The sequence below is a fragment of the Flavobacterium sp. ZT3R18 genome (assembly GCF_007097385.1).
Taxonomy (GTDB): Bacteria; Bacteroidota; Bacteroidia; order Flavobacteriales; family Flavobacteriaceae; genus Flavobacterium.
Genome location: NZ_VJZS01000004.1, coordinates 230,687 through 288,357, shown reverse-complemented (window position 1 = coordinate 288,357; position 57,671 = coordinate 230,687). Strand labels below are relative to the sequence as shown.

The window sequence follows — 57,671 nt, the reverse complement described above, 5'->3', positions numbered from 1 at the left end:
TAAAAAATCGGTTCCCTTTATGTCATAGGCGGCTTGCGTACTGGTACGACGGTTGGTTTTTGTATCTACAACGACACTTCCGGCATCCCACAAATAATGATTGCTCAATGCAAAACAAACATCGGTAATGTTACTGGCTTGAAATTTCCAGCTATTCCATTCTTTTTGTTGCGTCACACGCCCCTCTTTCAATTCTTGTTCATTGGCAATGCGTATTACCTCATCTGTGGTATATGATTTTTTTAAACGAGCGGCAAATTCAGGCTGTAAAACCTCATCGGGATTTAATAAATCCCCAGTTCCATAAACCACATAATTCTTGGGAGCTTTGACCGTATAAGTATAGTCATTAAAATCATTATAAAATTCTTGACGATCGGTATGAGGTAACCTGTCCCATTTATTGTAATCATCAAAAACGGATACTCTAGGATAGCTATAGGCAATATAAAAAGTAGTTTCGTCTATTTGCCCTTCTCTTCCACTTTCTTTAGACAATGGGTAATTCCATTCAATTTCGAGGGTTGCTTTGGTTTTTGGAAGCATGGGAGTTTTCATTTTTACATTACCAACAGTCTCCCATTTTCTGGCATCTTCTTTGTAAACTTCTCCATTTATTTTTAAAGATGTAATGGTCAATCCATTTGATAAAAAGTCCTCACTTACACCACCTCCTCTTGGCGAAGAGGGCTTATGCAAATTATTCACAAAACGGATCACCATATTTCTCAAAGTGTCATTGCTATTATTTTTATACACAATGGTTTCTGTTCCACTCACTATTTTTGTAGTTGCGTTTACAGTAATATCCATAGTGTAGGTACCGTGATTTTGCCAATACTTTTTACCGGGTTTACCATCCATAGAACGGGTTTCTCTTGCGTAAGCTTCCTTGATGTTTCTTGGCATGTAGAGCTCTTGGGCAAAAGTACTTTGTGTACATAAAACAAGTACTAAAACGAACAGTTTCAATGGAATTTGTTTTTTCATTTTTGATTCTTAAGATTGTGATTCCTTTCATAAGTCTCAAAAACTTCTCTTTTGTAACAAAAAAACCGCTCTTTTTTATAAAAAAACAAAAAGACAAATGCAAATTATAAATGATAAAACGCCTTTAAGAGAAACCGAATCAATAGATACAAAATAGCTGCAATTAAAGCAAAAGCAATACTAAAGCTAATGAGATTAACTACTATATTGGGAATAAATTTTAGTTTGGGATGCACATAATAAGGTTCACGATGTAAATGTTCGTGCATCTTTTTGGCAGCTATTTTTATTTTCTTTTTGATATTATTATTTTTGGAAAGTTAATACCTAACCCTACAAATGTAAACAATTCATAATCAACTAACAACAATACCACACCCAAAAATAACTAATCATAGTCAACAACAAGACTCTCTTTTCCTGTATAAAAATGAGAAACACCTTCGTCCTTCCAGATGTATTCGTATAAGCTTGAAAATCCTTGATTAGATATAGTAACATCATCAGGATTGCCTTTGCTGAATTTCACCATATCAATATGCATTCCTTTCCATATAAAGTTATTAGCCAGTTTTACACAATCTTCTTTGCTCCATTCAGGATGTAATTTCTTAATACTTCCTGCTTTGCTTTTCATAAACTGAATATTTTTCTTTTCAAAAGCAAGTGCTTTTTTATGGTTTTCGGAAGCCTGGTATTTTTTGTTTAATGCGTTAGTATACTTTTCTAGTTTATCCAGAAAAGCGGATGCTTCTTCTTTATTGTCTATTGCTTTATAAATATACAATATACTATCCAGATTTACATAATACTTGGTTTTAACAATTGATGTAGTGGCAGTATTAAACCTTAAATTATTGATAGATTCTGCATTCTCTTTAGAAGAAAAGTATACAGAAACAATTAATCCAACTACAATTAATAGGATTGGTACATTATTTTTCATCTGTAATGTTATTTATTTTTAAAGAATTCTATCTTTTTATTAATTTCATTATTGTCCTGTTGACCTATAATAAAAATAAGTATTAATAGTATTTTGCAGCCCTTATTAAACACTACTGATCACTTACTTCAAATACACAAAAAACACTCTTTAACTAACTGAAATTAAAACAAATAGACTATCTACTCAATTATTAAATTAAGATATAATACATTCTAATTTAACATCTTAAAAGTACAACATAAATTCAATAAAACAGACAAAATGCATTTTTTATCGACAAAATACATTTTAAAGATAATAAAAACAAGTTTTAGACTACAATTAAACATAAAACAAAAATAACCGTCTCATTCCTAGAAATAAGACGGTTATAAAATCGCATAAAACGATATTACAATATATAATCGGTATTGATAAAATTTGATGCTGCGCTATTCAACAATTCCTGCAAAATTTCATTGTTATAGGCATTGTCTTTGGAAGCTACAAAAGTTCGTATCGAAAAAGAACGCAGGGCATCATGAATACTCAAAGTACCAAAAGCAGAATCTTTTCTTCCTGTAAATGGAAAAACATCCGGTCCTCTTTGGCAAGAACTATTCAGGTTTACTCTACAAACCAAATTCACCAAAGTATCAATAAGCGGCGCAATGGTTTTGATGTTTTTGCCAAACAAACTCACTTGTTGTCCGTAATTCGATTCGGCCATATCGTTTAACGGTTCTTGAATGTCTTTGAAAGTCAAAATGGGCACCACTGGTCCAAATTGCTCTTCATGATACACTCGCATTTCTTTATTTATAGGAAACAAAACTGCAGGGAATATAAAATTATCCGAGTGCTCGCCTCCCTTTGCATTGATTACTCTGGCTCCTTTGCTGGTTGCATCATCGATTAATTCCTGAATATAAGCTGGTTTTTCGGTTTCGGGCAATGGCGTTAAAGAAACCTCTTTATCCCAAGGGTTTCCAAATGCCAACGAATCAACTTTGGTAGCAAAACGTTTATTGAATTCTTCAGCAATAGATTCGTGTACGTATAAAATTTTCAGAGCGGTACAACGTTGTCCATTAAAAGATAAAGTTCCTGCAATACATTCTTGAATAGCCAAATCCAAATCGGCATCTGGTAATATTATCGCTGGGTTTTTGGCTTCTAGCCCTAACACCAAACGCAATCTATTTTTGTTTGGATGCTGGTCCTGCAAAGCAATAGCCGATTTACTGTTTCCTATCAAAGCCAGAATATCTACTTTTCCAGAACGCATTATTGGCGAAGCGATTTCACGTCCTCTTCCATAAACAATGCTGATTACTCCTTTTGGAAAACTACTTCTAAAAGCTTCCAACAAAGGAGAAATCAATAAAACACCGTGTTTAGCCGGTTTAAAGATTACTGGATTTCCCATGATTAATGCAGGAATAAGCAACGTAAACGTTTCGTTTAGTGGATAATTGTAGGGGCCAAGACACAATACAACCCCAAGAGGTCCTCTACGCACCATGGCATTTATCCCTTGTACTTTAGAAAAATGAGCACTTTGGCTGTTTAATTCTTTATAGCTTTCTATAGTATCATTAATATACTCTACAGTTCTATCAAATTCTTTTTCGGAGTCGCCCAGGGTTTTTCCTATTTCCCACATCAAAAGTTTAACTACTTCGGTACGGGTCGTTTTCATTTGAGCAACAAAATTTTCCATACATTTAATACGATCGACCACTTTCATGGTTGGCCATAAACCTTGTCCGTTATTAAATGCATTTTGTGCTGATTCTGCCACTTCTAAGGCTTCTGCTTCTCCCATAAACGGAATAGACCCCAATAATGTTGGTTTATATTCCACGGTTGAAGAAATTGTAGAATAAACTTCTGTCGTTTTTCCTGTCCATTTTTTTAATTCGCCATTTACTAAATACGTATCTTGTACAAGTGGCGTTGTGATTTGGAATTCTTGTGGTATTGCATTCATTCTTTTGGTTATTTTTGGTTATTATATTTAAATTAAAAAAAGAGGCTTATGCCTCTTTTTTAGTTATACAGCTAGACTATATCGCCATTCCATTCTATGATTCCACCCAGTAAATTATAAGCGTGTGCTATACCTAACTCGTTCATGATTTCGCAGGCTTTTGCGCTTCTCACTCCAGAACGGCAATAGACATAATAATTTTTACTTTTATCTAATGCTTCAATAGCATCAATAAACTCCTGACCCTTATGAATATCAATGTTAATAGAACCTTCTATTATGCCTTGATCGCATTCGTCTTCGGTTCTTACATCTAGTATTACTGCATTTTCATCGGCTTCAAATTGAGAAACCCATTCGTCTTGTGATAAATTCATAATAAATATTTTTTTGTAAAAATACGAGGTTTTCCTCAAACAATCGACCTCTTTACTGTGAATTACCCAATAAATCGTAGAAAACGATTTCGTAAAGTACTAATATGCAGCATATAGCATTTTTATCTAATTAAACCATAAAATAGTGCTGTTTTTTACTTCGCAAATTCGATTTTTAATAATTTGAGTTTTAAGCAATTCAGGAATGGCACAAAACTTTGAATTACCTCTAGCTTTAGATCAGCAATGGGCTGAATAGTTACCTCCTTTTTAGTACTTTTACAGTACGGATACTTCAACCCATTTCAAAATAAATTCAAAATGCCAGAGCAGTTAAAAAAAATATTCCCTTCCTTTTCGAACGAATTGATTCAAGACATAAAAACAAACGAAGTCATCAAAAACTTTAGTTCAGGCGAAGTTATCATGCGCACCGGGCAGTACATCAAAAATACAGTTCTGATTACCAAGGGAACCATCAAAGTCTATCGGGAAGATATTGATGGTGGCGAATTTTTCATGTACTACTTACAACCCGGACAAGCATGTGCATTATCTATGGTATGTGCGACCAAGAACGAAAAAAGCCAAATTATGGCAAAAGTCATTGAGGACGCCGAAGTGGTTATGATTCCTTTATCCTTAATGGACAAATGGATGATGCAACATAGAAGTTGGTATGAATTTGTAATTGGCACTTACCGAAACCGCTTTGAAGAAGTTCTAGAAGTTATTGACAGCATTGCTTTTAGAGCTATGGATGAACGCTTGGAATTTTATCTAAAACGGCAAGTTGAAGCTTGTGGCTGCAAGGAACTCAAACTTTCCCATCAAGAAATTGGATCGGATTTAAACACCTCCCGAGAAGTCATCTCTAGACTACTCAAAAAAATGGAACAAAGAGGTTTGGTCGTTTTACACCGCAACCAGATTGAAATTTTGATGTAGATTATTAGTAGTTTTCAGTCGCAGTTTTCAGTTTTCAGTTTTCAGTCGCAGTGAAAAGTACAAAATCGTTAAAATTCTATTTTCTTTTTCTTTACTCTATTTTCTATTTTCTAAATCTAAACTCTAAACTGAACACAGTGTGACAAAAGTTACTGTAAACAAAAAACAGTCTTCTCATCTTTGCAGTAAATAAAAAAACATATGGAATACTTCGGTTATTTGGCTTCTGTCATAATAGGACTTTCTTTAGGATTAATAGGTGGTGGTGGATCTATTTTAACCATTCCCATTTTGGTTTATTTATTCAAAATAGACCCAAAACTAGCCACTAGTTATTCTTTATTCATCGTTGGAATTACCGCTTTATCGGGATGTTTCAGTCATTATAAAATGGGAAATCTCAAAATTAAATCAGCATTGTATTTTGCCGTTCCTTCCGTATTTTCGATATTAATTATCCGAGAAGTGATTTTTCTAAAGATTCCCAATGTGATTTTTACCGTAAACGATTTTCAAGTGACCAAAAATTTTCTGATCATGATTATTTTTGCAGTCTTGATGATGGCTGCTTCTTTTTCTATGATTCGAAAAACCAATTCTCATATACACTCAACCGGTGTCAATTATTTGCAATTAGCATTTATAGGCGCTGTCGTTGGGATTGTAACCGGTTTTCTGGGTGCTGGCGGTGGATTTTTAATTATTCCAGCCTTGTTGTTTTTTGCCAATCTACCCATGAAACAAGCTGTAGGGACTTCATTATTGATTATTTTTATTAATTCCTCCATTGGTTTTATGGGCGATTTATATATTGGAACTCCTATAGATTATCCTTTTTTATTAGGCATTTCGAGTATCGCTTTTATAGGAATGCTAATTGGCACACAACTCTCGAAAAGAATGGACGGAAACAAAATCAAGCCCATTTTTGGATGGTTTGTTTTGGTCATGGGAATCTATATCATTATTAAGGAATTTTGCGCTATTTAGTGATTAGTGAATAGCCGTTAGTGATTAGCTAAGAATCTTAAATCATAAGATGAATGTTATTGAAATTTGTACAACCAAAGGCCAATCACTATTAACTAATTACTAATTGTCAGAATTATCACAGTAAAAAACTAACTAAACTTTCGTTAAAGTAACAATTATCACTTTTAATCTCAAAAAACGGAATTAACTTTGTACCACATTAAAATTAAAACACCATGCAAATAGAACAAATATATACGGGATGTCTGGCACAGGGTGCTTATTATATCACTTCCAATGGAGAAGCGGCTATAATAGATCCGCTTAGAGAAACACAACCCTATCTGGACAGAATCGAGCGCGATGGAGTCCAACTGAAATATATTTTTGAAACCCATTTTCATGCCGATTTTGTTTCCGGACATCTCGATTTAAGTAGAGAAACTGGCGCAACGATCGTTTATGGTCCAACAGCAAAACCCGAATTTGAAGCGACCATTGCTCTAGACAACCAAATCTTTGAAATAGGAAATATCAAAATAAAAGTACTGCACACTCCTGGTCATACCATGGAAAGTTCTACGTATTTGCTAATAGACGAAAACGGAAAAGACCATGCTATTTTCTCTGGAGACACCTTGTTTATAGGCGATGTGGGAAGACCTGATCTCGCTCAAAAAGCAGCATCGATGACCCAAGATCAATTAGCAGGATTGTTGTTTCATTCGTTAAGAGACAAAGTAATGCCTCTGGCAGATGACGTAATTGTATATCCCGCCCACGGTGCCGGTAGTGCCTGCGGAAAGAACATGAGCAAAGAAACCGTGTCGACCATTGGGAATCAAAAAGCGACCAATTATGCTTTGAGAGCCAATATGACCGAAGCCGAATTCATTACCGAAGTGACCGATGGACTACTCCCTCCCCCAGCCTATTTTGGAATGAATGTAGCCATGAATAAAAAAGGGTACGACAGTTTTCAACACGTATTGCAGCATGGCCTGCACTCTTTATCTGTGGCTGAATTTGAAACTTTGGCTGAAGAAACGGGTGCCTTGATTTTAGATACCCGAAATAATGGCGATTTCAGCAAAGGCTACATTCCACAATCTATAAACATTGGTATTAATGGCGATTTTGCCCCTTGGGTTGGCGCTTTAATTGCCAATGTAAAACAACCCATTGTCTTAATTACCGAACTTGGAAAAGAAGAAGAAACTGTGACTCGTTTGAGTCGTGTGGGTTTTGATAATTTAGTGGGACATTTAGAAGGTGGTTTTGAGGCTTGGCAAAAAGCCGGCAAAGAAATCGACACCGTAAACCGAATCAACGCAGACCAATTCAAAACAGAAGTGAAAATTGGCGAAAGCAAAATCATCGACATTCGCAAAGAGAGTGAATACAGTGCCGAACATATCGAAGACGCTTTCAGCAAACCACTCGCCAACATCAACGAATGGATAAAAGACATCGACCCAAATAAACATTTCTTTATGCATTGTGCCGGCGGGTATCGCAGTATGATTGCGGCATCGATTTTGCAAGCCCGTGGTTTTAGAAATTTTACCGAAATTGAAGGTGGGTTTAACGCCATTGCCAAAACCGATATTCCTAGAACCGATTTTGTGTGTCAAAGCAAGATGCAATAGAAAGATGCAATTTCAATGACAATGGCAATTTCAATGGCAATGGCAATTTCAAAAAAAACAAAGTATCAACAATTCATTATATGTTTTTGAAATAGTATTAAAATCAACACCTTTTTTGGACTGAAAACTGAAAAACTGAAAACTGAAACTGAAAACTGAAAACTGCGACTGAAAACTAAAAACTAGCAAATTCATCAACCAATAAATACTTTTTATCATGAAAAAAAACATGGGTGCTACAGACAAATTGATTCGTTCCGTAATTGGAATTATCATTGCTATTTTATATTATTCGGATATAATAACCGGTACGCTAGCCATTGTTTTATTGGCTTTTGCCATTATATTTTTACTGACCAGTTTTATTAGTTTTTGTCCATTGTATAAACTTTTAGGCATAAGCACCAATAAAAAAGAATAAGTATGGACGAATTACAATGCTGCGTGATATCCTGCGAGAAACCTTTGGATCAAACCTATTGGGACAACCAGTATCAAGCCAATACAACGGGTTGGGATCTAGGCGAAGTATCTCCACCTCTAAAAAGTTATATCGATACTTTAGAAAATAAAAACACTCGGATTTTAATTCCTGGGTGCGGGAATACGTATGAAGCGGAGTATCTTTTGGAACAAGGTTTTACCAATGTTACCGTCATTGATATTGCACCAACATTGGTAGAAAATCTAAAAACCAAATTCAAAGACAATCTCAACATCAACATTGTATTGGGAGACTTTTTTGAACATCAAGGCGAGTACGATGTAATAATCGAACAGACTTTATTTTGTGCCTTGCCGCCCACAATGCGTCAAAAATACGTTTGGAAAATGCATCAGCTTTTGGTTAAAGAAGGAAAAATTGCTGGCTTATTATTCAATCGAACTTTCGAAAGTGGCCCACCTTTTGGCGGAAGCCAAGAAGAATACAATTTGCTTTTTCAACAAGCTTTCGATTTTCTAAAACTGGAGATTTGTCAAAATTCCGCAACGCCAAGAGCCGGTTCCGAATTGTTTATAGAATTCCAAAAAAACAGCGAGGTACTAGTTAATCTATATCCATTTGAAGGTATCACCTGCAGCGGCTGCAAAAACAGCGTTTCCGAAAAATTTACCGCCATTGAAGGCGTTTTAAACGTGAGTATGAGTAGTGATTTTGCCGAAGTATTAATGGTAAGCAAAACCGAAATTGCATTAGAAACGCTGCAAAAAGAAATCGCTTACGATGCAAAATATAAATTGAACAAAAGCTATAAGGACTAAAAAAATCCTCCAGCTAAAGCACAATGTCATTAAGTTAAGCCGTTTTAACCGTCACTTCGAGTGATTTTGAATATTAATGCGATAGCTTTAATGTTCAAAATTGTATCGAGAAGCCTTAACGTAAGGGTTCTCGATACTTCGTAAAAATTTTCTATCGCAAATTATTACTCAACTCGAACTGACGAATCCTTAACTTAATGACATTGAGCTAAAGCACGAGACAATTCAGATTGCAATTTCGCTTGCAAGCATTCTAACATATCTAACAAAAAGAAAAAAATGGATAAATTTCAGGAAATTAAAAACAATCATTTGGCTCTAACACAATACTATCGCTGGTACCAAGTGTATGAATTGCCATTTAACACAGCACGAATAAATAATCAATTAGACATTTTAAGTGAAGATGTTGAAATTTCCTCACAAGCAGGAACCACAAAAGGTAAAGACGGTTTAGCAGACCGACTCAAAATATTTGAAGGTTGGCAAAATGCGCATCACGTAAAAAACACTCAGGTGCAACTTGAAGACGAAAACACTTTGAGATTAGAAGCCGATATTCTTTATCAAAACATACGCCCTGACGACAGTAGATATAGTTATACCATTCATTACTCTACCTTGCTAAACCTTAGAGAAAGTGATTTACCAGTATTTAAAACCGTAACGATACAGCCAACCGGAGTCATTGAAAACCCAGAATTCACAGCTGCCTATGCTGATAATCGAGCGAAATCATTCATGCACTATTGGTTGTATTTGATGGAAACTATAGAAAGTAATGCTCCTAAATTTGAAGAACTATTAGCTGAAAAATTTGAACTCAATATGAGTACAAATCCAAAAATAGAAACATTAGAAAAATTCCAAGAATGGGCTAGTTCTATTCCGACAAGAATAAAATCGAGTGGTCATTTTCCAAAAAACCTTATAGTAAAAGAAAATCAAGATCAAACGATTGAAGTATCTGTTGATTTTGAATGGCAAGGTGTTTCAATAGATGACAAACCAATGATTGCAGAAACTCATCACGATTGGACACTTGAAAACAATTTAGATGAACGATTTGCCCGCATGAAAACTATGACAGTTACTCAGACCAAACCATTTCAAATAGTGGAAACAAAATAGACATTTATCTATTTGTTACTATTCAGCCTAACAAAAATTTCACACGAATTTCACGAATTAACACGAATACAGGATCAAAATTGAATCTAATTTTACAAAAAAAACAATTTCACAATGCAATTTGTGCAAATTTGTGTAATTCGTGTCTGTTTTTTTTTTAAATCCTACGTTAATTTGGTGTAGGCTGAATAGTAACATCTATTTTAAACTTTTTAAACCCTCAAAAAAAAATGAAAAACCTACTATTCAACAACTGGCACATCATGCGTATTTTTCGTTTTGCTTTTGCAGTATTTTTATTCGCGCAGGCCTATTATACACAGGAATGGTTCTTCATCGCCTTTGGACTATTTTTCTTTATTCAAGCCATTTTTAATACGGGTTGCGGGCCAAATGGTTGCGCCGTTCCCAGAAATAAATACACCAAAAAATGAGTACATTCAACACTATTATTCAATCCGAGAAACCTGTATTGGTTGATTTTTTTGCTACTTGGTGTGGGCCTTGCCAAACATTGGCTCCTATTTTGAAACAAGTAAAAGACAATTTGGGAGAACGTATTTCCATCATCAAAATTGATGTGGACAAGAACCAACAAATCGCTTCGCAATACCAAGTTCGCGGTGTTCCCACTATGATACTTTTCCAAAACGGAAAGCAATTATGGAGACAATCGGGCGTTTTAAGCACCTCCGATTTAATTAAAATAATCGTAGAAAAGAGTAACTCATGACAAGAAAAGCTATTATTATCACTAGCATCGGAATTGTCATTGGTGCCATTTCTGGCTATTTATATTATCACTTTGTGGGCTGTGCTACGGGAAGCTGTGCCATAACTTCAAAACCGGTAAACTCCACACTTTATGGCAGTTTACTTGGCGGATTATTGTTTAATATGTTTGTAAAAGAAGAAAAAAACAGAAATTAAGTTATACTGCATTTGAATTTCTTTTAAAAGATAAACGAATAGCACGCTTGATTTTTAAAATTTCTCGCAAAGACGCAAAGACGCAAAAAAAAAAACGCTAGACTTTGCGTCTTTGCGACTTAGCGAGAAAATAACACAAAATAAAATTTGTCTTTAAATTTAATCTGGCAACAATAAATATAATTTTTCAAAGTATTTCACCCCGAAATACTTTTTTTAATTATCTTTGCTAACCAAATGGTTAAACTGTACAATTAAACAATATGGATAAGATAAAAACTGAAAATACTGAAACCGAAATATTAAATGCGGCAAAGGAGATTTTTCAACAAAAAGGAATGGCTGGAGCCAGAATGCAGGAAATTGCAGATAAAGCCAAAATAAACAAAGCATTGTTGCATTATTATTATAGAAGCAAACAACTTTTATTTGAGGCAGTTTTTAAAAGTGCTTTTACACTATTAGCACCTCAATTAAATAAGATATTAAATGATGACAGCGATTTATTTGAAAAAATAAGAAGATTTACTGAAAATTACATCTCATTTGTAATTAAGCATCCCTATTTACCAAATTTTGTCATTCAGGAATTAAATAAAAATCCAGAGTTTGTACAAACGCTTCGTTCAGAAAAAAATTTTCCTTCTATTGACAAATTCAAACTACAAGTTAGCAAGGCTATCAAACAAGGCGTTATTAAACCAATCGAAGCAGAACAATTATTTATCAATATAATGTCATTAAATATCTTTCCATTTATTGGCGAACCTCTTTTAATGGCTCTTGTTAATGTGGACAAAGAGGGCTACAATAAAATATTGGAAAATCGCAAAACAGATGTGGCAGAATTTATTATTAACTCCATAAAAATTTAAAATATGAAATCGCCATGATTCCAAAACACAAACTGGAATAAAGAATGGCGATACCATATTCCTTTAAAAAACAAATATCAACTACATATGAAAAATAAGTTAGTCATATTATTACTTTTCCTTATATCAATAAGCTCAAATGCACAACAAAATTTGACCTTGGAGGATTGTTATACATTGGTCAAAAAAAACTATCCAACCGCTAAACAGATTGAATTATTACAACAAAAGTCTAATTTTGAAATAAATGCATTAAACAAAAGTAAACTTCCTAAAATAGATTTAAATGCACAAGGAACCTATCAAAATCAAGTAACCGAAATTCCAAATCCATTTGTAACTCCGCTTAATAAAGACCAATACAAAGCTACACTGGATGTTAATCAATTGCTTTATAATGGCGGTTTGATAGATGCCAATACCAAACTCAAAGAAGCGCAAACCAAAACCCAACAACAACAAGTCGAGGTTAATCTATACCAACTCAAATCCAAAATCAATCAGTTGTTTTTTTCTATTTTACTTTTGCAGGAGCGAAAAGACCTTTTGATGACCAAACAAAAACAATTAGACTCTAAAATAAAAGAAGTCAAATCGGGTATTGAATTTGGTGCCATTCTACCCGCCTCCGAAAAAGTATTGGAAGCCGAAAATCTTAAAATCAAGCAACAGCTTTCGGAGATTCAATACGACAAGAAAAAACTATTCGAGAATCTTTCTTCCATAACCTACACCACTATTCCGGAAACAACTGTATTAGACAAACCTATTATTACAACGCCAACAAATACGGCTACAAACCGTCCTGAAATACATTATTTTGAATTACAGGAACAGCAAATCGAAGCCTCAAAAGACATACTTACTAAAACCAATTTACCCAAAATAAACGCCTTTGGAATTGCAGGTTATGGAAATCCGGGATTGAATATGGTTGAAAATTCGTTTGAACCTATTTTTATGGTTGGATTGAAAGCCAATTGGAATGTCTTTGATTGGAACAAATCAAAATCCGAGAAGGAAGCGCTTTCGGTTTCTGCCGATATCGTCGCTACCGAAAAAGAAACTTTCTTACTCAACAACAACATTCAACTGCAAGAAATCAATGCTGAAATACAAAAATCGGAAGCCAACATCGCCACCGATATGGATATAATCACACTAAGAGAATATGTAGAAAAATCAGCCAACTCACAATTAAAAAATGGCGTGATTACCACCTCCGAATATTTGACTGAATTCACCAATTTGTACGAAGCCAAAAACAGCCAAAAAATTCACGAAATACAATTGGAACTGGCCAAAGCAAACTATCAAGTTGTAAAAGGAGCCCCCTAACCCCCGAAGGGGGAACACGATTAAACTTTTAAACGATTAAACTTTTAAACAAAATGAAAAAAATATTTATCCTAGCACTCCTATTAAGCTTGTCTTCGTGCAACACAAACGACAACAAAGCAGATGGTTACGGCAATTTTGAGGCTACGGAAGTCACTATTTCGGCTGAAGCCAATGGGAAAATTGAGTTTTTGAGACTCGAAGAAGGCGATGTTTTGGCCCCAAAAACGCAAGTGGGTTTGATTGATACCACTCAATTGTATTTCAATAAACAACAGTTGGTGGCTTCAAAAGGGACTGTTTTTTCGAAATCAAAGAATGTTTTATCGCAAATCAATGTGTTGCAGGAACAGCTGAAAACCACTTTGATAGAGCAAAAAAGAATTCAGAATATGTTTGCGGAAAATGCAGCCACCAAACGCCAAGTTGACGAAATTGAAGGCAAAGTAAATGTGTTGCAAGAGCAAATAAAAAGCGTGAAAACCCAAAATGCGCCGATTGTAAACGAAGTAAAACCGATTGAAGTTCAGATAGAAAAGATGGACGACCAAATCCAAAAAAGTAAAATCATCAACCCAATAAAAGGAACGGTTCTAGCCAAATACTCCGAAGCAAACGAGATTACCGCTTTTGGAAAACCGCTCTATAAAATTGCCGATATTTCCGAAATGACCTTAAGGGTTTATGTGAGCGAAACACAGCTTTCCAAAATAAAAACGGGGCAAAAGGTTTCCGTGAAAATTGATGCGGAAAAAGATATGAAATACTATGAAGGAACGGTTTCTTGGATTTCATCTTCGGCTGAGTTTACGCCAAAAATCATTCAAACCAAGGAAGAACGGGTGAATCTTGTTTATGCCGTGAAAGTGAAAGTGAAAAATGATGGCAGTTTGAAAATAGGAATGCCGGCTGAAATGTGGATAGCCCCCTAACCCCCAAAGGGGGAATAATGAATTGAAATTGAATTTTGCCATTGAAATTACCATTGAATATGAGTATAATTGTCCAAAATATTTCCAAATCTTTCCAAAAGCTACAAGCCGTAGATACTGTTTCCTTTGAGGTCAATGAAGGCGAGTTATTCGGGCTGATCGGTCCGGACGGAGCGGGAAAAACAACCCTTTTCAGAATACTGGCCACGCTTTTGATTGCCAATGAGGGTAAGGCGAGCGTGGCGGGTTTTGATGTAGTCAAAGATTACAAATCCATTCGGAATTCAGTGGGTTATATGCCCGGAAAGTTTTCGTTGTACCAAGATTTAACGGTGGAGGAAAACCTGATTTTTTTCGCCACCATTTTCGGGACGACGATTGAGGAGAATTATGATTTAATCAAAGATATATACATTCAAATTGAACCTTTCAAAGAAAGAAGAGCTGGGGCACTTTCGGGCGGAATGAAGCAAAAATTGGCCCTGTGCTGTGCCTTAATCCACAAACCAAAAGTCTTGTTTCTTGACGAACCCACTACGGGGGTTGATCCGGTTTCCAGAAAAGAATTTTGGGAAATGCTCAAGCGATTGCAGCAAAAAGGGATCACTATCTTGGTTTCTACCCCTTACATGGACGAAGCGGCTTTGTGCGATCGAATTGCTTTAATTCAAAAAGGGAAGATCCTAAAGATTGACACACCCGAAAACATCATCAAAAAATACGATAAAACCATATACGATGTCCAAGCAAAAAACACTTTTCAATTGCTACAGGATTTAAAAAGTTACCCGAGTCAATACAGTGTTTTTGCCTTTGGGGAATACATCCATTATATTGATACCAATCCCGATTTTGACGCAAACGATTTGCAAAACTATCTTCAAGGGAAAAATCACGCTGAAATAGAGATTCATCTTTCGAATGTAACAATCGAAGATGTTTTCATGGATTTAACAACACTAAATAATTAAACCTTGAACACGGAAAAAATCATAGAGGTAAAAAATCTCAACAAACAGTTTGGTAGTTTCACCGCGGTCAACAGCATTTCTTTTGAGGTATACAAAGGGGAGATTTTCGGGTTTCTTGGAGCCAATGGCGCCGGAAAAACAACGGCCATGAAAATGCTTATCGGAATTTCGAAACCTACATCGGGAGAAGCTCTGGTGGCTGGTTTTGATGTAATAAGCAATGCCGAAATGGTAAAGAAGAGCATTGGATATATGAGCCAAAAGTTCTCGATGTATGACGATTTAACCATCAAAGAAAACATCACTTTTTTTGGCGGGATTTATGGCTTATCCAAAATCCAGATTAAACAAAAAACAGCGGAATTAATAAATGAATTGGGGCTTCAGGAAGTGGCGGATAAATTGGTGGGGGCATTGCCTTTGGGCTGGAAACAAAAACTGTCGTTTTCGGTGGCTTTATTGCACAATCCGAAAATTGTGTTTCTGGACGAACCAACCGGTGGCGTTGACCCCATCACAAGGAGACAATTCTGGGAAATGATTTATGCCGAGGCCCACAAGGGAACCACCATTTTTGTGACCACGCATTATATGGACGAAGCCGAATATTGCGACCGGGTTTCTATTATGGTCGAAGGCAATATTGAGGCCCTGGATACCCCAAAAAACTTAAAGCAACAGTATAAGGTGGCCTCCATGAACGACGTGTTTTTAAAATTGGCGCGAAATGTCGAGACACCATAAAAACCCAAGTTACCTCATATTCGCAGGTTTAAAACAGAACACAGATGACACAGATTGAACAAATTTACACAGATTTAAAGTTTATTTGTCAAATTTAAACAATGTCAACGCACAACGAATTCGTGAAATTTAAAAATGAACCATCCCGAATTCGTGTAAATTCGTGAAATTCGTGTTAACTTTTTTTAATTTGATATTTGCGGTAACACTATAGATTGCACGAATGGGAACTAATAATAACAACCACCAAAATGAAAAGATTTATCGGATTTGTAAAAAAAGAATTTTATCACATTTTTCGTGACAAACGCTCCATGTTTATCCTTTTCGGAATGCCTATTGCACAAATTTTATTGTTTGGTTTTGCCATCACCAACGAAATTAACAATGTAAACATTGCCATTTTAGACCAATCAAAAGACAGCGAGACGCATAAAATAATCAACAAAATTAGCGCTTCGGCTTATTTTCACATCGAACAGGAAATCACCAATGAGGCCCAAATTGAAAGTGTTTTCAAAAAAGGAAAAGTAAAAGCGGTTTTGGTTTTTGAAAAGGGATTCATCAAAAATCTGCAAACCCAAAAACAAGCAAAAGTCCAAGTAATTACAGATGCAACCGACCCGAATATAGCCAACACGATTACCAATTATGTGAATGCAATTTTGCAAAATCACACTCAGGAAATCAATAAGGCGAACAAGGCGACGTATCAAATACAAACCCAAACACAACTCTATTACAATCCCGAATTGAAAAGTGTCTTTACCTTCGTTCCTGGGGTAATGACCATTATCCTGATGCTCGTTTCGGCCATGATGACCTCCATTTCCATCACCCGGGAAAAAGAACTCGGAACCATGGAAATCCTTTTGGTTTCACCCATAAAACCCTTTCAAGTCATTCTGGGAAAAGTATTTCCCTATATATTTCTGTCGGTTATTAATGCTACTGTAATCCTTGTTTTAGGTTTTTTTGTGTTCAAAATGCCTATTGAAGGAAGTTTGATTTTACTGGCCTTGGAAAGCATTTTGTTCATCATTTCAGCGCTGTCATTAGGCATCTTAATTTCGACCATTACGGACTCGCAACAAACAGCAATGATGATTTCCTTAATGGGACTGATGCTACCGGTAATCCTTCTTTCGGGATTCATTTTTCCTATTTCCAGCATGCCGTACCCGTTGCAAGTCATCAGTAACATCATACCAGCCAAATGGTTTATCATCATCATCAAAGCCATATTGCTAAAAGGGGCATCAATCGATATAATTTGGAAAGAAACCTTGATTTTGATCGGAATGACGGTGTTTTTTATAGCATTGAGCATTAAAAAGTATAAGATCAGGCTGGAATAATCAATTTCAATAGCAATATTAATGGCAATATCAATTTCAATGGCAATAAAAAATAGCAATAAGTAAAAATGAGAACAATACTATTCATCATACAAAAAGAGTTCAAGCAAATCTTTAGGAATAAGGCCATGCTTCCGATTATATTTGTTTTACCGCTCGTTCAACTATTGATACTATCAAATGCCGCCAGTTTTGAGGTTAAAAACATCAAATTCTCTTATGTAGACAACGACCATTCCGCTGCTTCAAGGGAACTGATTCATAAATTTCAGGCATCCAATTACTTCAATGTTATTGAAAGTTTTCCTTCAAAAAAAGAAGCGGACCTACAAATGCAAAAAGGAAAAGTGGATGTAATTCTCGAAATTCCCAATCATTTTGAAAGGGATCTCATGAAAGAAAAAAAAGCAACGCTTTCGATAAGCATCAACGCAATCGATGGTGCCGCCGCAGGAATTGAAAACGTTTATATTTTGCAAATTATAGCCAACTTTAATCAAAATATTAAATCCAAATTGTTACAGTACAACGATGGTACATTTATACAACCACAAAGCATAAGTATTATCCCGTCCTTTTGGTACAACAATACGCTGAACTATAAAACGCTTATGGTTCCGGGGATTTTGGTGCTGCTGGTTACGATGCTTACGCTTTTTTTGTCTTCCATGAATATTGTTCGCGAAAAAGAAATAGGAACGTTGGAACAAATAAATGTGACACCTATTAGAAAACATCAATTTATTATTGGGAAATTATTTCCGTTTTGGGTGTTAGGATTGGTCATATTAACTGTCGGGTTGATCATTGCCAAACTGGTTTTCAATGTCCCCATGTTAGGTAATATTGGTTTGATTTATTTGTTTACTTCGGTTTACTTGTTGGTAATCCTCGGAATGGGGTTGTTAATTTCCAATTACACCGATACCCAACAACAAGCCATGTTTATCGCCTGGTTTTTTGTGGTGATTTTCATTTTGATGAGCGGTCTGTTTACCCCCATCGAAAGTATGCCTCAATGGGCACAAAATGTTTCCCTATTAAACCCTATCCGTTATTTTGTGGAAATCATAAGGATGGTCATGCTTAAAGGGGCTTCATTTTCGGACATAACAACGCCATTTATCATTATCTGCTTTTATGCTTTTGTACTGAATGCTCTGGCAGTTTGGAGTTATAAAAAGGTTAATTAGCAAACTCAAATTTTAAAAGTCAACAAATAAAAGCACTCTTTACTTTGGTAGTGCTATAGCAAAAATCAGTGTATAGCCATTGAGAAAACGAACATCACACCAATTACTTAAAAAAAACATGAAATTTAACACCAAATTAAAATCCTTTGTACTCTCCACGATGTTACTTGTTTTTTCAGCTGCACAAGCTCAAAAAGCGAATGATTTAATTGGCAAATGGGGATTCAGCGACTCTCCCCGTGAAATTGAGATTTATTTTGAAAACAGCAAATACTATGGTAAAATCACCAAAATATCTGGTGAAGACAGTAAAGAAAAAGCAGGGCATATTATGTTCAAAGACTTGATATATGACCCATCCGAAAATAAATATACAGGCAAAATGAATGCTCCCAGTGGTATGACTGCATCCGGCGAATTAGTCTTAGCCGATAGAAACAAACTTAAAATTAGCGTAAAAAAACTATTTTTCAGTAAATCATTAACATTAAAAAGGATAAAATGAAACAACCTTTAGTGCTGCGTGTTTTTTTTTGATTCATTGATTTTCGGATGCAAAAAAAACACCTTGTTAAATCCAATCCGTATTTTGTTGAAATCATAAGGATGGTCATGCTCAAAGGCGCCAGCTTCTCGGATATCACAATGCAGTTTTCCGTTATAACTGCCTATGCTATCGCTTTAAACGCTTTGGCGGTATTGAGTTATAAAAAAGTTAATTAATTACAGCCTTTCAAAAAAAACAATAAATTTGAATCATCATTAAAATCAAAAACCTTAAAATATGAAAAATTTAATTGCAGTTTTAGTTGTAGCCCTATTTTCAGCAGGCATGAATGTGAATGCTCAAGAGACAAAACCAAAAGAAACTCCGAAAAAAGAATGCAGCGCAAAAGATAAAAAAGCTTGCGCAAAAGATCACAAAACCTGTTCTGCGGAAGAGAAAAAAGCTTGTGATAAAACAAAAAAAGCTTGTTGTGCTGCTAAAACTGAAAAGAAAGCGTAATTTAATTTATAATGACCCTAAAAGAGTGTTTGAACCTTCAAACACTCTTTTTTTTTGCAAAAAACTCATTTACAGACAATTTATTACTAAAAACACCTTTGCTGCTATTTTATAATTCTATATTTTTGAGAAAACTTATTTTTCATGATCAAAAAATCATCGATTACTGTTGCAATACTTATACTGTTTTTTGTTGTTTTCAGAGTTTTTATTGTAGACCGCTGCAGTTCAAAAGATGCCGAATATACCGAGGTTCTCTCTTCCAACAACGCTTACGTAGGCGATCAATCCTGCAAAAATTGCCATACTGCCGAGCATCACCAATGGAAACAATCCGATCATTATATGTCTATGCTTCCTGCGAATGATTCGACAGTAAAAGGAGATTTTAACAATGTGACTTTCACTGCCGATGGCATTACCAGTAAATTCTATAAAAAAGGCTCTAAATTTTTCATTAATACCGAAGGAGACGATGGAAAAAACCACGATTTTGAGGTAAAATATATCTTTGGATACCAACCCTTACAACAATATTTAGTTCATTTTCCGGGAGGTCGCATGCAAGTACCTCGCTTAAGTTGGGATGTCAATCAAAAAAAATGGTTCAATCAATATGCAGGTCAAAAAATACCTTCTCACGATTGGTTTCATTGGACCGGTAATTCCCAAAATTGGAATACCATGTGCGCCTCCTGCCATTCGACCAACTTGCATAAAAATTACGACACCAAAACTGATTCTTATAAAACCAGTTATAGTATCATCAACGTAAGTTGTGAGAGTTGCCATGGCGCAGGCCAAAAACACCTTGGGTATGTAAACAGTGCCGATTATAAATCAGGGGATAAAGTGATGGGCAGTTTTATGAAATTAGGCAAAAAATCCGGTCAATTGGAACAAATCAATACCTGTGCGCCTTGTCATGCCCGTGTCTCCGAAATTAGTGCTAAACACATTGAGAGTGGGGAAATCATGGACAATTACATTCCGCAAATTCCAGATACCGAGAATTTCCATCCCGACGGGCAAGTAGATGACGAAGATTATATTTATACTTCTTTTTTACAAAGTAAAATGTTTAGCAAAGGAGTAAAATGCAGCAATTGCCATAATCCGCATAGCACCAAATTGAAACACACAGGCAATCAAACGTGTGTGCAATGCCATGTAGCGAACAAATATGATACCCCAAAGCATACTTTTCACCCATTGGGATCCAAGGGAGCATCTTGCATAAACTGTCACATGCCCGGAAAATTGTATATGGGAAATGATTTGCGTCACGATCATAGTTTTCGAGTTCCCCGTCCTGATCTTTCTGTAAAATACGGCACACCAAATGCTTGTAGCAACTGCCATAAAGACCAATCCGAAAAAGCCTTGGCCGATGCAGTAATCAAATGGTATGGTCCTAATAGAAAACACCATTTTGCCGATGATTTGATTCCGGGAAGCCAATTGGATGCCAAAAGTGAAGCCCATTTAGCCCGATTAATCAATACTAAAACCACTCCAGAGATTATAAAAGCTACTGCTGCTTTTTACTTGGGTAGCATTACAACCTCAACGAGTCTAGCTACTTTATTATCTTGCTTAAATGATAAAGATGCACAAGTGAGATATAGGGCATTACGCAGTTTGTCGAATTTCCCTCCAAATGGTTGGATAGACAATGTAGCTCCATTAGTATCAGACAAAGTAAGAGCCGTTCGTATCGCTGCCGCCGATTTATTTATAACCCTGCCCAAAGATCAAATACCAAGTCAATACGCAAGTGCTTTTGATGCTGCACATATAGAATTACAAAAATACCTTCGCTATCAAACTGATTTTTCGACAGGGAATATAATGCTTGCCGATTATTATCTTAAAATGCAGGATTACACAAATGCCGAACTTTTTTACCTAAAAGGACTTAGAAAAGACAGTCAGATGAACTATGCCCTGCTCAATTTATCCACACTGTATAATACCGTTGGAAAGAATGATGCTGCTTTAAAAATACTGCAACGTGCGTTAAAAAACGATGTAGCCAATGAACGCATTTATTACAATATGGCTTTGCTTTATAATGAAATGAATGACAAACCTGCGGCCGAAAAATCATTTGCCAAAGCAGTTTTCTTAAAATCTCAAAATCCAAGAGTGTATTATAATTATGGTTTGATGTTGAATGCCAATAAAAAATTCAAAGAGGCTGAAGCTATTTTGCAAAAAGGAATCGCCATAAACCCTACTGCTCCCGATCTTTATTATGCCCTTACTTTTGTTTATATTCAGACTGAGAACAAGATAAAAGCACAACAAACTGCTTTTCAATTGAAACAATTGGATCCAAACAACCCTAATTATCAGGAGTTATTTAAAAATTTGGGTGTGTAGCAGTAAGTTATTGTGGCAACCATTTATGTAATATCGCTTCTAAATCAGATTCAATAATGGGTTTTGATACATAATCATTCATCCCGTATTCTAAACATTTATCTTTTTCTCCAACCATAATTCCAGCAGTTAAGGCAATTATAGGTGTATTTTTAGCCTTTTTTAGTTTTCTAATTTCTAATGTTGCTTCATAACCATTTTTTATAGGCATTTGAACATCCATTAAAATCAAATCTGGTCGATGCAATTCAAATTGCGCAATACCTTCATTCCCATCTCTGGCTTCAAAAATGATAACATTAGGAATAATTCTTTTAACCAACGTTTTAGCCAAAAACAAATTGATTGTATTGTCCTCAACTATTAAAACTTTTAGGACATTTGAATTTTTAATCCTATTCACTTCACTTTGAATGATCTGATTCGTCAATTCTATAAAAGCGGTCTTTATTGGAGATGCATTTTTTAATTTAATAGCAAAGAAAAAATCGCTACCATCGCCATATTTGCTTTCTAAATGTAAACTGCTATCCATTAGTTCCAACAAAAGATTAGATATGGCCAACCCTAAACCTGTTCCCCCAAACTTTTTTGACGTAGCATTATCTTCTTGCACAAAGGAGTTAAAAATTTTCTTTTGGTTGTATTGCTTTATCCCAATTCCTGAATCTTTTATCGAGAATCTAATGGTTGATTTATCTTTTTTACTCATTTTCACTAAATCAACATCTAACCGAATGTACCCAAACGAAGTAAACTTTAAGGCATTACTAATTAAGTTGACTAATATTTGCTTAAACCGGATAGAATCTGCGTAGATATATTGAGGCACTTTGTCTCCAATATTTAGCGATAAATCAATATTTTTTAAATTGGCTTGATGCTTAAATAAGTCTATGACTTGGTGCAATAGATCATACAGATCGGTTTGTTCGATATGTAACTCTAACTTTCCAGATTCAATTTTAGAAAAATCGAGAATGTCATTAATTATTTCCATCAATGAATTGGCAGATACATTAATAGTTGACATATACTCCAATTGGTTTTTTTCGAGATTTGTTTTCATGAGCAAATCTGTAAAGCCAACAATTCCATTTAATGGTGTTCTAATCTCATGACTCATATTCGATAAGAAATTAGACTTTGCTTTATTGGCTTCCTCGGCTTGCTGTTTGGCTTTAGTTAACTCCTTGTTGGTTTGTTTCAGTTTATCATTAATTTCCTCATACTCTATATATTTGGTAAGTAAATCTTTTTCATTTTCCTCGGCTTTTTCTTTGGCACTAATCAATTCCATTTCCATCAACTTACGCTCTGTAATATCTCGAATGGCTCCCACAATAACTTGAGGTTGATTATTTTTATCCCATTTTAAAGTACCCAATGCATGAACCCAACGTTCCTCATTATCGTTAACTCTAATTATTTTATATTCTTTATTAAATTGCATCTTTTTTCCAACAACCTCATCCAATAGATAATCAATCATAATTTTACGCCAAGCGGGATGAACTATTGACAGCCATTTTTTGGAGTTTAAATCATAACTGGAGTCAATCCCAAAAATAGAGTTTACTAAATCAGTATGCGTCCAATTTCCAGTAGTCATATTGATACTATAAGTCCCTAGTTCTGCTATTATTTGAGTTTCTTTCAAGAATAATTCACTTTCTTTCAGTCGTTCTTCGGCACTTTTTCGCTCCGTAATATCAATAATACTGGCTCGAATTAACGTTTTATTTTCGTCGGGCAATCGAACCAATCGAACATCACAAAAAAGAGGTTTCCCTTCGCTATCTAGGTGAATCCATTCAAATGTTGGCTTCCCTCCTGCAATGGCTTCTGAAATTTTTTTCTCTGCTAGTTCTGCTGACAACATACCGTTGGGTTGGTATTCTGGGCTTAAGTCTATTGGTCCTACTTGCAATAGTTCTCTTTCTGTCATTTTAAATAAAACCAAAGCACTTTGACTAACAGTAACAAATTTTTGTTGCTCCATATCCATTACTACAAGAGCTTCTGGAGCATTCTCTACCAAAATCCTAAAACGTTCTTCTTTTTCTCTTAATGCCTCTATTATTTGAATCCGTTCTGTAACATCTTTTGCAAACAAAAGCACTTGCGTCTCCGAAAGTTTAACGGCATCAATAGACCAGCTACAAATAGTTCCATTTTTATGAGCAAAAGGCATAATAACATTTAAAGCTCCTTTTTGCAAGAGGGTTTCTAAATTAGCAATAACACTAGCTATTGACGCTGGAGGTGTTAAATCTTGAAGGGACATTTTTAACAACCTACTTTTAGAAAAACCTGTAATTTTTGTTGCTGCTGGATTAACTTCTAAAAAACAACCTTTTTCATTGGCTACAAAAACACCTTCGGGAGCATTCTCTACATAATTCCTGAATTTAGCATTACTCTCTTGTTCTCGCTTTTTTTCCTTAATGGCAGCCACTTCTTTTTCTTTGGCTATAATTTCATCTTCAATTCGTTTTTTCTCGGTTATATCTTGAGCAACTCCTCTTAAAGCTATAACATCTCCATTCTCATTGACTACAGGAACTCCTGTCCCGTAAACCCACTTAAAACGATTTTTGGGCAAAAGTACTTTATGTATAATTTCATAAGGCTTTTTACTAGCAATAGATTCGTTTATCTTATTATCTAGTACTTCTTTATCTTCTGGTGTAAAACGGCTTAAATAATTGGCATACAAATCGTCCTCTGCACCTTTTGAAATTTCAAAAATCCGAAATAATTCGTCAGACCAAATCAAAGCATTCGATACTAAATTAAATTCCCAACTGCCTATTTTAGCTATTTTCTGAGCATCATTTAATAAACTCTCACTGGCGATTAATTTTTCCTGAATTTTTTTTATTTCGGTAATATCTCTACCAATTGCATAAATGAGTTTTTTTGAAAGATTTATGATGGTAGTCCATTGCACCAAAAAATATTCTCCATTTTTCTTTAGAATTCTGTTTTCAAAATTTACCGAAGTGGTTCCTTGCAAAAGCTTCTGTAATACCTCATTGGTCTGGGCTATATCCTCGGGATGAATACATTTTAAATAACTGTGCTGTAGCAATTCCCGTTTAGAATATCCTAATTTTTTAACAAAAGCGGGGTTGAATTTTTTGAAATAAGTATTAAAATCCGTAACACAAATAAAGTCTGATGTCTCTCGAGTAAAAAATTCAAAATTAACTATCGAATCTTCTTTCTTTTGCAATTTAAGGAGTTCTAACTCTAGTTTTTTTGTTTTTTGGAGTAATTCTTCAACAGAGCGTCTATTTTCTTTCATACGTAGATACTATTGTTTTTGTTGGAATATGGTATCGCCAAATCTTCATTGGTGTTTATCTCATCTGTTACTATTTTATTTTGATATTCGATGATTTTCAATTGCGACCAATTTATGGTCATGCTCATTTCATATACAGACATTTATTATTTTATCGATGGTATCTAATTCCTTCGCCTATTCGCAAAATCTCGGGTCGCATATCTTTATTGGTTTTCCTTCCAATTTTAGATCGTGTTCATTTCATAATCACATAGCAAAAAATGAATTAATAAACAAAACCATCTAACAAACATATAAGCTTAAAGATATAAAAAATTACTTTACACAATATGCTAATCATTAAATAATTAGGTCATATTCAATTATTTACATAATAAATTAAGAAATATATTATGTAAATAAAACATCAAAAAACAACACTTCTTATTCATTAGAAATAAAATATAAGTTCAAAAAAAAAGTCTTTCTTTATTTAAAAAAATAAAGAAAGACTAGATTGTTTTTCGATTAAAACAGGACTATTTTGAATTCAAAAGCACACTATAATATCATTTAGTATTACTCATTCAACCATTTAAATACCGTTTCCTCTAACTCCACTCGATTAATGGGTTTTGATATATAATCGGTCATACCGTGCTCTAAACATCTTTCTTTTTCGCCACTTAAAACTCCAGCAGTTAATGCAATTATAGGGATGTGCCTGAACTCTTTTAATTTTCGGATTTCTCGAGAGGCATCGTACCCATTAAGAATAGGCATTTGAATGTCCATTAAAACAATATCTGGAATTGTCGTTAGCACTTTTTGTACCGCTTCATAACCATTGGTTGCTTCAATAATGGTGCATTTATCGAATAAATTTTTGATGAGTGTCTTTGCCAAAAGCATGTTGATTTTGTTGTCTTCGGCTATCAAAATTTTTAAATCGGAATGTCGTTCAGAGGTATCCCTTTTATTTTTTACTTTTATTTCAGGAATAAAAGGCAGCTCTTCCATTTTTTCATTCACTTTTTCGAACTCAATTGTAAAGAAAAAATCACTTCCTTCTCCAAAAGTGCTTTTTAATTTGAGCTCACTATTTTTTAACCCTAAAAGTTGATTTGAAATTGCCAGTCCTAAACCTGTTCCTCCATATTTCCTAGTCGTTGTGCTATCTGCCTGAACAAAAGACTGAAATATTTTCTTTTGGTTTTTTGTTTTGATTCCAATACCTGTGTCTTTTACAGAAAATTTTATTTTTGAAAATCCATCTTTTTCCTCAACCAGATTTACATTTAGTCTGACATGTCCAAAAAAAGTAAACTTCATGGCATTACTCAATAAATTCAATACGATTTGTTTTAATCGAATAGAATCTCCAATTATATATTGCGGAACTTTAGTATCGATGTTAATTATTAAATCAATTTTTTTATAATTGGCTTCGTATTTAAATAAATTAATAATTTGATGCGACAATTCATGGAGATCAATTTCTTCAAAATCCAATTCCAGTTTACCCGCTTCAATTTTAGAAAAATCCAAAATATTATTGATAATATCCATCAATGTATTTGCTGATTCATTTACCATATTGAGATATTCTAATTGGTCTTTATCGAAATTCATTTTCAACAATAAATCGGTAAAACCTACAATTCCGTTTAGCGGTGTTCGTATTTCATGGCTCATGTTTGCCAGAAAATCAGATTTGGCTTTATTAGCAGCTTCTGCTTTTTCTTTGGCTTTAATGGTTTCATCAATTTGCTTTTTCTGGGTAATATCTTGCACTACGCCTTTTAGGGCAATGACAGTATTGGTATCATCAACAATTGGAACTCCTGTACAAAAAACCCATTTCGTTTTTTCGTTGTCCAAAACGATTTGGTGTTCCATTTCGTAAGGAATATTATTTGCAATGGTATTTGCAACGTTTACATTTAATAATTCAGCATCTTCTGGTGTAAAACGGGATAAATACTCTGCATAAAGATTAGGATTATTTGGTTTATTTTGAATTTCAAAAATTTTATACAACTCATTAGACCAGTTCAATTCTTGTGTCATTAAATTAAAGTCCCAACTTCCTATTTTAGCAATTTTTTGGGCTTCATTCAGTGATCTTTCGCTAGACAATAGCTTTTTCTGAGTTTTTCTAGTTTCTGTTATATCTCTTGCAATGGCATATATCAAATTATTAGATACATTCAAATTAGCCTTCCATTGCAAATAAACTACTCCTCCACTTTTGGTAATGTAGCGATTCTCAAAATCTACGCTGGGATTATTATACGTCAAAAACTGTACTTCGGCTTTTGTTTTTTCTAAATCTTCTGGGTGAACAAAATCGATAAATGGTTTAGATAACAATTCTTCTTTTGAGTAACCTAACACTCTAGCAAATGCTGGATTTACAACTTTAAAATAGCAATCAAAATCTGCAATACAGACTAAATCTGGGGATTCATTTACAAAAAATTCAAAATTTGTAATTGCATTTTTTTCAGTAATTACTTTTTTTATTTGTATTTCTTGTTCGTTTGCTTTCTCAAGCAATTCTTGGTAGGTTGGTTTTACATTTATCATTGTATAAAATTCAAAATGGTTGATTGGTTATTTGAGCGCTAATGTTTCACAAATATAATATAGTCATGTCTAAATAAGACATCTTTCAAAAAAAATAAATACGATTATTCGTAAAGCATATTCTACCACAATTCTTACCCTTTTAAGTTTTTTTAAAGCCACAAAATATAAAGCCACAACCAATTTGCAAAAAATAAAACTGGTTCTAGTTTATTGCCATTAGACGTACCAATTTAGTACAATCATCTATAATCAAATGATGCTTTGTATTGATTCTTACCTAATTTGAATTATTTAAACACCTAGTTCACATTAGACTTCTTTATGAAGATGGATAATTCAGTAAAAACAAATTAAAATGAAATGCATTCTCAGTACAAAACGCCAATTTAACAAGATAACAATGCGTAAAAAATCATTGTATTTAAAATAAATACCTACATTTGAAATCTAAAAAAAATAAGCTATTCGAAAGAATAAATAAGTACATGCAAAATTCTAAAAAAATATCCTCAGAAAAAGAGTTTCGAATAAATCTTAATCCTTTCACTCAAAAAAGGAATTACGGTTTTACCTATCAAAATTTCGAAAATGAGGAATTAATCAGCACCTTTCATTACGAAACGGAAATAATATGCGATGAAAACGATTATAGCTATGCCATTTTTGAAATAAACAGGAAACAAATTTTTATTGACAATCAAGCTCCCGATTTAAAAATGGAACAGTTAGCCCATTCATGTGCTCAAGCAATTTTCCCTATTCGGGTAAAAACAAACCAGGAGGGCGAGATTGTTCAAATTATCAATCATGAAGCAATTAAACAAAGATGGACGCCAATAAAAGAAAATGTATTGAATTATTACCAAGGAGAAATAGTTCAAGAAATAATCCTTAAAACCGAAATGGTATTGCTAAATCAAAAAAAGCTACAGCAATCAATTGAGAAAAACTGGTTTTTTCATTTATTTTTCAAGCCATTGTATAAAAGCTACAATCAAAACAAACCAACTGTATCTATATGGGAATCGCCTGTATTTGGAAATCAAAACATAAAATATGAAGTTCATCATACGGTAGAAGAAAATTATTCTCCAACCAATAAAATTTTCATAAATGCCAAAGGAAAATCTATTGATGAAAGAACCATTCAAGAAGTTCTAGATAAGTGCAACTATCCCAAATCTAAAATGGCAGAAATTGAATCAAAACCACTGGACTCTGAAATGGAAGTACAATACAAGTTGTATGGAGAAGACAGAAGTATATTTTCAATTATCGCAACTTTCAAAACACAAATAACAGCACAAAAACACAAAACGATACAAACAGAAATCTATCATTTACCCGAAAACAGTTCATACAGACCGGAATCTCGCAAAAGTATGAGAGAAAACAGGGATCTATGGCAATATTATCAAGACAAAGAGGACGATGATATTATCGATATAACCGCAAAAATTAGAAACGCACCTCCTAAGCCCAAAATTAAACCCGTATATTCAGAAAACCGAATTTCATTATTAGTTGACGATGATGAACCAATTGTAGAAAAAGCTAATTTCTGGACTAGAACCAAATCAATTTTCAATAAAAACAAGTAAACCCAATACTATTTATTATGGCCGAGAAACATTTTGTCGTACAAGGAGCAACCTGCCAATGCCAGTTTAGTGTAGAGCCCAAAACAGACAAACTAAAAGTATTGACACATGCTAAGCATTACGCCAACGACAAAGATGGCAGTAAAAAACTCATTGCCACCGATAAAGAGATTGGGCAAACAATGGAGAAAAACACCTTTGGCAAATGTAAAAAACAGCCTGCTGGGAATGATTACTTGCCCTGTATGACTAATATTACCAAGTGGAGCGGTATGTACGAAAAAGTAACCTACTCTAACAAAGGTAAAGGCTTGCTCGAAGACAGTAAAGCAACTTGCCCCATGGGAGCTCCCGATTGTATCACCATAAAAGATCATGGACAAACTGCAGAAGTGACCAAAAAAAATACGGAGAGCAGTAAACCAGAAGTATTAAACGAAATCTTGCCTGGTGTGAACTTTACGGATTTGGGTAATGCTATTTTAATGATTGAAAACAAGGCTTAAAAAATACAAACATGAGTAAGAATCTACATCTTATCCCCAAAATGCCACTTGGCAAAGACCAAAAATATGATGCTGGAATGGGTTGCTTAACCCTTGCCAAGGCGGGAGCATTTACGGTTGACATAACAAAAAGTGACGGATTGCACGAGGGCGCTCCAGAAAAGTTAGCCCCTTTTAAGCGATTAACCCAAGAACAAGTTTTTGCCATGCCTGATGTTGATGACAGAAAAGTCTATGTAAAAGATCATAAAGAGCGTGACAAAAAAGAGGCCGAATACAACAAAGAGAGAGATGCCTTTAATAAAAAACTTCATGAGGAACTCGCTACATTAAGTTGGTGCTGGGAAACTGTAGGAAATGGCATGGAGGGAAAAACAATGTCTACCAATGATGACTTTGTAAAAGGTTTGCCTAAAGAAGGTGAGAAACAAATCAATTTCCCGGAAATTTTAGTAGGCGGCGGCATGGCTTGGCTAGAAGTATTTACTCAAAACGACCCTGCTACAGGCAAAGTGCCGCATGGAATGTTTGTAAGAGCTGTGGGAATTCCAGAAATTGTGAGAGTCGAATGGACCGATCTAGATTGCAAACCAATAGTAGGAGCCGTAAGTTTCTGTTCGACCGTATTATTAAATATTTACACCAAGGGGCTTTATGGTCAAGATTTGGAAATTGCATTATGGGACAAGGATACCGCAGATCCCGATGATTTATTACCGATTTCTAATAAAGGTCATTTTGTAAGTGAAGCACTCGTATTTAAAACACTTCCAAACGAAATAGATAAAGTAGGAGTCTCTGGCGGGATAAAAATAAATGGAAAATCAGAATCGCACGTGCAAAAAATAAGACTACCCGTTTTGGTAGACATAGCATGGATGCTTACAGCAGGCAAAGAACTCAAAATTTACCCAACGGTAAAATCTAAAGAAACAGGACTTTTTTTAAAGATTCCTAGCAAATGTTTTTTAGCAGTAAACCTAGACGGAGCGTTTCGCCAAACGGTTATTGAACCGACTAACAATCCTTTGCTTGTGGGTAAAGTTGAGACTAATGTGGCAAATTTTGCACCGTGTCAATATACTGCAATAGAACTTATAAATGACAAAGGAGAAATTACAGAATTATACAAACAGGACGATACAAAAAAAACTACCTCAACTATAGAGACCGGTGTAATTGCAGGAAGCAAGAAAAAGAAATACACCATACAAGTTGATAAAAAAAGTAATGTTGCAGAATGCGAGAGAACAAAAACAGAAAACGAAAAAAAAGTAAAAAACAAACACACCAAACAGCTCACGGTTGGCAGTTCTCCCCCGCAGAATGTTACCATATTAAGTCAAACACCTACAAAAGTAGATTTTGAGGCAGGTTTTCAATACGGAGACACAATTGACATATTAAAAAACTATTTTATTTTAACAAATAGTTATGCTCAAAATCATAAATTAAATAAAATAAAATTTAAAGCATCAACATGTAGACATCAACATGATGTTAATATTACTGTTTTACCAGATATTGAATGGGAACTTGCTTTTATAATCGCTACTGGCCCTGGTTTGAGATTCAAAAGTGATAAAATGACTTACAAAAAGCTTGAAGCGGATTTAGGACAATATAAGTTTAAGGGAATTAAGTTAGAAGATACAGGAAACATTATTGAAAAAGGAAGTTTAGGTTATTCTTTGGCTTTAAAATATTCTATTAATTCTGGCAATCATATAAATCAAATTTCATTAGATTTTGTTAAAAATATTGAAAGAATAATTGATACATATAATGGAGTAGTCAAATTTTTAAATTTTTTTAAGGGTAAAGATGAAAATGGCTATTCCGCAGCAATAGAAACAGGGACATTAAAAAAAATAACATTTGACATAGACCCTCCAAGTATTGTATTTCTTTTAAAATGGAAATATAACTATGCGAAATTAAACAATGAAGCAGTATTATGCTATACTGGGGGGGCAGGTTTTAAACCTCTAATTGGAGCTAAAATAAGTATAGATCTTTTGCAAAATTTAGATAAATTTGGAGGATTAGTAGGTTTAGTATTAGAATGGCTTATTAATATTATAAAAAAAATAACAAAAGCAGATCTTTATATAATAGTTGAAGTAGCTTCTAAAATAGATTTTGATATTGGTTTATCATATAATGAAATAGATGGATTTGACCCAAAAACAAAGCAAACAGTTAGTGCCGAGTTGACATTTTCTATAAAAGCTGGAATAAAAAAGAAAGATGTAATTTTTGTAGCAAATACAAAAAGAATTCAAGGTAACGTAATTGACATAGATAAAACTGAGCAAGAATCTTTCAAAATTGAAGGTGTTGTTTCTACGGGTGTTGTTTACAAACAAGAAAATGGATACGACAAAGATAAGGGTAAATTCACTAAAACTGAAATTAAATGGACAGGAGCAGAAATGACTATTACAATTATATTGATTAATAATAATCGTAAAGTTAACGCACCACCTAATTACAAACAAAAATTTACTGTTTTAGATAGGGAAACTTTATATGGACCAGAAACAACTTACCAAAAATAATGATGAGAGTTAAAAGTAAAAATGAGAGTATATTAATTGATGAAATTGGCATAACAACAGAAATAAAATATAAGGACATAGATTCTATACTAATTAGTTCGGATGATGATGCAAATTTTCCAATTGAAATTATTTTTTATTTAACTGAACCAGCAAAATATTATAATTCTAACAATACCATTTTGAGCAAATTTTCCTCTTTTATTATGAATTTATTTAATAAATATTCATTGGAAATTAGGGTAAACACAGTAGAAGACAATGCTAAATTAGTTTTACTTGAATTAAAGAAGAATCTTAATCAAAATAATGAAATTAATGATTTGAATAACATTAGAAATTGGATTGAAATTTCTGCAAATATCAAAATACAAGGGTCAAAATTGATTTACAGCAAGAATAATCTATCACTCAAAGACGTTTTAATAAAGCAAAATAAATTAAAAATATGAAAGAACCATTTTATCAAATAGAATTAAAAACAAGCGGTTGCTCAATAGAATTGGAAATAAATGATATTCCCTTTTTTGGTAATTATCAAGAAGGTGGCATGGCAGTAGATTTACCCATAAATAATTTTATTTTGGAAAGTGGCAAGCAAAAAATTACATTTATTGTTTTACCCTTAGGAAATGATAAAAACATAATTCACGAAGCAACTGTTGAAATAAATATATTTGTAAAAGAAGCGAATATGAGCTACGCAGAAAAAACAACAATTTATACAACAAAAGCACCTTCATTTGAACATAAAAGTTTGCCTATTTTTTCATTCAGTAATTTTTTTGAAGCAATAGTACCTTATAAATTGATGGGATTTAAAAATTCTGTTAGCTTAGAACACGAATCCAAAGTTACTATTTTGAAGGCTTTAGAATTCGAGCAAAACAAAATAATAAAAATACTGCAAACAAAAGATACTGAAGCGTATAAAATATATCATATTGACAGATTAAATGATCAATACAAAAGTTTTTATAAATCGCAAGAAGAAATCAAGGAAGGGGAGGATTCATTTTTTGATGGCATTCCTGAGAAGTTCAAACCTATTGAATTTAAGGATTATAAACTTGAGTTTTATGCGGATTACAAACTTGTAGCTTTAAGAAAAATAAAAGATTCTCCTGGGTTTGTATTTGTGTCAGAAAATGAAAAAGAATATGGATTTACAGAAATGGCGATATATCATCGTAAGACTAATGGAGCACCATTAACTATAATTAGATAATTATCCCAGACGTAGACCATATGAATAAAGGTCATATTACAACAGAAGTACTCGCATTTAAAACACTTCCAAACGAAATGGATAAAGTAGGAGTCTCTGGCGGGATAAAAATAAATGGAAAATCAGAATCACATGTACAAAAAGTAAGAATCCCCGTTTTGGTAAATACTTTATGGATGTTTGCAGCAGGCAAAGAACTCAAAATTTACCCAACAGTAAAATCTAAAGAAACAGGGCTTTTTTTAAAGATTCCTGGCAAATGTTTTTTAGAAGTAAGTTTAGATGGGGTGCTTCACGAGACAGTTATTGAACCGACTAACAATCCTTTGCTTGTGGGGAAAGTTGAAACTAATGTGGCAAATTTTGCACCTTGTCAATATACAGAACTAACACTAATAGATGACAAAGAAAAAATGATTTCCTTGTTTAAAGAAGACAATGTTAAAGTAGATGTTTTAGTCATAGAAACCGGGATAATAGTGGGCAACGAAAAAAAGAAATATACCCTACAAGTAAATCCCGAGAGTATTATTGCAGAATGCACTAGAACTATAATAAAGGCTGGTAAAAAAGAAGAAGACCATCACAAAAAACAACTTGTAGTTGGTAAAAACGCCCCTCATAATGTAACTATTATAAAAGAAACACCCAAAAAAATAGATTTTGAGGCGTGGTTTGATTATGAAAAAGTAAACCTATTCGATTATTTTTTTCTTACAGACCTAAAACTCAAAACATTGCCTAGTCTATTGATAAAGGCAGGAACTTGCAGGCATACTCATGATGTTTATGTTAAGCCCGTGCCGGATATAAAATGGGAAGCATATATATTAGTTATGTCAAAAACTTCCGAAAGTTTTTCACATTCCAATATGCCGAGTAATAAAGACTCCTTTGGAGACCCCATTGTGACTGATGAAAATGGTAAATCAACAAGAAAAAATATTTTTGAAATACATCAAAAAAAGGCTAGAGAAACAGGTGTTTCTGCAAAAAAAATGGCTAAAGATTTTACAGGAGAATTACACCTGAAGGCTTCGACAAATAATGGAGCAAACTATCATGATTTTACAGCTGGAATAGAAGATAAGTTAAATGTAGTGTTAACTAAACTTAGCGATGTTAAAGAAGTATTAGAAACGCTATCTCACAGAAACAAGGTTATAGAAAAAAATGCTCAAAAGACAATTCAAGCACCTGTCGTTCAAAAACTAGCTGGAGAATCACCTGTTTTTATAGAATTTAGCTTTCCTACGGTACGTGTCGGTGGTGGATGGTACTGGGATTTGGATAAAAAAGATGGAAAAATAAAAACCATAGGTAATTTACAATTTGGACTTGAACCATTAATACAAGGTAAGGGAGGTCTAGATTTAGTTGCTGCCGCAGAAAACATACCTCCTGTATTGCCTATTTTAAAGGCATTACGTTATGTAAAAATTGGAGCGCAATGGTTGTGCGATAACACTCCTGTACAGATTAATGCTGAACTTTACTTTAATTTGTACGTTAAAGGTAAAATAGATGTAAGGCAAACTATTGACTTTGTCGACTCTGAGAGAGACAAAACAGATGTTAAAATTTCATTATTAATTGGAATAGAATTAGGCTTTAAAATAAAGGCAACTGTCGAGAAAGTAATTTACACAAAATCAGACAAATCTGGAGGAGAAGAAATAAACAAAGTTGGTTTTGATGGGCAATTATCTGCGGAAGCAGAATGCGGATTAGTAGGTATAGGCACTGGTGGTAGAGATGAAAAAGGAATGTATTTGCAATTTAGTGCAGACTTTACAGGAATTACACTAAAAATAGTTGGAAAACTAAGTGTTTACCAAAAAGGTAAAAAAGCTAAAAATTACGGATTAAATGATAAATTTGACCTAGTTGATTATCATAAAGATGTTTGTAAATCAGATAAAATATATGTACTTTAAAAAAATAACCATCAGTATCATAAGTCTATTCTTTATAAATAGCTGTGCACAGAATTCAAAAAATAATCTTATAATTCAAAAAAAAATGGAAGAAGAAATTATTACTTATCAAAGTAAAAAATATGATAAAATAGAAAAGTTTGACACAAGACCTTTGTATGTATTGCAAGTCAATAAAAATAATTGTAGGGTCTTGGTTTCATGCAATGATATCCCACATTGGTTAACTTTTTTTGACAATACAGGAGAGAGTACACCCATATTCATAAACGATTATATACCAAAATCGGGTAAACAAATTGTAACAATACAAATATATCCTAAAGATGGACAAGAATTTATAGCTGATAATGCCGATGTAGATGTAAAACTAAAATATGCCAAAGACAAAGACGATGGCGTAGATACCTACACAAATTTAGCTCATGTGGAATTGCCCGAAGACATAGGAAGCAAAAAACTACCTTATTTTGTACTCAAAATACCTTTTACTGCAAATGTACCTTGGGATTTTAGCAAAGATTTAGAAACAGCTCAAGATTTATCAAAAGTACATAATATTGAAGAAAAAATAGTAATTAAATATAATGAACTGAGAAGTTTATTAGTCGAAGGAAATTGGTTAAATTTTATGAAAGAAATCGAACAAAGCGATTTAAAATCATGCTCATATCTTTATGCAACTAAACAAGAATTAATAACTGAGGATAAAAGAGAAAATATGGATATAACAAGATTAAAATTAGATGTTAAGAATAGAAAAGTTGATCCTATTGAAAATTATGAAATTGTTTTTTATGCGAATAATAAGCTAGGACTTCTTAGAAATAATAAAGATAAGACAGAAATTCTAAATGTCGAATTTGAAACAGATAATGGGATTGATGGAGCAACTAAACCTATAATTCTTTATATGCCAGCAGGAAGCAATGAACTAAAAGTATGGTAATGCGTTGTTTTTTGGGTATATTTTTCTTTACATTATTTTCGTGTTTGGGTCAATCTATAAATCAAAAAAAAATGGAAGAAGAAATTATTGCATATCAAAGCAAAATGTATGATAAAATAGAAAAATTTGACACAAGACCCTTGTATATACTACAGGTAAACAAAAATAATTGCAGAGTCTTGGTTTCTTGTAATGATATCCCACATTGGACGACGTTTTATGAAAATATAGGCGAAAGCCAAGCAGTATATCTAAACAACTACATACCTAAATCGGGAAGTCAGATTGTAACAATACAAATATACCCTAAAGAAGGACAAGAATATATTGCAGATAATGCAGATGTCGATATAAAACTAAAATTTGCAAAAGATATAGATGATGGTGTAGATGTTTATAAAAACCTTGCTCATGTAGAATTACCCGAAGACATAGGAAGTAAAAAAGCACCTTATTTTGAACTCAAGATACCTTTTACAGCAAATGTTCCATGGGATTTTGGTAAAGATTTAGAAACTGCTCAAGATTTATCTAAAGTTCCTAACATTGAAGAGAAAATAGTAGCTAAGTACAATCAATTAAGAGATTTATTGGTAAATGGGGATGGACTTAGCTTTTTAAAAGAAATAGAATACAGTGATTTGAAGTCTTGTTCTTATTTGTATGCAACCAAAGAAGAATTATTAGTTGAGGATAAAAGAGAAAATATGGATGTAGAACAAGCAAACTTAAACTATACTAATAGAATTATTGAGGAAATAGAAAATTACGAAGTTGTATTTGGATACAACAATAAATTAATATTATTAAGGAGTAAAAAAAATAAAGAATCTCGCATTCGAGTGGAATATGACGCACCTAATGGAAAGGGAAGAGATGGTGTAAGTAAACCCATCACCCTCTATATACCTTCAGGAAGTAATGAACTAAAAGTATGGTAGAAAAAAAACAGTGCCGGATTTCTCAAAAAATAATTTAGAAGAAAAAAAGCCTACTGGATGTGGTTTGATTTTTTGGTTCTTTATATTGGTTTTGGTAGGAATGCTTTTAGTGCTTTTTATCAAGGTTAAATATTTTTTAAATGTAACCCGATGGCACCGATATGTCTCTACGTACGATAGCGCGGATTTGCAATCCGTGCCCACACAGTATAAAAAAATAGAATCGTAGGGGGTATTGCAGGTACTTTTATTAGTAAGCCTGTTATTAGCTATTTATATCAATCAAAACTGACTGCGACTTACGGCCTTTGTAGCTACCAATTTATTACAATCATCTATAACAAAATGATGCTTGATGGATGATATCCTTACCAAACTGGGAGTGAAAGACTAGAAATAGCATCAAAATTTTATAAAAAACCGAAACAATTGTTTCGGTTTTTTTGTGTTCCTTGAAATCAAGAAACAAAACTAAAAAAGATAAAAATTGACTTTAAAAAATTTATTACACCAAATTCTAATCAACTTTATACTTGGGGATTCACTAGACAAAGCAAAATAAAAAATACAAAAAATTAAACTAACACGCTAATATTCAATATATTTACACTAATAACTAAACATCCATTATTAAAATAACAGTACAAATATTCAAAGGCTTTACGACTAATTAATTCTTTGAATCTTAAAACAAGATTACAAGTTTAGGTTGAAAATTATTTAAAGACAAGCAGACTAATTAAATAATAAAACTCATTAAGCGATGTCATTCGAAATGCAGATATTTTCGTTTCTATTTCTGATGCTTGGATCTTTTAAAATTATCGTTCCATTTGTAAAAATCGCTATGAATGCAACTCCAGAACTTACCTCTCAAATTGACTCCGTTTTTACAACCTGCTCTTTTAGGTTATAAAAAAAGACTAAAATGTAAACCTATAAAATAAAAAATTATGGATCAGCAAACAGTAAGTTACTTTAAATCGAAACCAAAAACAATTGAAGAACGCTTCGCAGAAGGCAAAGCCCTGCGCGATAAATTTCCGCGAAAGGAACAAGGAGATTACAAAGCCAATCCTAACCGTACCGATCCTATTTCTATTTTAGAAGAACAAGGAAAAACCCGTCTCACGGAACTTGTGCCAATCCGATATGCCAGAATGCTCACTTCGCCTTTTGCTTTCCTTCGAGGAGCTGCTGCGATAATGGCAGCTGATCTTGCTGCTGGTCCTAAACCAACCGGAATAAATGTACAGGCATGTGGCGACATGCATGTGGCCAACTTTGGTTTATTTGCATCAGCGGAACGCAACCTGATTTTCGGTATCAATGATTTTGACGAAACCTTACCAGGACCGTGGGAATGGGATATAAAACGACTTGTTGCAAGTATTGTTGCATCGGGAAGATTCCTAGGGGCTAAAAAGAATTTATGTACCCGGAGTGTTTTGGCAGCGGTTAGTTCGTATAAAAAAAACATGAGGGATTATGCCTCAATGGGACACATTGAATTGGTTTACGCCACCATGACCGAAAAGGATCTTCAGCAAAAGCTACCTCCCTCAGTACAAAAAGGACTAAAAAAGATTACTGACAAAGCCCGTCAACGAACCCATTTTCAAGTACTGGATAAACTCGCAAATATAGTGGATGATAAATATCGCTTACGGGATGATGCTCCTTTTATTGTGCACGAAACCCATACAAAATCAGGCAGACCACTTGATGAAGCGTTGGGACTATTTCTCGAATCTTATATGCTTTCTCTTGCTGATGACCGTAAAGCTTTGCTCAAACAATATCGCATTGTTGATGTGGCACGTAAAGTTGTTGGTGTAGGGAGTGTAGGAACACGATGCTGGATTGTCTTTCTTTTAGGAAACAATTCTGAGGATCCCTTGTTTCTACAAATAAAAGAAGCACAACCCTCTGTTTTCGAACCTTATCTTTCGAAGTCTGCTTATTCAAATCACGGACATCGTGTTGTCGCTGGACAACGATTATTACAAGCCTCCCCTGACATTTTTATAGGTTGGGGAGAGCTCGATGGGATTCATTTTTATGTGCGTCAGTTGCGGGATATGAAAGGTGGCGTTGAGTTTGATCCTGCTAAAATAAACATTGATAACTATCCTGAATACTGCAAGCTATGTGGAGAGGCTTTAGCATTGGCTCATGCCAAATCAGGTAGTGCCGCTATGATTTCCGGTTATCTTGGAAAAAGTGATGAATTTGACGAAGCTATGGTTCGCTTTGCTTTTGCGTATGCGGATCAGACCGAACAAGATTATCAAGCACTAGAGGCTGCAACAGCGAGTGGAAGAATTAAAGTTGCGCGATCAGAATCCTAAAAGTTTTAATTTAAATGGATTCCAAATCGTCCATTTTTAACTAGATTTGGTTATAATCTAAAAATCTCTACTTAATCTTACATTCCTTAAATGGTTGTCTTCTAACGTAACAGCAAAAAATAAAATTTAAACCATATAAGAAATATAAGTTTCTTTAAGACTATCCAAAGAAAACTTAAATGAACTTATATTTCTTATATGGTTGTTTTTCGTTACACGTAGCAAATTTATTTTATCCTACTCCAACCCTATTGTTTGTTGAACTCAACTCTTAAAAACAAAGCGTAATTGTTTAGGAGCTGTTTTTTTAACAAAAAAATAACATAACAGTTGTATATACAAATATAAATACAACTACATTTGTACCAACAAATAAGACACCTACAAATATGAAGATTGAAGATGCGTTAAAAAGTACGGTTGATTATAGTAAATCAACAAGCGCCATTTTGAATGTCTTGTACACGCAAAATGTCATCTCTGATAGTTTTAATGAAATCATAAAACGCTATGATATTTCAGGAGAACAATACAATGTATTACGAATATTGAGAGGGCAAAAAGGATGTCCTGCCAATATGTGCATAATACAGGAGAGAATGCTTGCCAAGACGAGCAATACGACACGATTAGTCGATAAATTATTACTGAAAGATTTGGTTACCCGTAATGTTTGCCCAGAAAACAGAAGAAAAATTGAAGTTTTAATTACACAAAAAGGACTGGATTTATTAACTGAACTGGATCCAAAAGTAAGAGAACATGAAGATTTTTTTGCAAAAAATTTAAATACCGAAGAATTAGAACAACTGAATACCCTATTAGAAAAATACAGAACTAAATAAATATAATACTATTATGAGCAATTTCTTAAACCATCAAAATTGGAGATACGCAACAAAGAAATTTGATGCCACTAAAAAAGTTTCAACAGAAGACTTAAATACATTAAAAGAAGCGATTCGTATGAGTTCATCTTCTTACGGATTACAACCATACAAAGTTATTATCGTCGAAAATCCTGAATTAAGAGCACAATTACAACCGGCTGCTTGGGGACAATCACAAATAGTAGAGGCTTCACATTTATTCATTTTTGCCAATGACACCAATCTTGGAGATGATGCAATAGATGAATATTTGAATACAATAAGCATCACTAGAGAAACTCCAATTGAAGCATTGACGGGATATGGTGACTTCATGAAATCTAAAATTTCGACTTTGGAACCAGCAATCAAGAATATTTGGGCATCAAAACAAACTTATTTAGCTTTAGGTAATTTATTGAATGCTGCGGCCGAACTTAAAATTGATGTAACTCCTATGGAAGGATTTATTCCTGCACAAGTCAACGAAATATTAGGATTAGACAAACTAAACCTTAATGCTTCTCTTATTGCAACTGTTGGATACCGTCACGAAGAAGATGCTACTCAATTTTACAAAAAAGTTAGAAAATCACAAGAAGACCTATTTATCACTTTATAATAATTACTAATTCAAATCATTTTAAACAAATTACACTTTAAACAAATTACATATGAAAAATTTAAAATCAATTGCCTTAGCATTCGTAGTAGCTTTATCTACATTATCTGTAACTGCACAAACTAAACAAGTTGACGCTTCTAAAAGTACCATTAACTGGGTTGGAAAAAAAGTAACAGGGGAACATTCAGGAACTGTAGCCTTAAAAAGTGGCGCTTTAGTTTTTAAAAATAATGCATTAACTGGAGGAACTTTCACGGTGGATATGACAACTTTAACAGCTACCGATTTGACTGGAGAATACCAAGGTAAATTAAACGGTCACTTGAAAGCAGATGATTTCTTTGGAACTGATAAATTCCCAACTTCAACTTTAGTTTTCAAAACTATTGCCTCAAAAGGAAATGACGTATATACTGTTACTGCTGATTTAACAATCAAAGGAAAAACAAATCCAATTACTTTTGACATCACAACAAAAGGAAATAATGCTACAACAGCATTGAAAATTGATAGAACTAAATACGATATTAAATACGGTTCAAAAAGTTTCTTCGAAGGTCTTGGAGACAAAACTATCTATGATGATTTTGACTTAGCAGTAAACTTAAAATTCTAATTTTAGAAAAACATTATTAAAAAGCACCCTCAGCATTATTTGTTGAGGGTGCTTTTTTTATGGTAACAATCGACACCACTAACAACCTAATGCTTTTGTGATAAACAAGAGCCTTTTTTTTTTGTCATTATAATGCATCGTAATCCTCTCCCTTTCTTCTTCAAAAAGTATTGATTGTACATCCTTAACTCAAAGGTTACAAATAGATAATATTCAGAATATACTCCACAAACATTCTAATAGTACTTTTGAAAAAAAACAAAAGAGCCCAAAAAGAGTAGCTTCAATAACCTACAATCATTATCGTTATGAAAAAAAAAGTATTAGTTGCAATTATTAGTCTTTCTATATTTACAACTGTAAATGCGCAACAAATAAAAGGAATAACCGGAGAGAATAACTGGTTCAGTAATTGGACTAATTTCAAGCCATCGACTACAGATTACAATGATGCCAGTCAATTATTAACCGGTACCATAAGCACCAACCTAAAACTTACCAAAAGCAACACGTACCGCCTAGTTGGCATCGTGTACGTAACCAATAATGCCGTTTTGACAATTGAGCCAGGTACGGTAATACGCGGAGACAAAGAGACTTGTGGTACACTTGTGATAACCAAAGGTTCAAAAATTATGGCTGAGGGTTCGGCAACAGACCCGATAGTTTTTACTTCAAATAATAACATTTCCGAAAGAAGACCTGGAGATTGGGGCGGAATTGTAATTCTTGGAGAAGCCCCTATAAATAAAATAGGTGGAGTGAGTTATTTGGACTTTAATTTTGATCCTACCGTTAGCTACTATGGAGGTCAAGATATAAATAACAATTCCGGAATTATAAAATATGTTCGTATCGAATATGCAGGCAGAAAAATAAATGCGCTTAAAGAACTAAACGGATTATCGCTGGCTGGAGTTGGAAAAAATACGAAAATTGAATTTATCCAAATTAGTTTTTCTAATGACGACTCTTTTGAGTGCTACGGAGGAGAAGTGAATTTTAATAATTTAATTTCATACCGAGCAACCGATGATGATTTTGATTTTACTCAAGGCGCTCAATGCAATATTGCCAATAGTATTGCCATCCGAAATCCTTATTCTTCAGACATATCAGGTTCCCGTTGTTTTGAAATTGACTCTTATGATAAGATCGAGAATGCAGATGTATCTAAAAAATTAACCAAAATAATAGCCAATAACATCACTTTAGTAAACACCGAAGACAACAATCAAGGCTTAGTTAGAGAAGCCGTTTACATTAAAGAAAAAAGTTATTTTACTTTAAACAATAGCATCGTTGATGGTTTTAGCCCTTGCGTTTTACTCGAAAATAAAATAGGTGCAAACCCATCAAACTTAGCAAAAATCAACATTCTAGGATTACAAATAAACAGATGTAACGGGTTGGTTCTAAGCGAAACTGCCACTAACAACCCCGATTTACTAAATTGGTATAATGGCGATACCTTTTCATTAGAATTTACAGCGTTCAATAATACCGAATTATTTTTTCAATCAGACATAAAAAAATCTCCCGATTTTAGAAAAAAAATCAATAACGTAGTAACAAGTAGTTATTAACACCATTATCCATAGAAATACCTACACCATTTAACACAAACGAGCTAATCACATAGCTCGTTTTTTTTTGTTATTTCCCCAAACAACTTCGGGCATTTTAATAAATAAAAAACCTACATCATAAATATTGAATAGAAACGAATTGAATTACAAAATTTTAAACTAACTTTATGCATCGGTTAACAACCTCAATATAAGATACAAGTGTACAATTCAAAACGATTTCATTAATCTTGAATAACAAAATGGAATCAACCCAAAATTATTTACTGTTTTATTAACCTAAACTAAAGAAATATGAAAAACTTAAAATTAATTAGTATAGCTCTACTTATTCTTTTTTCATTTAATAAAGGAATAGCACAAACGTATAAAATTGATCTTACAAAAAGCATTGTTAATTGGGCGGGGAAAAAAATCACTGGACAGCATGAAGGAATCGTCAACTTCAAGGACGGTTATCTCGTTTTCAAAGACAAAAAAGTAACTGGAGGAAGTTTTACTGTTAACATGAAGACCTTATCGAATACCGATCAAACGGGCAGTTCTAAATTAAAATTAGAAGGGCACTTAAAATCGGAGGATTTTTTTAGTATTGATAATTTCTCTACAGCCACTTTAGTGTTTAAAAGTATTGCAAATAAAGGGAATAACACTTATTTAATCAATGCCGATTTAACCATTAAAGGAATTACTAATACCAATCAATTTGATTTAGTTGTAAACGGAAATAAAGCCACTGCCACATTAACAGTGAACCGAACCAAATATGATATTAAATATGGTTCAGGAAGTTATTTTGATGATTTGGGAGATAAAACAATATACGATGATTTCGAATTAAACGTAGTTGTAGCCTATTAAACTTTTATAATTTAACAAAAAAACGAAAATTTTATCTTTTTTTTGTTTTTTTAGTTTTGTCAAACCAAATATCATTTCTATATTTGCTAAAAAGAAAAACAGAATATGAAAACTATAACAAACAATACTTGGTGGTGGAATAATTTACGTCAGTCGTCGTGAACTAAGCTCCTATAGTATTATTTGAACTATAAATATAAAAGGCTTGTCATCACGACAAGCCTTTTTTTTTGTCCATTTTTTAAAATATAACGCAAAAAAACCACCCCGCCCTTTGGGCACCTCCCGTTTTAAGAACGGGACAGGCTCTCCAAAAGAGGGGAATTAAAAAGAAACAACAATTATGAAAACCTATAAACTACAAACCAACTACAAACAAATCCTAGCCGATACTATTACGCCTGTTAGTGTTTATTTTAAAATTAGAGATAAATTCCCAAACAGCCTATTATTAGAAAGTAGCGATTATCATGGAAGCGATAACAGTTTTTCTTATATCTGTTGCAATCCTATAGCTTCTATAAAAATTGAAAACGAGACCATCTATAAAATTTTTCCAGACGGAAATTCAGAGACAGTTGCCATTGATGCAAACACTAATATTCCAGGGATAATTCAAGATTTTTCGGGGCAATTTAAATCGGATAAAAATGATTTTAAATTCATCAATAATGGCTTATTTGGATACATTTCTTATGACGCCGTTCGTTATTTCGAAAAAGTAACCATTGCCAAAAAAGAAAACTCCAATTCAATTCCTGATGTGTATTATGCGGTGTACCAAAACATCATCGCCATTAACCACTTCAAAAACGAAGCTTATATTTTCTGCCATAGTCTTGACGGAAAAAACAATATATCCGAAATCGAACAACTATTACAATCCAGAAACATCGCTTCCTATAAATTCTCCAAAGAAGGCGAAGGTTTTTCGAATCTAACGGATGAAGAATTCAAACAGAATGTGGCTTTGGCCAAAAAGCATTGTTTCCGTGGCGATGTGTTTCAATTGGTTTTATCCAGAAGATTTACCCAAGGTTTTAAAGGAGATGAGTTCAATGTTTACAGAGCTTTAAGAAGTATCAACCCCTCCCCTTACCTATTCTTTTTTGATTATGGTGATTTCAAAATATTTGGTTCTTCCCCCGAAGCCCAAATTATTGTCAAAAACCGCAAAGCCGAGATTCACCCTATTGCAGGAACTTTCAAACGAACTGGCGATGACGAAAAAGATGCTGTTCTTGCCAAAAAATTATCAGAAGATAAAAAAGAAAATAGCGAACACGTGATGCTAGTAGATTTGGCTCGAAATGATTTAAGCCGAAACGGTCATGATGTAAATGTAGAAAAATACAGAGAAGTTCAGTTTTTCTCTCATGTTATCCATTTGGTTTCCAAAGTGACTGGAATTCTACACGAAAAAGCCACGACTATGCAAGTCGTAGCCGATACTTTTCCAGCTGGAACTTTGAGCGGAGCACCCAAACACAGAGCGATGCAATTGATTGAAGAGTATGAAAAAACAAACCGTAATTTTTATGGAGGAGCCATCGGTTTTATGGATTTTGAAGGTAACTTTAACCATGCCATTATGATTCGGACTTTCTTGAGTAAAAACCACCAGTTGCATTCCCAAGCGGGTGCCGGAATTGTAGCTAGTTCTGATGAAGAAAGCGAAATGCAAGAGGTTTATAATAAGTTACTGGCTTTGAATAAAGCATTGGATTTAGCAGAAACGATATAAGCCCCCTAACCCCCGAAGGGGGAACTTCGCAGAGCGGAGATAGGTCATAAAACAAACAAAAATTAAAAATATTCAAAATGAACAACAACAATATACTCACTCCAACAGTTCCCCCTTCGGGGGCTAGGGGGCTAAAAAAAATACTAGTTATAGACAATTACGATAGTTTCACTTACAATTTAGTGCATTATCTGGAAGATTTAGATTGCGAAGTAACCGTTTACAGAAACGATGAATTTGATATTGATGAAATCGCTATTTTCGATAAAATTCTACTTTCTCCTGGACCAGGAATCCCAGAGGAAGCAGGATTATTGAAAGAAGTGATCCGAAAATACGCCCCTACCAAAAGTATTTTTGGAGTGTGCCTTGGACAACAAGCCATAGGAGAAGTTTTTGGAGGCACACTATCTAACTTAGACAAAGTGTATCACGGAGTAGCAACTCTAGTAAAAACTGTGGTAGATGATGAACTATTGTTTGAAGGATTAGGAAATGAATTTGAAGTAGGTCGTTACCATTCTTGGGTGGTGGATGCCAATTTACCCGATGTTCTAGAAGCCACTTCTTTTGACGAAAATGGTCAGGTAATGTCGTTAAGACACAAAACATACGATGTGCGTGGCGTGCAATTTCATCCCGAAAGTGTGTTGACGCCCAACGGGAAAAAGATATTGGAGAATTGGGTTAATTCGTAGAGACGTTGCAGTGCAACGTCTTAACACCTAGAGACGTTGCAGTGCAACGTCTCTACATAATACAAACAAATAAAAAAAATGAAAAACATATTAAATAGACTTATCAATCACGAAATGCTTTCGAAGGAAGAAGCCAAAAATGTATTGGTTAATATCTCTAACGGAAGTTACAACCCAAGTCAGATTTCGGCATTCTTGACCGTATATATGATGCGAAGCATTAGCATAGAAGAGTTAGCGGGATTTAGGGAAGCACTTTTAGAAATGTGCATTCGAGTAGATTTATCAGCCTACAACACTATCGATTTGTGCGGTACGGGAGGCGACGGAAAAGACACTTTTAATATTTCGACTTTAGCTTCTTTTGTTGCTGCGGGTGCTGGAATAAAAGTGGCCAAACACGGAAATTATGGTGTTTCTTCTATTTCGGGATCCAGTAATGTGATGGAGAAGTTGGGTGTTAAATTCAGTAATGACAATGACTTTATCGAAAAATGTGTCGACAAAGCTGGGATTACTATTTTACATGCTCCTTTGTTCCATCCTGCCATGAAAAATGTAGGCCCAATCAGAAAAGAATTAGCTGTAAAAACATTCTTTAATATGTTGGGACCTATGGTAAATCCATCATTCCCCCAAAACCAATTGGTGGGGGTTTTTAATCTCGAATTGGCTAGAATGTATGCCTATTTATATCAAAATACCGAAATTAATTATACAATTTTGCATTCGCTTGACGGTTATGACGAAGTGTCTTTGACAGGACCAACAAAAATTATAACCAGTTCTATGGAAGGGATCTTGAATCCAAGTGATTTTGGTGTTCGCCTTTTAGCGCAAAGCGAAATTGAAGGCGGAAAAACCATTGAAGAATCGGCAGAAATGTTTATAAACATCATCTCCGGAAAAGGAAACGAAGCCCAAAACAATGTGGTTTGTGCCAATGCCGGAATAGCAATTGCTACTGTTACCAAATGCACACCACTGGAAGGTTTTGAATTGGCCAAAGAAAGTTTGCTTTCTGGAAAAGGGCTTTTGGCTTTGAAGACATTGCAAGAATTAAGTAAATAAAAAAATAGTTTAGAAAGTGTAGCAGATTTATGAGTTTAGCTCTAAACCGTATAAACCATCTAATCATTACAAGAATTAAGAAATAGTTTAGAAAGTGTAGCAGGTTTATGAGTTTAGCTCTAAACCGCATAAACCATCTAATCATTACAAGAAATAAATAAAATAGTTAAGAAAGTGTATAAGGTTTATGAGTTTAGCTCTAAACCGTATAACCTTTCTAATCATTACAAGAATTAAGTAAATAAAATAGTTTAGAAAGTGTAGCAGGTTTATGAGTTTAGCTCTAAACCTACTAAACTTCCTAAACCATCTAAACTTTTAAACACATGAACATACTAGATAAAATCATAATCGATAAAAAAAGAGAAGTAGTTCTCAAGAAATCCATCATTCCAGTTTCGCAATTGGAAGCTTCGGTTTTCTTTGGAAAAGAAACGATTTCTTTAAGTCAAAATTTGCTACACAGTAATACGGGAATCATTGCAGAACACAAACGCCGTTCTCCTTCCAGATCCATAATCAATCAAAATTTTACGGTGGAAGAAGTGGTAAAAGGATACGAAAGTGCTGGTGCTTGTGGGATTTCGGTTTTGACGGATGGTAAGTATTTTGGCGGTTCTTTGGACGATTTACTTTTGGCAAGAGCCTCGGTGCACCTTCCGCTTTTGCGAAAAGAATTTATTGTTGACGAATACCAAATCCTCGAAGCCAAAGCCCACGGAGCCGATTTGATTTTGCTCATCGCTGCGGTTTTGACAAGAGACGAAATCAAATCATTATCGGAATTTGCCAAGAATTTGGGACTAGAAGTCTTGCTTGAAGTACATAATCTCGAAGAGTTAGAAAAGTCAATTATGCCAACACTGGATATGATTGGCGTAAACAATAGAAACCTAAAAACCTTCGAAGTAAGCCTGGATTTCAGCAAAGAACTGGCTTCAAAAATCCCAAATGAATTTGTGAAAGTTTCAGAAAGTGGTATCAGCTCTATTGAAGCCATCAACGAGCTGAAGCCATATGGATACAAAGGATTTTTGATTGGAGAAAACTTTATGAAAACCGATAATGCTGGAAAAGCAGCAACGGAATTTATATCAAGATTGTAAAGAAAGTTTAGAAGGGTTATCAGTTTAGAAAGTTTAGTGCAAACTAACAGCTACACCTTCTAAACCTTCTAAACTCTTTTCTAAACCTTCTAAACTCTTTTCTAAACCTTCTAAATTAAAAAAAATGAAACTCAAAATCTGCGGAATGAAATACCCCGACAATATACTCGAAGTGGCCCTGCTGCTACCCGATTATATGGGATTTATATTTTGGGAGAAATCGGCTCGATATTTTGATGGAGTTATGCCCGAATTGCCAAAATCAATAAAAAAAGTAGGGGTTTTTGTCAATGAAAGTATCCCAGTAATTGTAGCCAAAATAGCGAAATACGATTTACAAGCCATTCAATTACACGGTCAGGAATCGGTTGAATTTTGTTCGGAATTAAAAAATAAAATCCGTACAGACGTTGCATGCAACGTCTCTACCATTGAAATCTTCAAAGTGTTTTCGGCAGATGAGAATTTTGATTTTAGTGTTTTAAAACCCTACGAATCCGTTTGCGATTATTTTCTTTTTGATACCAAAGGCAAATTACCCGGTGGCAACGGAACTATTTTCGATTGGAGAATATTAGAAAATTATCCTTCCAAAAAACCGTTCTTCCTTAGTGGCGGAATTGGAATCGAGGAATTGGATTCAATAAAAGAAATTTCGAAAACTAATTTACCCCTTTATGCCATAGATATAAATAGCAAATTCGAAATTGAACCCGGATTGAAAAACACATCATTATGTACAGACGCGATTTATCGCGTCTCCTGCAATCAGGATAAATAAAATAGAGATACAATTTATCGCGTCTCGTCCAATCAATAAAAATAAAAAGAGACGCGATAAATCGCGTCTGTACAGCATATATAAATAAAAAAATAAAATAAAAATGAGTTACAACGTCAACGAAAAAGGCTATTACGGCGAATTTGGAGGAGCCTACATTCCTGAAATGTTATACCCAAATGTAGAAGAATTACGTCAAAACTATTTAAAAATTACAGCAGATCCCGAGTTTCAAGCGGAGTTTGATTTGCTATTGAAAGATTATGTGGGTCGCCCTACTCCATTGTATTTCGCAGAACGTTTATCGAAAAAATACAACACCAAAATCTATCTCAAGAGAGAAGATTTGTGTCATACGGGAGCGCACAAAGTCAACAATACCATTGGGCAAATTTTATTGGCCAAGCGATTGGGCAAAAAACGCATCATTGCCGAAACAGGCGCAGGTCAACACGGTGTGGCAACAGCAACCGTTTGTGCCTTGATGGGACTCGAGTGCATCGTGTACATGGGAGAAATCGACATCAAGCGTCAAGCTCCGAATGTAGCGCGTATGAAAATGCTTGGCGCCGAAGTTCGTCCAGCCCTTTCGGGATCCAAAACCCTAAAAGACGCTACCAACGAAGCAATCCGCGACTGGATCAACAATCCGATTGACACGTATTATATCATCGGATCGGTTGTGGGACCTCATCCTTACCCAGATATGGTGGCACGATTCCAGTCGGTTATTTCAAAAGAGATCAAAACCCAATTATTAGAAAAAGAAGGTCGTGAAAACCCCGATTATGTGATTGCATGTGTTGGTGGTGGTAGCAACGCCGCTGGTGCGTATTATCATTTTCTGGACAATCCAGATGTAAACCTCATAGCCGTTGAAGCTGCTGGTTTAGGGGTAGATTCTGGCGAAAGTGCCGCTACTTCGGTTTTAGGTAAAATCGGAATCATTCACGGAAGTAAAACCCTTTTGATGCAAACCCCAGACGGTCAGATTACCGAGCCATATTCGATTTCAGCAGGTTTAGATTACCCTGGTGTTGGCCCAATGCATGCGCATTTGTTTGCTTCTGGAAGAGCGAAATTCATCGCCATTACCGATGAGCAAGCAATGAATTGGGGATTGCAGCTTTCTAAAATGGAAGGTATTATTCCCGCAATCGAAAGTGCCCATGCCTTTGCCGTACTCGACGAAATGAAGTTCCAACCAGATGATGTGGTGGTGCTAAATCTTTCGGGAAGAGGCGACAAGGATTTAAATACTTATATTGATTATTTTAAATTGTAATAGAACACCAAATATTGTTAGAACCAACGGCTTCGGAGTCGATTTATCCAAAAAACAAACACAAAAATTATGCAAGAAGAAATTTTAAAACACACCAAAAAGGCTTACAAAGAATTAAAAAATAAAAAACACTCTTTTGGAGAAAAAACAAAAGAAATAATTATAGAAATTTTTATCATTGTATTTGCGATATCACTTTCAATTTGGCTTCATAGTTGGAGCGAACATAGACACCAACAAGAAGAAGTATCCGTTTTTCTTAGTAATTTAAAAAATGATTTAAAACAAGACATAAAAAATATTGACAAGGAAAAGAAAGAATATGAAAAATCAAACACGGGCTATCAAAAAATTTTAGATTTAACGCCCCACCAACTTGATAGTATTGCTAGGTCAGGTAATGAAATTAATTTTCCAATATATTCACATGGCCCTAAAAATATTATTGGAAATTTTGAAGGTTTTAAATCTAGTGGCAAAATTGGTTACATTGAGAATGAAGAAATAAAACAGAAAATTTTAAATTATTATGAAAGACAAGTTGCTGCAATTAATGAAGTTGACAAAATGTATAATGAATATTTGTTCAAGTGTTTCGACAAAATGATAGAAAATGCAGACAAGTCCGAAGCAAAATTATATTCAGATGCAAAATTCAAGAAGACGATTTATTTTCTCATCATGTTAGGTAAAAATAACATAAGGGTTTATGACAAAAATGTAAAACCTGAAGCAAACGAACTTATTAAAGAAATAGAAAAGACGCTGAATAAATAAAACGGCATACAAGACGAGGCTATAAAGATTTGAATACGTATATTGATTGTTTTAAATTGTAGTTGGGCGTTACCACAAGGGTCGGGCTGTACGCTATATCTTTTTTGTCCCGAAAAAAAGGGACAAAAAAGGATGCCGCTTCCATCCCTAACGCGCATTCGAAACAGCAAAGAAAAGGAAGCAAGAAATTAATAAAAAACAAAAAATTATGACTGGAATAATTCATTATGAAACTTTTATTTTAACAGGACTACTTTTAAACATTACTCCTGGCAACGACACCATATTTATATTAAGCAGAAGTATGGCTCAAGGGAAAAAAGCAGGATTTATGTCGGTATTGGGAATCGCAACAGGATCCCTGATACATACAACTCTTGCTGCTTTTGGACTTTCAATGATTATTGCCAAATCCATATTGGTTTTCAGCATTATTAAATATGCCGGTGCAGCCTACTTATTATACATTGGTTATAAAATGCTAACGGACAAAACTCAACTTAATACGGATGCCTCTTTTTCTCAAAAATCAATTGACTTGAAAAAGATATATAGAGACGGAGTAATAACCAATGTATTAAATCCAAAAGTAGCCCTGTTTTTCATTTCTTTCCTTCCACAATTTATTGACCCTAGCTTAAAAAATACCATTGTGCCATTTATTACACTTGGAATAACATTTACAATAACAGGAACAATATGGTGCTTGATTTTGGCAAACTTTTCTTCTGTGATTTTTTCAAAACTAAAGCACAATAAAACGCTTTCAAATTATGTAAACAAAACTTGCGGAGCCGTTTTAATTGGTTTAGGAATAAAAGTAGCATTGTCAGGAAAAAACTAGAAAAAAATTATTTTAAATTAAGTGCAATTAACATTTCCAAAATTAGAATCTATGCAAAAATTATTCACTTACGGTACCTTGCAAAATAATGACATTCAAGAATCTCTTTTTGGACGCATTCTTCAAGGAACTCCTGAAACATTAATTGGTTATAAGCTAAATGAAATTCAAATCGAAGAAGAATTTGGATTAATCCAATACCCCATTATTACAGAAACGCAGCAACCCGAAGACACCATTAGTGGAATCGTATATGAAATCACAACAAGTGACCTTCATCAAGCTGATTTGTATGAAGGATTGCATTACAAACGGGTCGAAGTGCATTTGCAATCCAATGAAAAGGTATGGGCTTATAGTGAAGCAAATTAGATTCTTACCTAAAAAAAAGTGAAAACCTACAAGGTCAAAAAAAAAGACCTTGCAGGATAATTAAACGACCTGCAAGGTTTTTCCCAACCTTGTAGGTCTAAATACTAAAATAAAATGAACAGAATAAATCAAAAATTACAAGAAGACAAAAAAATACTTTCCATCTACTTTTCAGCTGGATACCCCAACTTAAATGACACCGTACAAATCATCCAGGATTTAGAAAAAAACGGTATCGATATGATCGAAATTGGACTGCCGTTTAGTGATCCATTGGCTGATGGCCCAACGATTCAAGCCAGTTCGACCCAAGCTTTGCATAACGGAATGACAACACAAATCTTGTTTGACCAACTGAAGGACATACGCCAAAGCGTAACAATTCCGTTGGTGATTATGGGGTATTTCAACCCGATGTTGCAATATGGAGTGGAGAATTTCTGTAAAACATGTGCCGAAATAGGTATCGACGGTTTAATCATTCCCGACCTTCCCGTAGATGTATATGCGGAACAATACAAAGCTACTTTCGATAAATACGGATTGATCAATGTGTTCTTGATTACGCCACAAACTTCGGACGAACGCATTCGTTTTATAGACAGCGTTTCGGATGGGTTTATTTATATGGTAAGCTCGGCGAGTGTAACGGGTTCGCAATCTGGTTTTGGAAACACACAGGAAACGTATTTCAAACGCATTGCCGACATGAATCTGAAAAACCCTCAAGTAATTGGTTTTGGAATTAATAATGCCGAAACCTTCAAACAAGCGACTCAGTTTGCCAAAGGAGCCATTATTGGAAGTGCTTTTATCACGCATTTGACAGCCAATGGAACTGGGAAGATTGGGGAATTTGTGAAAGCGATTCGATAGTCTGAAATATTTATTCAAAATTTGAAAACAAAAAAATAAATCCACCTTTCAGTTTTGATTATCTTTGTAAATAATGGACAAAAATCTTTACATAATTGCTGGTTGTAATGGTGCAGGAAAAACGACAGCATCTTTTACAATTTTACCCGAAATTCTTGACTGTAAGGAATTTGTAAATGCAGACGAAATTGCAAAAGGTTTGTCTCCATTTCGACCAGAAAAAGTTTCGTTTGAGGCTGGACGAATTATGCTCAAAAGAATCAATGAACTTTTAGAAAATGATGAAAATTTTGCTTTTGAAACCACTTTGGCAACAAAAAGTTATAAATCTAAAGTAATAGATGCCCAACAGAAAAAGTACACTGTAACTCTTTTATTTTTTTGGCTACAAAATGTTGATTTAGCTATTGAAAGAGTTAGAACCCGAGTTATAGAAGGTGGACATAACATTGAAAGTGACGTTATCAAACGCAGATATATAAACGGAATAAAAAATTTGTTTGAAATTTATATTCCAATTGTAGATGAAGTAATGCTATTTGATAATTCCTATGGAAAACCCGAGTTAATTGCTGAAAAAAATTCGGAAACAGAATTAGTAATTCTAAACGAATTCAAATTTGACAAACTAAAAAAACAGTACTATGAAAACTTATAAAAGAACATCCAACCAAACTAAAATTTTAGAAGGGATGGATACCGTTTATGAAAAACTAATCGAATTCAAAAAGAAAATGAAAACCGATTTAGTTGTACTTAAAGACAATAAAATTGTCCATATAAAACCTTAAAATAATTTCATAATAAGTTAATTTCAATAGAAAACATATCTACATAAAACAACAATCCATGCCTAGCGTAATAAGAACAACCTCTGAAAACGTAGATTTTCAAAATCTTGTCATTCTACTCGATGAAGTTTTAAGAATAAAAGATGGCGAAGATCATGATTTCTATGCTCAGCATAACACACTTGATAAAATCAATCACGTCATCGTTTGTTATCAGGACGATGTTGCGATTGGTTGCGGAGCTTTCAAGAAATTGGATTCTAATACAGTTGAAATTAAGAGAATGTTTGTTCATCCTGATTTTCGGGGGAAAGGAATTGCCAGTACCGTTCTAAAAGAATTGGAAGTATGGGCAAGCGAATTTAATTTTACCAGTTGCGTTCTAGAAACCGGAAAAAACAATACCGAAGCCATTGCATTGTATTACAAATCGGGTTATGAAACAATACCGAATTATGGACAATATGAAAATATTGAGACTAGTGTTTGTTTGAAAAAACCCATTCGATAAATAGCGAAAAATGAACCCCACTTTTATATGAACCGTTCCTACAGAACTTTCTTAGAGCTGTAGGCTCGGTACATATTGTCGGGATGGACTTTAGTCCGTCCACAATTATAGACATGAGTATCAAAGAGCCGTAGGTTCGATTCATATTGTATAATTCCGTCTTTTTGTTTTTTTAAATATGCTAAATCTACATGAAAAATAAAGCATTCAGATTTAGTCCATTTTTCAATAAAATAAATTCTTAAGTAACTTAAATACCATTTCTTACTAATAAAAACAATCCTTATTGTTAATAGTTAAATAAACGTTAAAACAAACTTAAACAATCGTTTAATTTAAACAGTTGTTTAATTTCGCTTCAAATTAAAAAACGCAGCATTGAAAACTGACTTTAACGACAAGCAAATTCAAATTCTACAAGTGGCCGAAGCGCTATTTGCAGAAAAAGGATTTGATGGCACTTCGATAAGAGACATTGCTAAAGAAGCCAAAATAAATATCGCCATGATATCCTATTATTTTGGATCTAAAGAACAATTATTAGAATCTCTTATTGTCTATCGCGCCTCTGATATTAAATTACAATTAGATATTTTAATTCTAGAAGATTTGAATCCTATTGAAAAAATAAACAAGCTTATTCAACTTTACATCAGTAAAATCAATGGTAATAGATGTATTTACAAAATTTTACACTTTGAATTTTCTTCTAAAAAAAGAGAAATCAACCTTGAAGCTTTTACAGAATTAAAAAAAGGGAATCTAAAATCTTTAGAATCTATTATTCAAGAAGGTCAAGAAAAGGGGATTTTTAAAAAAGACATTATTATTCCGTTGATCACACCAACCATTCTTGGAACTTATTTCCATTTTCATATGAATAGACCTTTTTACGAAAATCTATTACACTTGAATACCGAAGAGGACTATAACATCTACATAAAAACAACTTTAACAATGCACATTCAACAAACCATTAAAGCCCTCTTGATATATGAAAGTTAGTTATTTAATGCTCTTTGGAGGTTTCATCATTGGAATTTCGTCCATAAATGCCCAAGAGAAAACCAATTTAAAGCTCGAAGAAGCGATAAACTTGGCTTGGACAAAAAGCAATGAGGTTTCATTAGCCAATACCAAAGTAGAAACCAAAAAGCAAGAATTACAATCGGTTAAGAACAACCAATACCCCGATTTTAAAATTACAGGACAGTATCTCCGTTTAACCGAAGCAACTGTTGATTTACAATTTAATGCAGGTGCAAAAGCACTTCCCGTACCAGATCAATTACTTATAGGTCAAGCCAGTTTGAAAGTACCCGTTTTTGCAGGTATGAAAATACAAAACGGCATAAAGCTTCAGGATAATTTGTTCCAAGCCGAAAACGCTATGGCATCTAAAACCAAAGAAGATATGGCCATGAGAGTGATAAACTATTATGCCAATTTGTACAAAGTGCAAAGAACCGTTGAGCTATTAAAGGAAAATCAAAAAAGTGCCCAACAACGTGTAACTGACTTCATAGCCTTGGAAAAAAACGGAATCATTCCACGAAATGATTTATTGAAGTCACAGCTTCAAGTTTCTAAGATTCAATTATCGCTTGACGAAGCCATGAATAATGAAACGATAATCAATTACTATCTGGTTACGCTGTTGAAATTGCCAACAGAAACTAAACTAGTGGTAAACGAAAGTGATTTGATTGGTTTTCCAAAGAGTGCTCTTCCTACAGATGAACAACCTGCATTTCAAAATCGTAAAGATTTAGAAGCATTACACTATCAAGAAAAAGCAACCCAAGACAATATTAACATGGCCAAAGGCGATTACTACCCAAACATTGCATTGGTAGGAGGATATGCCGCATTAAACCTAAACAATATTATAACATTAGAAAACGCTATGTTTTTTGGTGTAGGATTATCATATGATATCAGTGGTGTTCTAAAAAATGGAACTCAAGTAAAAATTGCCGAAAGCAAAGCACTTGAAGTAAAAAACTCTGAAGAATTATTAAAAGACAATATCCGAATCCAAGTACAACAGGCGATTACCAATTATGATTTGGCACAAAAACAAAATCTAGTTTACAACCAAGCAGTTGAACAAGCTACCGAAAATTACCGAATTGTAAAAGACAAATATGACAACGGTCTTTCGGACACCAACGATTTACTGGAAGCCGATGTGGAGCAACTTAGATCAAAAATAAGCGAAACCATCGCCAAAGTAGATGTTATTCAAAAATACTACGAATTACTTTCAGCTACTGGACAACTAACTCAAACCTTCAACAGCCCGATAGGGACA

At 34.1% G+C, this 57,671-nt stretch carries 56 protein-coding genes (2 of these 56 running past the window's edge); 49 read left to right on the top strand and 7 right to left on the bottom strand.

Annotated elements, in window-relative coordinates; genetic code table 11:
• The 4 genes from FNW52_RS07155 to FNW52_RS07140 form a co-directional block, all read right to left on the bottom strand.
• Positions 1–990: the 5' portion of a M1 family metallopeptidase gene (locus FNW52_RS07155; RefSeq protein WP_143376777.1), read on the bottom strand. Its footprint begins 894 nt before the window's first position; 990 of the gene's 1,884 nt are visible here — the first part of the coding sequence; it begins with the start codon at positions 988–990; its stop codon lies beyond the left edge, outside the window.
• Positions 991–1,378: 388 nt separating this feature from the next.
• The gene (locus FNW52_RS07150; protein WP_143376776.1) at positions 1,379–1,936 is read right to left on the bottom strand and encodes a hypothetical protein; all 558 of its coding nucleotides are present in this window, start codon (positions 1,934–1,936) and stop codon (positions 1,379–1,381) included.
• A 394-nt stretch (positions 1,937–2,330) separates the two neighbouring features.
• Complete coding sequence (locus tag FNW52_RS07145) at positions 2,331–3,911, bottom strand: NADP-dependent glyceraldehyde-3-phosphate dehydrogenase (RefSeq protein ID WP_143376775.1); 1,581 nt, start codon at positions 3,909–3,911, stop codon at positions 2,331–2,333.
• 71 nt (positions 3,912–3,982) lie between these two features.
• A complete protein-coding gene (locus FNW52_RS07140) occupies positions 3,983–4,288 on the bottom strand; it encodes a rhodanese-like domain-containing protein (protein ID WP_143376774.1) in 306 nt (101 codons plus the stop codon).
• A gap of 321 nt (positions 4,289–4,609) precedes the next feature.
• Between FNW52_RS07140 and FNW52_RS07135 the strand changes: the two genes are divergently transcribed.
• The 19 genes from FNW52_RS07135 to FNW52_RS07045 all read left to right on the top strand — a co-directional run bounded on the left by FNW52_RS07135 (position 4,610) and on the right by FNW52_RS07045 (position 21,983).
• Entirely contained in the window at positions 4,610–5,236 is a 627-nt protein-coding gene (locus tag FNW52_RS07135; RefSeq protein WP_143376773.1) for a Crp/Fnr family transcriptional regulator, read from the top strand.
• A gap of 201 nt (positions 5,237–5,437) precedes the next feature.
• On the top strand, positions 5,438–6,226 hold the full coding sequence (locus FNW52_RS07130; RefSeq protein WP_143376772.1) for a sulfite exporter TauE/SafE family protein: 789 nt from the start codon (positions 5,438–5,440) through the stop codon (positions 6,224–6,226).
• A gap of 218 nt (positions 6,227–6,444) precedes the next feature.
• A complete protein-coding gene (locus FNW52_RS07125; protein ID WP_143376771.1) occupies positions 6,445–7,857 on the top strand; it encodes a rhodanese-like domain-containing protein in 1,413 nt (470 codons plus the stop codon).
• 217 nt (positions 7,858–8,074) lie between these two features.
• Positions 8,075–8,278, top strand: a complete 204-nt coding sequence (locus FNW52_RS07120; RefSeq protein ID WP_143376770.1) for a DUF2892 domain-containing protein — start codon at positions 8,075–8,077, stop codon at positions 8,276–8,278.
• A 2-nt stretch (positions 8,279–8,280) separates the two neighbouring features.
• Complete coding sequence (locus FNW52_RS07115) at positions 8,281–9,120, top strand: methyltransferase domain-containing protein (RefSeq protein ID WP_143376769.1); 840 nt, start codon at positions 8,281–8,283, stop codon at positions 9,118–9,120.
• Positions 9,121–9,399: 279 nt separating this feature from the next.
• A complete protein-coding gene (locus FNW52_RS07110) occupies positions 9,400–10,251 on the top strand; it encodes a hypothetical protein (RefSeq protein WP_143376768.1) in 852 nt (283 codons plus the stop codon).
• A 230-nt stretch (positions 10,252–10,481) separates the two neighbouring features.
• Complete coding sequence (locus tag FNW52_RS07105) at positions 10,482–10,685, top strand: hypothetical protein (RefSeq protein WP_143376767.1); 204 nt, start codon at positions 10,482–10,484, stop codon at positions 10,683–10,685.
• A complete protein-coding gene (gene trxA, locus FNW52_RS07100; protein ID WP_143376766.1) occupies positions 10,682–10,984 on the top strand; it encodes a thioredoxin in 303 nt (100 codons plus the stop codon). Before FNW52_RS07105 ends, trxA begins: the two co-directional genes overlap by 4 nt.
• The gene (locus FNW52_RS07095) at positions 10,981–11,181 is read left to right on the top strand and encodes a DUF6132 family protein (RefSeq protein ID WP_143376765.1); all 201 of its coding nucleotides are present in this window, start codon (positions 10,981–10,983) and stop codon (positions 11,179–11,181) included. The genes trxA and FNW52_RS07095 overlap by 4 nt, the downstream gene beginning before the upstream one ends.
• Before the next feature lie 263 nt (positions 11,182–11,444).
• Complete coding sequence (locus FNW52_RS07090) at positions 11,445–12,056, top strand: TetR/AcrR family transcriptional regulator (RefSeq protein WP_143376764.1); 612 nt, start codon at positions 11,445–11,447, stop codon at positions 12,054–12,056.
• A gap of 87 nt (positions 12,057–12,143) precedes the next feature.
• Entirely contained in the window at positions 12,144–13,394 is a 1,251-nt protein-coding gene (locus FNW52_RS07085) for a TolC family protein (protein WP_143376763.1), read from the top strand.
• A 53-nt stretch (positions 13,395–13,447) separates the two neighbouring features.
• Entirely contained in the window at positions 13,448–14,326 is an 879-nt protein-coding gene (locus FNW52_RS07080) for an HlyD family secretion protein (protein ID WP_143376762.1), read from the top strand.
• A 59-nt stretch (positions 14,327–14,385) separates the two neighbouring features.
• Complete coding sequence (locus tag FNW52_RS07075; RefSeq protein WP_143376761.1) at positions 14,386–15,297, top strand: ABC transporter ATP-binding protein; 912 nt, start codon at positions 14,386–14,388, stop codon at positions 15,295–15,297.
• Positions 15,298–15,300: 3 nt separating this feature from the next.
• Positions 15,301–16,041, top strand: a complete 741-nt coding sequence (locus tag FNW52_RS07070) for an ABC transporter ATP-binding protein (RefSeq protein WP_143376760.1) — start codon at positions 15,301–15,303, stop codon at positions 16,039–16,041.
• Positions 16,042–16,292: 251 nt separating this feature from the next.
• Positions 16,293–17,399, top strand: a complete 1,107-nt coding sequence (locus tag FNW52_RS07065; RefSeq protein WP_143376759.1) for an ABC transporter permease — start codon at positions 16,293–16,295, stop codon at positions 17,397–17,399.
• A gap of 68 nt (positions 17,400–17,467) precedes the next feature.
• Positions 17,468–18,592: an ABC transporter permease gene (locus FNW52_RS07060; protein ID WP_143376758.1), complete on the top strand. Its 1,125-nt coding sequence runs from the start codon at positions 17,468–17,470 to the stop codon at positions 18,590–18,592.
• Between the two features lie 118 nt (positions 18,593–18,710).
• The gene (locus tag FNW52_RS07055) at positions 18,711–19,097 is read left to right on the top strand and encodes a DUF2147 domain-containing protein (protein ID WP_143376757.1); all 387 of its coding nucleotides are present in this window, start codon (positions 18,711–18,713) and stop codon (positions 19,095–19,097) included.
• Positions 19,098–19,376: 279 nt separating this feature from the next.
• Positions 19,377–19,598 (top strand): hypothetical protein, encoded by a 222-nt coding sequence (locus tag FNW52_RS07050; protein WP_143376756.1) that lies wholly within the window; start codon positions 19,377–19,379, stop codon positions 19,596–19,598.
• 144 nt (positions 19,599–19,742) lie between these two features.
• On the top strand, positions 19,743–21,983 hold the full coding sequence (locus FNW52_RS07045) for an ammonia-forming cytochrome c nitrite reductase subunit c552 (RefSeq protein ID WP_221933386.1): 2,241 nt from the start codon (positions 19,743–19,745) through the stop codon (positions 21,981–21,983).
• A 7-nt stretch (positions 21,984–21,990) separates the two neighbouring features.
• Here the strand turns inward: FNW52_RS07045 and FNW52_RS07040 are convergent, their stop codons facing one another.
• The 3 genes from FNW52_RS07040 to FNW52_RS07035 all read right to left on the bottom strand — a co-directional run bounded on the left by FNW52_RS07040 (position 21,991) and on the right by FNW52_RS07035 (position 27,864).
• Complete coding sequence (locus FNW52_RS07040) at positions 21,991–25,293, bottom strand: PAS domain S-box protein (protein WP_143376755.1); 3,303 nt, start codon at positions 25,291–25,293, stop codon at positions 21,991–21,993.
• Complete coding sequence (locus tag FNW52_RS20955) at positions 25,290–25,436, bottom strand: hypothetical protein (protein WP_221933385.1); 147 nt, start codon at positions 25,434–25,436, stop codon at positions 25,290–25,292. Before FNW52_RS20955 ends, FNW52_RS07040 begins: the two co-directional genes overlap by 4 nt.
• A gap of 418 nt (positions 25,437–25,854) precedes the next feature.
• Entirely contained in the window at positions 25,855–27,864 is a 2,010-nt protein-coding gene (locus FNW52_RS07035; protein WP_143376754.1) for a PAS domain-containing protein, read from the bottom strand.
• A gap of 488 nt (positions 27,865–28,352) precedes the next feature.
• Here FNW52_RS07035 and FNW52_RS07030 point away from each other — a divergent pair, with 488 nt between their 5' ends.
• From FNW52_RS07030 to FNW52_RS06895, 30 genes are all read left to right on the top strand, one after another.
• The gene (locus FNW52_RS07030; protein ID WP_143376753.1) at positions 28,353–29,468 is read left to right on the top strand and encodes a hypothetical protein; all 1,116 of its coding nucleotides are present in this window, start codon (positions 28,353–28,355) and stop codon (positions 29,466–29,468) included.
• Positions 29,469–29,485: 17 nt separating this feature from the next.
• Positions 29,486–29,974 carry a DUF4280 domain-containing protein gene (locus FNW52_RS07025; RefSeq protein WP_143376752.1) on the top strand — a complete coding sequence of 163 codons (489 nt, stop codon included), beginning with the start codon at positions 29,486–29,488 and terminating at the stop codon, positions 29,972–29,974.
• Between the two features lie 11 nt (positions 29,975–29,985).
• Positions 29,986–32,535 carry a hypothetical protein gene (locus tag FNW52_RS07020; protein ID WP_143376751.1) on the top strand — a complete coding sequence of 850 codons (2,550 nt, stop codon included), beginning with the start codon at positions 29,986–29,988 and terminating at the stop codon, positions 32,533–32,535.
• Positions 32,535–32,987: a hypothetical protein gene (locus tag FNW52_RS07015; RefSeq protein WP_143376750.1), complete on the top strand. Its 453-nt coding sequence runs from the start codon at positions 32,535–32,537 to the stop codon at positions 32,985–32,987. The genes FNW52_RS07020 and FNW52_RS07015 overlap by 1 nt, the downstream gene beginning before the upstream one ends.
• Positions 32,984–33,763: a hypothetical protein gene (locus tag FNW52_RS07010; RefSeq protein ID WP_143376749.1), complete on the top strand. Its 780-nt coding sequence runs from the start codon at positions 32,984–32,986 to the stop codon at positions 33,761–33,763. Before FNW52_RS07015 ends, FNW52_RS07010 begins: the two co-directional genes overlap by 4 nt.
• 176 nt (positions 33,764–33,939) lie before the next feature.
• Entirely contained in the window at positions 33,940–35,700 is a 1,761-nt protein-coding gene (locus FNW52_RS07005; protein ID WP_143376748.1) for a hypothetical protein, read from the top strand.
• 85 nt (positions 35,701–35,785) lie between these two features.
• The gene (locus tag FNW52_RS07000) at positions 35,786–36,649 is read left to right on the top strand and encodes a hypothetical protein (protein ID WP_143376747.1); all 864 of its coding nucleotides are present in this window, start codon (positions 35,786–35,788) and stop codon (positions 36,647–36,649) included.
• Between the two features lie 71 nt (positions 36,650–36,720).
• Positions 36,721–37,590, top strand: coding sequence for a hypothetical protein (locus FNW52_RS06995; RefSeq protein WP_143376746.1), 870 nt, complete (start codon positions 36,721–36,723; stop codon positions 37,588–37,590).
• Positions 37,591–38,353: 763 nt separating this feature from the next.
• A complete protein-coding gene (locus tag FNW52_RS20700) occupies positions 38,354–38,506 on the top strand; it encodes a hypothetical protein (protein WP_185965932.1) in 153 nt (50 codons plus the stop codon).
• Positions 38,507–38,543: 37 nt separating this feature from the next.
• Complete coding sequence (locus FNW52_RS06990; RefSeq protein WP_143376745.1) at positions 38,544–39,941, top strand: DUF2252 domain-containing protein; 1,398 nt, start codon at positions 38,544–38,546, stop codon at positions 39,939–39,941.
• A 389-nt stretch (positions 39,942–40,330) separates the two neighbouring features.
• Positions 40,331–40,786, top strand: coding sequence for a MarR family winged helix-turn-helix transcriptional regulator (locus tag FNW52_RS06985; protein ID WP_143376744.1), 456 nt, complete (start codon positions 40,331–40,333; stop codon positions 40,784–40,786).
• A 13-nt stretch (positions 40,787–40,799) separates the two neighbouring features.
• Positions 40,800–41,432: an NAD(P)H-dependent oxidoreductase gene (locus FNW52_RS06980; RefSeq protein WP_143376743.1), complete on the top strand. Its 633-nt coding sequence runs from the start codon at positions 40,800–40,802 to the stop codon at positions 41,430–41,432.
• 52 nt (positions 41,433–41,484) lie between these two features.
• Positions 41,485–42,051 (top strand): YceI family protein, encoded by a 567-nt coding sequence (locus tag FNW52_RS06975; RefSeq protein WP_143376742.1) that lies wholly within the window; start codon positions 41,485–41,487, stop codon positions 42,049–42,051.
• A gap of 308 nt (positions 42,052–42,359) precedes the next feature.
• Complete coding sequence (locus tag FNW52_RS06970) at positions 42,360–43,637, top strand: hypothetical protein (RefSeq protein ID WP_143376741.1); 1,278 nt, start codon at positions 42,360–42,362, stop codon at positions 43,635–43,637.
• Positions 43,638–43,934: 297 nt separating this feature from the next.
• Positions 43,935–44,501, top strand: a complete 567-nt coding sequence (locus FNW52_RS06965) for a YceI family protein (RefSeq protein WP_143376740.1) — start codon at positions 43,935–43,937, stop codon at positions 44,499–44,501.
• A 343-nt stretch (positions 44,502–44,844) separates the two neighbouring features.
• The gene (locus FNW52_RS06960) at positions 44,845–46,245 is read left to right on the top strand and encodes an anthranilate synthase component I family protein (RefSeq protein WP_143376739.1); all 1,401 of its coding nucleotides are present in this window, start codon (positions 44,845–44,847) and stop codon (positions 46,243–46,245) included.
• Between the two features lie 77 nt (positions 46,246–46,322).
• A complete protein-coding gene (locus FNW52_RS06955) occupies positions 46,323–46,943 on the top strand; it encodes an aminodeoxychorismate/anthranilate synthase component II (protein ID WP_143376738.1) in 621 nt (206 codons plus the stop codon).
• Positions 46,944–47,021: 78 nt separating this feature from the next.
• Positions 47,022–48,014 (top strand): anthranilate phosphoribosyltransferase, encoded by a 993-nt coding sequence (gene trpD / locus FNW52_RS06950; protein ID WP_143376737.1) that lies wholly within the window; start codon positions 47,022–47,024, stop codon positions 48,012–48,014.
• A gap of 326 nt (positions 48,015–48,340) precedes the next feature.
• Positions 48,341–49,120: an indole-3-glycerol phosphate synthase TrpC gene (gene trpC, locus FNW52_RS06945; protein ID WP_143376736.1), complete on the top strand. Its 780-nt coding sequence runs from the start codon at positions 48,341–48,343 to the stop codon at positions 49,118–49,120.
• Positions 49,121–49,244: 124 nt separating this feature from the next.
• Positions 49,245–49,901 carry a phosphoribosylanthranilate isomerase gene (locus FNW52_RS06940; protein WP_143376735.1) on the top strand — a complete coding sequence of 219 codons (657 nt, stop codon included), beginning with the start codon at positions 49,245–49,247 and terminating at the stop codon, positions 49,899–49,901.
• 103 nt (positions 49,902–50,004) lie between these two features.
• The gene (gene trpB, locus FNW52_RS06935) at positions 50,005–51,186 is read left to right on the top strand and encodes a tryptophan synthase subunit beta (RefSeq protein ID WP_143376734.1); all 1,182 of its coding nucleotides are present in this window, start codon (positions 50,005–50,007) and stop codon (positions 51,184–51,186) included.
• 69 nt (positions 51,187–51,255) lie between these two features.
• Positions 51,256–51,963 (top strand): DUF6090 family protein, encoded by a 708-nt coding sequence (locus FNW52_RS06930; protein WP_143376733.1) that lies wholly within the window; start codon positions 51,256–51,258, stop codon positions 51,961–51,963.
• Between the two features lie 208 nt (positions 51,964–52,171).
• Positions 52,172–52,807 (top strand): LysE family translocator, encoded by a 636-nt coding sequence (locus tag FNW52_RS06925; RefSeq protein WP_143376732.1) that lies wholly within the window; start codon positions 52,172–52,174, stop codon positions 52,805–52,807.
• Positions 52,808–52,858: 51 nt separating this feature from the next.
• Positions 52,859–53,179 carry a gamma-glutamylcyclotransferase family protein gene (locus tag FNW52_RS06920; protein WP_143376731.1) on the top strand — a complete coding sequence of 107 codons (321 nt, stop codon included), beginning with the start codon at positions 52,859–52,861 and terminating at the stop codon, positions 53,177–53,179.
• A 114-nt stretch (positions 53,180–53,293) separates the two neighbouring features.
• Positions 53,294–54,055: a tryptophan synthase subunit alpha gene (gene trpA / locus FNW52_RS06915; protein ID WP_143376730.1), complete on the top strand. Its 762-nt coding sequence runs from the start codon at positions 53,294–53,296 to the stop codon at positions 54,053–54,055.
• A gap of 73 nt (positions 54,056–54,128) precedes the next feature.
• Entirely contained in the window at positions 54,129–54,713 is a 585-nt protein-coding gene (locus tag FNW52_RS06910; RefSeq protein ID WP_221933384.1) for a zeta toxin family protein, read from the top strand.
• A complete protein-coding gene (locus FNW52_RS20695) occupies positions 54,700–54,846 on the top strand; it encodes a hypothetical protein (RefSeq protein WP_185965931.1) in 147 nt (48 codons plus the stop codon). Before FNW52_RS06910 ends, FNW52_RS20695 begins: the two co-directional genes overlap by 14 nt.
• A gap of 58 nt (positions 54,847–54,904) precedes the next feature.
• Positions 54,905–55,357 (top strand): GNAT family N-acetyltransferase, encoded by a 453-nt coding sequence (locus FNW52_RS06905; protein ID WP_143376728.1) that lies wholly within the window; start codon positions 54,905–54,907, stop codon positions 55,355–55,357.
• Positions 55,358–55,735: 378 nt separating this feature from the next.
• A complete protein-coding gene (locus FNW52_RS06900; protein ID WP_143376727.1) occupies positions 55,736–56,362 on the top strand; it encodes a TetR/AcrR family transcriptional regulator in 627 nt (208 codons plus the stop codon).
• Positions 56,352–57,671, top strand: partial view of a TolC family protein gene (locus tag FNW52_RS06895; RefSeq protein WP_143376726.1) — the 5' portion only. The gene runs 9 nt beyond the window's last position; the window shows 1,320 of its 1,329 coding nt (coding positions 1–1,320); it begins with the start codon at positions 56,352–56,354; its stop codon lies beyond the right edge, outside the window. Before FNW52_RS06900 ends, FNW52_RS06895 begins: the two co-directional genes overlap by 11 nt.

What these genes read in the sequence shown, in the direction of transcription:
- FNW52_RS07145 (WP_143376775.1), bottom strand. Translation starts at nt 3,911, where the DNA reads ATGAATGCAATACCACAAGAATTCCAAATCACAACGCCACTTGTACAA.
- FNW52_RS20955 (WP_221933385.1), bottom strand. Translation starts at nt 25,436, where the DNA reads ATGTCTGTATATGAAATGAGCATGACCATAAATTGGTCGCAATTGAAA.
- FNW52_RS07105 (WP_143376767.1), top strand. Translation starts at nt 10,482, where the DNA reads ATGAAAAACCTACTATTCAACAACTGGCACATCATGCGTATTTTTCGT.
- FNW52_RS07090 (WP_143376764.1), top strand. Translation starts at nt 11,445, where the DNA reads ATGGATAAGATAAAAACTGAAAATACTGAAACCGAAATATTAAATGCG.
- FNW52_RS06905 (WP_143376728.1), top strand. Translation starts at nt 54,905, where the DNA reads ATGCCTAGCGTAATAAGAACAACCTCTGAAAACGTAGATTTTCAAAAT.
- FNW52_RS07040 (WP_143376755.1), bottom strand. Translation starts at nt 25,293, where the DNA reads ATGAAAGAAAATAGACGCTCTGTTGAAGAATTACTCCAAAAAACAAAA.
- FNW52_RS20700 (WP_185965932.1), top strand. Translation starts at nt 38,354, where the DNA reads ATGTCATTCGAAATGCAGATATTTTCGTTTCTATTTCTGATGCTTGGA.
- FNW52_RS20695 (WP_185965931.1), top strand. Translation starts at nt 54,700, where the DNA reads ATGAAAACTTATAAAAGAACATCCAACCAAACTAAAATTTTAGAAGGG.
- FNW52_RS07110 (WP_143376768.1), top strand. Translation starts at nt 9,400, where the DNA reads ATGGATAAATTTCAGGAAATTAAAAACAATCATTTGGCTCTAACACAA.
- FNW52_RS07030 (WP_143376753.1), top strand. Translation starts at nt 28,353, where the DNA reads ATGCAAAATTCTAAAAAAATATCCTCAGAAAAAGAGTTTCGAATAAAT.
- FNW52_RS06920 (WP_143376731.1), top strand. Translation starts at nt 52,859, where the DNA reads ATGCAAAAATTATTCACTTACGGTACCTTGCAAAATAATGACATTCAA.
- FNW52_RS06975 (WP_143376742.1), top strand. Translation starts at nt 41,485, where the DNA reads ATGAAAAATTTAAAATCAATTGCCTTAGCATTCGTAGTAGCTTTATCT.
- FNW52_RS06925 (WP_143376732.1), top strand. Translation starts at nt 52,172, where the DNA reads ATGACTGGAATAATTCATTATGAAACTTTTATTTTAACAGGACTACTT.
- FNW52_RS07000 (WP_143376747.1), top strand. Translation starts at nt 35,786, where the DNA reads ATGGAAGAAGAAATTATTACTTATCAAAGTAAAAAATATGATAAAATA.
- FNW52_RS07075 (WP_143376761.1), top strand. Translation starts at nt 14,386, where the DNA reads ATGAGTATAATTGTCCAAAATATTTCCAAATCTTTCCAAAAGCTACAA.
- FNW52_RS07035 (WP_143376754.1), bottom strand. Translation starts at nt 27,864, where the DNA reads ATGATAAATGTAAAACCAACCTACCAAGAATTGCTTGAGAAAGCAAAC.
- FNW52_RS06990 (WP_143376745.1), top strand. Translation starts at nt 38,544, where the DNA reads ATGGATCAGCAAACAGTAAGTTACTTTAAATCGAAACCAAAAACAATT.
- FNW52_RS07005 (WP_143376748.1), top strand. Translation starts at nt 33,940, where the DNA reads ATGTTTGCAGCAGGCAAAGAACTCAAAATTTACCCAACAGTAAAATCT.
- FNW52_RS07120 (WP_143376770.1), top strand. Translation starts at nt 8,075, where the DNA reads ATGAAAAAAAACATGGGTGCTACAGACAAATTGATTCGTTCCGTAATT.
- trpD (WP_143376737.1), top strand. Translation starts at nt 47,022, where the DNA reads ATGAAAAACATATTAAATAGACTTATCAATCACGAAATGCTTTCGAAG.
- FNW52_RS06960 (WP_143376739.1), top strand. Translation starts at nt 44,845, where the DNA reads ATGAAAACCTATAAACTACAAACCAACTACAAACAAATCCTAGCCGAT.
- FNW52_RS07095 (WP_143376765.1), top strand. Translation starts at nt 10,981, where the DNA reads ATGACAAGAAAAGCTATTATTATCACTAGCATCGGAATTGTCATTGGT.
- FNW52_RS07065 (WP_143376759.1), top strand. Translation starts at nt 16,293, where the DNA reads ATGAAAAGATTTATCGGATTTGTAAAAAAAGAATTTTATCACATTTTT.
- FNW52_RS06995 (WP_143376746.1), top strand. Translation starts at nt 36,721, where the DNA reads ATGGAAGAAGAAATTATTGCATATCAAAGCAAAATGTATGATAAAATA.
- FNW52_RS06910 (WP_221933384.1), top strand. Translation starts at nt 54,129, where the DNA reads ATGGACAAAAATCTTTACATAATTGCTGGTTGTAATGGTGCAGGAAAA.
- FNW52_RS06955 (WP_143376738.1), top strand. Translation starts at nt 46,323, where the DNA reads ATGAACAACAACAATATACTCACTCCAACAGTTCCCCCTTCGGGGGCT.
- FNW52_RS07050 (WP_143376756.1), top strand. Translation starts at nt 19,377, where the DNA reads ATGAAAAATTTAATTGCAGTTTTAGTTGTAGCCCTATTTTCAGCAGGC.
- FNW52_RS07085 (WP_143376763.1), top strand. Translation starts at nt 12,144, where the DNA reads ATGAAAAATAAGTTAGTCATATTATTACTTTTCCTTATATCAATAAGC.
- FNW52_RS07115 (WP_143376769.1), top strand. Translation starts at nt 8,281, where the DNA reads ATGGACGAATTACAATGCTGCGTGATATCCTGCGAGAAACCTTTGGAT.
- trpB (WP_143376734.1), top strand. Translation starts at nt 50,005, where the DNA reads ATGAGTTACAACGTCAACGAAAAAGGCTATTACGGCGAATTTGGAGGA.
- FNW52_RS07080 (WP_143376762.1), top strand. Translation starts at nt 13,448, where the DNA reads ATGAAAAAAATATTTATCCTAGCACTCCTATTAAGCTTGTCTTCGTGC.
- FNW52_RS07015 (WP_143376750.1), top strand. Translation starts at nt 32,535, where the DNA reads ATGATGAGAGTTAAAAGTAAAAATGAGAGTATATTAATTGATGAAATT.
- FNW52_RS07025 (WP_143376752.1), top strand. Translation starts at nt 29,486, where the DNA reads ATGGCCGAGAAACATTTTGTCGTACAAGGAGCAACCTGCCAATGCCAG.
- FNW52_RS06930 (WP_143376733.1), top strand. Translation starts at nt 51,256, where the DNA reads ATGCAAGAAGAAATTTTAAAACACACCAAAAAGGCTTACAAAGAATTA.
- trxA (WP_143376766.1), top strand. Translation starts at nt 10,682, where the DNA reads ATGAGTACATTCAACACTATTATTCAATCCGAGAAACCTGTATTGGTT.
- FNW52_RS06980 (WP_143376743.1), top strand. Translation starts at nt 40,800, where the DNA reads ATGAGCAATTTCTTAAACCATCAAAATTGGAGATACGCAACAAAGAAA.
- FNW52_RS07060 (WP_143376758.1), top strand. Translation starts at nt 17,468, where the DNA reads ATGAGAACAATACTATTCATCATACAAAAAGAGTTCAAGCAAATCTTT.
- trpA (WP_143376730.1), top strand. Translation starts at nt 53,294, where the DNA reads ATGAACAGAATAAATCAAAAATTACAAGAAGACAAAAAAATACTTTCC.
- FNW52_RS07140 (WP_143376774.1), bottom strand. Translation starts at nt 4,288, where the DNA reads ATGAATTTATCACAAGACGAATGGGTTTCTCAATTTGAAGCCGATGAA.
- FNW52_RS07020 (WP_143376751.1), top strand. Translation starts at nt 29,986, where the DNA reads ATGAGTAAGAATCTACATCTTATCCCCAAAATGCCACTTGGCAAAGAC.
- FNW52_RS07125 (WP_143376771.1), top strand. Translation starts at nt 6,445, where the DNA reads ATGCAAATAGAACAAATATATACGGGATGTCTGGCACAGGGTGCTTAT.
- FNW52_RS06940 (WP_143376735.1), top strand. Translation starts at nt 49,245, where the DNA reads ATGAAACTCAAAATCTGCGGAATGAAATACCCCGACAATATACTCGAA.
- FNW52_RS07150 (WP_143376776.1), bottom strand. Translation starts at nt 1,936, where the DNA reads ATGAAAAATAATGTACCAATCCTATTAATTGTAGTTGGATTAATTGTT.
- FNW52_RS07010 (WP_143376749.1), top strand. Translation starts at nt 32,984, where the DNA reads ATGAAAGAACCATTTTATCAAATAGAATTAAAAACAAGCGGTTGCTCA.
- FNW52_RS06970 (WP_143376741.1), top strand. Translation starts at nt 42,360, where the DNA reads ATGAAAAAAAAAGTATTAGTTGCAATTATTAGTCTTTCTATATTTACA.
- FNW52_RS06965 (WP_143376740.1), top strand. Translation starts at nt 43,935, where the DNA reads ATGAAAAACTTAAAATTAATTAGTATAGCTCTACTTATTCTTTTTTCA.
- trpC (WP_143376736.1), top strand. Translation starts at nt 48,341, where the DNA reads ATGAACATACTAGATAAAATCATAATCGATAAAAAAAGAGAAGTAGTT.
- FNW52_RS06985 (WP_143376744.1), top strand. Translation starts at nt 40,331, where the DNA reads ATGAAGATTGAAGATGCGTTAAAAAGTACGGTTGATTATAGTAAATCA.
- FNW52_RS07135 (WP_143376773.1), top strand. Translation starts at nt 4,610, where the DNA reads ATGCCAGAGCAGTTAAAAAAAATATTCCCTTCCTTTTCGAACGAATTG.
- FNW52_RS07045 (WP_221933386.1), top strand. Translation starts at nt 19,743, where the DNA reads ATGATCAAAAAATCATCGATTACTGTTGCAATACTTATACTGTTTTTT.
- FNW52_RS07130 (WP_143376772.1), top strand. Translation starts at nt 5,438, where the DNA reads ATGGAATACTTCGGTTATTTGGCTTCTGTCATAATAGGACTTTCTTTA.
- FNW52_RS07055 (WP_143376757.1), top strand. Translation starts at nt 18,711, where the DNA reads ATGAAATTTAACACCAAATTAAAATCCTTTGTACTCTCCACGATGTTA.